The 56,859-nt window shown below is 55.3% G+C and carries 52 protein-coding genes and 2 tRNA genes (1 of these 54 only partly in view); 22 read left to right on the top strand and 32 right to left on the bottom strand.

Annotated features, from left to right (window positions below):
• Nucleotides 1-379: 379 nt before the first annotated feature.
• The 7 genes from BN2591_RS20465 to chbG all read left to right on the top strand — a co-directional run bounded on the left by BN2591_RS20465 (nt 380) and on the right by chbG (nt 6,565).
• Entirely contained in the window at nt 380-1,057 is a 678-nt protein-coding gene (locus tag BN2591_RS20465; RefSeq protein WP_086873641.1) for a type 1 glutamine amidotransferase domain-containing protein, read from the top strand.
• Nucleotides 1,058-1,376: 319 nt separating this feature from the next.
• Nucleotides 1,377-1,697 (top strand): PTS sugar transporter subunit IIB, encoded by a 321-nt coding sequence (locus BN2591_RS20460; RefSeq protein ID WP_017459242.1) that lies wholly within the window; start codon nt 1,377-1,379, stop codon nt 1,695-1,697.
• Between the two features lie 80 nt (nt 1,698-1,777).
• Nucleotides 1,778-3,136, top strand: coding sequence for a PTS N,N'-diacetylchitobiose transporter subunit IIC (chbC, locus tag BN2591_RS20455; RefSeq protein WP_086873640.1), 1,359 nt, complete (start codon nt 1,778-1,780; stop codon nt 3,134-3,136).
• 47 nt (nt 3,137-3,183) lie between these two features.
• On the top strand, nt 3,184-3,531 hold the full coding sequence (chbA, locus tag BN2591_RS20450; RefSeq protein ID WP_086873639.1) for a PTS N,N'-diacetylchitobiose transporter subunit IIA: 348 nt from the start codon (nt 3,184-3,186) through the stop codon (nt 3,529-3,531).
• 13 nt (nt 3,532-3,544) lie between these two features.
• Entirely contained in the window at nt 3,545-4,384 is an 840-nt protein-coding gene (chbR, locus tag BN2591_RS20445) for a transcriptional regulator ChbR (RefSeq protein WP_086873638.1), read from the top strand.
• 54 nt (nt 4,385-4,438) lie between these two features.
• On the top strand, nt 4,439-5,794 hold the full coding sequence (locus BN2591_RS20440) for a 6-phospho-beta-glucosidase (protein WP_086873637.1): 1,356 nt from the start codon (nt 4,439-4,441) through the stop codon (nt 5,792-5,794).
• Nucleotides 5,795-5,806: 12 nt separating this feature from the next.
• On the top strand, nt 5,807-6,565 hold the full coding sequence (gene chbG, locus BN2591_RS20435) for a chitin disaccharide deacetylase (protein ID WP_086873636.1): 759 nt from the start codon (nt 5,807-5,809) through the stop codon (nt 6,563-6,565).
• 42 nt (nt 6,566-6,607) lie between these two features.
• On the opposite strand, the gene BN2591_RS20430 is transcribed toward chbG, so the two are convergent.
• Together BN2591_RS20430 and BN2591_RS20425 are read right to left on the bottom strand one after the other, a co-directional pair.
• A complete protein-coding gene (locus tag BN2591_RS20430; protein WP_086873635.1) occupies nt 6,608-8,146 on the bottom strand; it encodes a carbohydrate porin in 1,539 nt (512 codons plus the stop codon).
• 524 nt (nt 8,147-8,670) lie between these two features.
• Nucleotides 8,671-8,994: a hypothetical protein gene (locus tag BN2591_RS20425; RefSeq protein WP_086873634.1), complete on the bottom strand. Its 324-nt coding sequence runs from the start codon at nt 8,992-8,994 to the stop codon at nt 8,671-8,673.
• Nucleotides 8,995-9,205: 211 nt separating this feature from the next.
• On the opposite strand from BN2591_RS20425, the gene BN2591_RS20420 reads away from it, so the two are divergent.
• The 5 genes from BN2591_RS20420 (at nt 9,206) to BN2591_RS20400 (ending at nt 13,404) form a co-directional block, all read left to right on the top strand.
• On the top strand, nt 9,206-10,021 hold the full coding sequence (locus BN2591_RS20420; RefSeq protein WP_086873633.1) for an SDR family NAD(P)-dependent oxidoreductase: 816 nt from the start codon (nt 9,206-9,208) through the stop codon (nt 10,019-10,021).
• 29 nt (nt 10,022-10,050) lie between these two features.
• The gene (locus tag BN2591_RS20415; RefSeq protein ID WP_086873632.1) at nt 10,051-10,812 is read left to right on the top strand and encodes an SDR family oxidoreductase; all 762 of its coding nucleotides are present in this window, start codon (nt 10,051-10,053) and stop codon (nt 10,810-10,812) included.
• 39 nt (nt 10,813-10,851) lie between these two features.
• Nucleotides 10,852-12,051, top strand: coding sequence for an MFS transporter (locus BN2591_RS20410; protein ID WP_086873631.1), 1,200 nt, complete (start codon nt 10,852-10,854; stop codon nt 12,049-12,051).
• An 11-nt stretch (nt 12,052-12,062) separates the two neighbouring features.
• Nucleotides 12,063-12,998: a GlxA family transcriptional regulator gene (locus BN2591_RS20405; RefSeq protein ID WP_086873865.1), complete on the top strand. Its 936-nt coding sequence runs from the start codon at nt 12,063-12,065 to the stop codon at nt 12,996-12,998.
• Between the two features lie 115 nt (nt 12,999-13,113).
• On the top strand, nt 13,114-13,404 hold the full coding sequence (locus BN2591_RS20400) for a putative quinol monooxygenase (protein WP_086873630.1): 291 nt from the start codon (nt 13,114-13,116) through the stop codon (nt 13,402-13,404).
• Between the two features lie 69 nt (nt 13,405-13,473).
• On the opposite strand, the gene BN2591_RS20395 is transcribed toward BN2591_RS20400, so the two are convergent.
• Nucleotides 13,474-14,406: an AraC family transcriptional regulator gene (locus tag BN2591_RS20395; RefSeq protein WP_086873629.1), complete on the bottom strand. Its 933-nt coding sequence runs from the start codon at nt 14,404-14,406 to the stop codon at nt 13,474-13,476.
• A 122-nt stretch (nt 14,407-14,528) separates the two neighbouring features.
• On the opposite strand from BN2591_RS20395, the gene BN2591_RS20390 reads away from it, so the two are divergent.
• Together BN2591_RS20390 and mutS are read left to right on the top strand one after the other, a co-directional pair.
• Nucleotides 14,529-15,068 carry a carboxymuconolactone decarboxylase family protein gene (locus BN2591_RS20390; protein WP_086873628.1) on the top strand — a complete coding sequence of 180 codons (540 nt, stop codon included), beginning with the start codon at nt 14,529-14,531 and terminating at the stop codon, nt 15,066-15,068.
• A 158-nt stretch (nt 15,069-15,226) separates the two neighbouring features.
• A complete protein-coding gene (gene mutS, locus BN2591_RS20385) occupies nt 15,227-17,788 on the top strand; it encodes a DNA mismatch repair protein MutS (protein WP_086873627.1) in 2,562 nt (853 codons plus the stop codon).
• A gap of 273 nt (nt 17,789-18,061) precedes the next feature.
• Here the strand turns inward: mutS and BN2591_RS20380 are convergent, their stop codons facing one another.
• Nucleotides 18,062-18,949 (bottom strand): LysR family transcriptional regulator, encoded by an 888-nt coding sequence (locus tag BN2591_RS20380; RefSeq protein ID WP_086873626.1) that lies wholly within the window; start codon nt 18,947-18,949, stop codon nt 18,062-18,064.
• A gap of 107 nt (nt 18,950-19,056) precedes the next feature.
• Here BN2591_RS20380 and BN2591_RS20375 point away from each other — a divergent pair, with 107 nt between their 5' ends.
• The gene (locus tag BN2591_RS20375; RefSeq protein WP_086873625.1) at nt 19,057-20,265 is read left to right on the top strand and encodes an MFS transporter; all 1,209 of its coding nucleotides are present in this window, start codon (nt 19,057-19,059) and stop codon (nt 20,263-20,265) included.
• A complete protein-coding gene (locus BN2591_RS20370) occupies nt 20,262-20,633 on the top strand; it encodes a DUF4440 domain-containing protein (RefSeq protein ID WP_086873624.1) in 372 nt (123 codons plus the stop codon). Before BN2591_RS20375 ends, BN2591_RS20370 begins: the two co-directional genes overlap by 4 nt.
• A 62-nt stretch (nt 20,634-20,695) precedes the next feature.
• On the opposite strand, the gene rpoS is transcribed toward BN2591_RS20370, so the two are convergent.
• The 13 genes from rpoS to cysG all read right to left on the bottom strand — a co-directional run bounded on the left by rpoS (nt 20,696) and on the right by cysG (nt 31,986).
• The gene (gene rpoS / locus BN2591_RS20365) at nt 20,696-21,688 is read right to left on the bottom strand and encodes an RNA polymerase sigma factor RpoS (protein ID WP_086873623.1); all 993 of its coding nucleotides are present in this window, start codon (nt 21,686-21,688) and stop codon (nt 20,696-20,698) included.
• A 125-nt stretch (nt 21,689-21,813) separates the two neighbouring features.
• Nucleotides 21,814-22,887, bottom strand: coding sequence for a murein hydrolase activator NlpD (gene nlpD / locus BN2591_RS20360; protein WP_228007867.1), 1,074 nt, complete (start codon nt 22,885-22,887; stop codon nt 21,814-21,816).
• 166 nt (nt 22,888-23,053) lie between these two features.
• Nucleotides 23,054-23,680 carry a protein-L-isoaspartate(D-aspartate) O-methyltransferase gene (locus tag BN2591_RS20355; protein WP_086873621.1) on the bottom strand — a complete coding sequence of 209 codons (627 nt, stop codon included), beginning with the start codon at nt 23,678-23,680 and terminating at the stop codon, nt 23,054-23,056.
• Nucleotides 23,674-24,435, bottom strand: a complete 762-nt coding sequence (surE, locus tag BN2591_RS20350; protein WP_086873620.1) for a 5'/3'-nucleotidase SurE — start codon at nt 24,433-24,435, stop codon at nt 23,674-23,676. Before surE ends, BN2591_RS20355 begins: the two co-directional genes overlap by 7 nt.
• Entirely contained in the window at nt 24,416-25,465 is a 1,050-nt protein-coding gene (gene truD, locus BN2591_RS20345) for a tRNA pseudouridine(13) synthase TruD (protein ID WP_086873619.1), read from the bottom strand. The genes surE and truD overlap by 20 nt, the downstream gene beginning before the upstream one ends.
• Nucleotides 25,462-25,941 carry a 2-C-methyl-D-erythritol 2,4-cyclodiphosphate synthase gene (gene ispF, locus BN2591_RS20340; protein ID WP_017457714.1) on the bottom strand — a complete coding sequence of 160 codons (480 nt, stop codon included), beginning with the start codon at nt 25,939-25,941 and terminating at the stop codon, nt 25,462-25,464. The genes truD and ispF overlap by 4 nt, the downstream gene beginning before the upstream one ends.
• The gene (gene ispD / locus BN2591_RS20335) at nt 25,941-26,651 is read right to left on the bottom strand and encodes a 2-C-methyl-D-erythritol 4-phosphate cytidylyltransferase (RefSeq protein WP_086873618.1); all 711 of its coding nucleotides are present in this window, start codon (nt 26,649-26,651) and stop codon (nt 25,941-25,943) included. Before ispD ends, ispF begins: the two co-directional genes overlap by 1 nt.
• 19 nt (nt 26,652-26,670) lie before the next feature.
• Nucleotides 26,671-27,009, bottom strand: a complete 339-nt coding sequence (ftsB, locus tag BN2591_RS20330) for a cell division protein FtsB (RefSeq protein ID WP_086873617.1) — start codon at nt 27,007-27,009, stop codon at nt 26,671-26,673.
• A 161-nt stretch (nt 27,010-27,170) separates the two neighbouring features.
• A complete protein-coding gene (locus BN2591_RS20325; RefSeq protein WP_086873616.1) occupies nt 27,171-27,500 on the bottom strand; it encodes a DUF3561 family protein in 330 nt (109 codons plus the stop codon).
• Between the two features lie 110 nt (nt 27,501-27,610).
• A complete protein-coding gene (gene cysC, locus BN2591_RS20320) occupies nt 27,611-28,216 on the bottom strand; it encodes an adenylyl-sulfate kinase (RefSeq protein WP_086873615.1) in 606 nt (201 codons plus the stop codon).
• Nucleotides 28,216-29,643 carry a sulfate adenylyltransferase subunit CysN gene (gene cysN / locus BN2591_RS20315; protein WP_086873614.1) on the bottom strand — a complete coding sequence of 476 codons (1,428 nt, stop codon included), beginning with the start codon at nt 29,641-29,643 and terminating at the stop codon, nt 28,216-28,218. Before cysN ends, cysC begins: the two co-directional genes overlap by 1 nt.
• A gap of 9 nt (nt 29,644-29,652) precedes the next feature.
• Entirely contained in the window at nt 29,653-30,561 is a 909-nt protein-coding gene (gene cysD, locus BN2591_RS20310) for a sulfate adenylyltransferase subunit CysD (protein ID WP_007370382.1), read from the bottom strand.
• Between the two features lie 9 nt (nt 30,562-30,570).
• Entirely contained in the window at nt 30,571-31,986 is a 1,416-nt protein-coding gene (gene cysG, locus BN2591_RS20305; protein WP_086873864.1) for a siroheme synthase CysG, read from the bottom strand.
• Between the two features lie 236 nt (nt 31,987-32,222).
• Here cysG and BN2591_RS20300 point away from each other — a divergent pair, with 236 nt between their 5' ends.
• Nucleotides 32,223-33,257 (top strand): aminopeptidase, encoded by a 1,035-nt coding sequence (locus BN2591_RS20300; RefSeq protein ID WP_086873863.1) that lies wholly within the window; start codon nt 32,223-32,225, stop codon nt 33,255-33,257.
• A 115-nt stretch (nt 33,258-33,372) separates the two neighbouring features.
• Here the strand turns inward: BN2591_RS20300 and rlmM are convergent, their stop codons facing one another.
• From rlmM to BN2591_RS20280, 4 genes are all read right to left on the bottom strand, one after another.
• Nucleotides 33,373-34,473, bottom strand: coding sequence for a 23S rRNA (cytidine(2498)-2'-O)-methyltransferase RlmM (gene rlmM / locus BN2591_RS20295; RefSeq protein ID WP_086873613.1), 1,101 nt, complete (start codon nt 34,471-34,473; stop codon nt 33,373-33,375).
• Nucleotides 34,466-34,861, bottom strand: a complete 396-nt coding sequence (locus BN2591_RS20290) for a DUF423 domain-containing protein (protein WP_020455036.1) — start codon at nt 34,859-34,861, stop codon at nt 34,466-34,468. The genes rlmM and BN2591_RS20290 overlap by 8 nt, the downstream gene beginning before the upstream one ends.
• 40 nt (nt 34,862-34,901) lie before the next feature.
• Nucleotides 34,902-35,816 (bottom strand): glycine cleavage system transcriptional regulator GcvA, encoded by a 915-nt coding sequence (gene gcvA, locus BN2591_RS20285; RefSeq protein ID WP_017457703.1) that lies wholly within the window; start codon nt 35,814-35,816, stop codon nt 34,902-34,904.
• A 351-nt stretch (nt 35,817-36,167) separates the two neighbouring features.
• Nucleotides 36,168-36,395, bottom strand: coding sequence for a YgdI/YgdR family lipoprotein (locus tag BN2591_RS20280; RefSeq protein WP_020455037.1), 228 nt, complete (start codon nt 36,393-36,395; stop codon nt 36,168-36,170).
• 192 nt (nt 36,396-36,587) lie between these two features.
• Here BN2591_RS20280 and csdA point away from each other — a divergent pair, with 192 nt between their 5' ends.
• Both csdA and csdE read left to right on the top strand, forming a co-directional pair.
• Nucleotides 36,588-37,796: a cysteine desulfurase CsdA gene (gene csdA, locus BN2591_RS20275; protein WP_086873612.1), complete on the top strand. Its 1,209-nt coding sequence runs from the start codon at nt 36,588-36,590 to the stop codon at nt 37,794-37,796.
• On the top strand, nt 37,793-38,242 hold the full coding sequence (gene csdE, locus BN2591_RS20270; RefSeq protein ID WP_086873611.1) for a cysteine desulfurase sulfur acceptor subunit CsdE: 450 nt from the start codon (nt 37,793-37,795) through the stop codon (nt 38,240-38,242). Before csdA ends, csdE begins: the two co-directional genes overlap by 4 nt.
• Here csdE and tcdA read toward each other — a convergent pair.
• Nucleotides 38,227-39,039 carry a tRNA cyclic N6-threonylcarbamoyladenosine(37) synthase TcdA gene (gene tcdA / locus BN2591_RS20265; RefSeq protein WP_086873610.1) on the bottom strand — a complete coding sequence of 271 codons (813 nt, stop codon included), beginning with the start codon at nt 39,037-39,039 and terminating at the stop codon, nt 38,227-38,229. The genes csdE and tcdA overlap by 16 nt on opposite strands.
• Nucleotides 39,040-39,107: 68 nt before the next feature.
• A complete protein-coding gene (gene mltA / locus BN2591_RS20260; RefSeq protein ID WP_086873609.1) occupies nt 39,108-40,214 on the bottom strand; it encodes a murein transglycosylase A in 1,107 nt (368 codons plus the stop codon).
• A 206-nt stretch (nt 40,215-40,420) separates the two neighbouring features.
• Between mltA and BN2591_RS20255 the strand changes: the two genes are divergently transcribed.
• Nucleotides 40,421-40,497, top strand: a tRNA-Met gene (locus tag BN2591_RS20255).
• A 51-nt stretch (nt 40,498-40,548) separates the two neighbouring features.
• Nucleotides 40,549-40,625, top strand: a tRNA-Met gene (locus BN2591_RS20250).
• A 78-nt stretch (nt 40,626-40,703) separates the two neighbouring features.
• Here BN2591_RS20250 and amiC read toward each other — a convergent pair.
• Complete coding sequence (gene amiC, locus BN2591_RS20245; protein ID WP_017457697.1) at nt 40,704-41,957, bottom strand: N-acetylmuramoyl-L-alanine amidase AmiC; 1,254 nt, start codon at nt 41,955-41,957, stop codon at nt 40,704-40,706.
• A 226-nt stretch (nt 41,958-42,183) separates the two neighbouring features.
• Here amiC and argA point away from each other — a divergent pair, with 226 nt between their 5' ends.
• Nucleotides 42,184-43,515 carry an amino-acid N-acetyltransferase gene (gene argA, locus BN2591_RS20240; RefSeq protein ID WP_086873608.1) on the top strand — a complete coding sequence of 444 codons (1,332 nt, stop codon included), beginning with the start codon at nt 42,184-42,186 and terminating at the stop codon, nt 43,513-43,515.
• Between the two features lie 30 nt (nt 43,516-43,545).
• Here argA and recD read toward each other — a convergent pair whose 3' ends face one another.
• The 8 genes from recD to BN2591_RS20200 form a co-directional block, all read right to left on the bottom strand.
• On the bottom strand, nt 43,546-45,381 hold the full coding sequence (recD, locus tag BN2591_RS20235) for an exodeoxyribonuclease V subunit alpha (protein ID WP_086873607.1): 1,836 nt from the start codon (nt 45,379-45,381) through the stop codon (nt 43,546-43,548).
• The gene (gene recB, locus BN2591_RS20230) at nt 45,378-48,926 is read right to left on the bottom strand and encodes an exodeoxyribonuclease V subunit beta (protein ID WP_086873606.1); all 3,549 of its coding nucleotides are present in this window, start codon (nt 48,924-48,926) and stop codon (nt 45,378-45,380) included. Before recB ends, recD begins: the two co-directional genes overlap by 4 nt.
• Nucleotides 48,907-51,807, bottom strand: coding sequence for a pitrilysin (gene ptrA, locus BN2591_RS20225; RefSeq protein WP_086873605.1), 2,901 nt, complete (start codon nt 51,805-51,807; stop codon nt 48,907-48,909). The genes recB and ptrA overlap by 20 nt, the downstream gene beginning before the upstream one ends.
• 153 nt (nt 51,808-51,960) lie before the next feature.
• Nucleotides 51,961-55,332, bottom strand: coding sequence for an exodeoxyribonuclease V subunit gamma (gene recC, locus BN2591_RS20220; RefSeq protein WP_086873604.1), 3,372 nt, complete (start codon nt 55,330-55,332; stop codon nt 51,961-51,963).
• A gap of 12 nt (nt 55,333-55,344) precedes the next feature.
• A complete protein-coding gene (locus BN2591_RS20215) occupies nt 55,345-55,668 on the bottom strand; it encodes a prepilin-type N-terminal cleavage/methylation domain-containing protein (RefSeq protein WP_086873603.1) in 324 nt (107 codons plus the stop codon).
• The gene (locus BN2591_RS20210) at nt 55,653-56,060 is read right to left on the bottom strand and encodes a DUF2509 family protein (RefSeq protein ID WP_086873602.1); all 408 of its coding nucleotides are present in this window, start codon (nt 56,058-56,060) and stop codon (nt 55,653-55,655) included. Before BN2591_RS20210 ends, BN2591_RS20215 begins: the two co-directional genes overlap by 16 nt.
• Nucleotides 56,057-56,620 (bottom strand): prepilin peptidase-dependent protein, encoded by a 564-nt coding sequence (locus BN2591_RS20205; RefSeq protein WP_086873601.1) that lies wholly within the window; start codon nt 56,618-56,620, stop codon nt 56,057-56,059. The genes BN2591_RS20210 and BN2591_RS20205 overlap by 4 nt, the downstream gene beginning before the upstream one ends.
• Nucleotides 56,614-56,859: the 3' portion of a prepilin peptidase-dependent protein gene (locus BN2591_RS20200; RefSeq protein ID WP_086873600.1), read on the bottom strand. Its footprint extends 216 nt past the window's final position; 246 of the gene's 462 nt are visible here — the last part of the coding sequence; the start codon falls outside the window, past its right edge; its stop codon occupies nt 56,614-56,616. Before BN2591_RS20200 ends, BN2591_RS20205 begins: the two co-directional genes overlap by 7 nt.

The following is a 56,859-nucleotide window of genomic DNA, read 5'->3' as shown; positions in this document are numbered from 1 at the left end:
AATAAAGCTCCGCATAAAAGAGGTTTTACTCATCATGTTTCAACGTAAGCAATATTACGCAGCGCATGCTGACCAGCGGCTGACAGTTTAATAACAACTTTGTCAGACTGGCTTTATTTACAGGATTAGACATTTCTTTGAATAAAAGAAAAAATGGGCAATAATACTGGGTAAAAATATTTTTCAGCGATGGCGTGCATTAAAGAAAATAATTATCGATGTAGCAACGTGTAATAAAGTGTGAATGCGATAAGGCTTATCGCCGGAGTTTTCCGACAATCCCGGTAAAGCCAATATTCATCGCTATGCTTACTGAACGACGTTTTCATTCAGTATGGCAACGGTAATGCCGCTGATAACACATCACCACGGAGGTAACATGAAAATAGTAATGGTGCTGACATCCCACAGTGAACTGGGTAATACCGGTAAAAAAACCGGCTTCTGGCTTGAAGAGTTCGCCGCCCCTTATTACGTGTTCAAAGACGCAGGTGCAGAGGTTGTACTCGCTTCGCCCGCCGGTGGCCAGCCACCGCTGGATCCGAAAAGCGATCTGCCGGATTTTCAAACCGAACTGACCCACCGTTTTAAAGCCGATCCGGCAGCCCAGCAAGCGCTGGCTAACACCGTTAAACTCGATAGCATACGCGCCGCGGATTTTGATGCTCTCTTTTACCCCGGTGGCCACGGCCCGCTGTGGGATCTGGCGGAATCCGGCACGTCGATTGCGCTGATTGAAGCATTTGAACGTGCCGGTAAACCGGTGAGTTTTGTCTGCCACGCGCCGGGCGTGTTGCGTCATGTGAAAACCCCTTCCGGCGATCCGCTGGTAAAAGGCCGTAAAGTAACCGGCTTTACCAACGGCGAAGAAGCGGATGTTGAGCTGACCAACGTAGTGCCGTTTCTGGTTGAGGACGAATTGATAGCACTCGGCGCGAAGTATGCAAAAGGGCCAAACTGGGCACCGTTTGTCATCGAAGACGGGAAGCTCATCACCGGGCAAAACCCGGCCAGTTCCGAAGCCGTGGCGAAAGCCTTAGTCACCCTGCTGAGTTAATTCATGTTGCCGCCATTGCCAGCCGCGTGATGGCGGCGCCTCACCGCCTCTTTAAACGCGGCTGTGCAGCGCAAGTTGAGCCGTACTTATTCCCGCCTGACCCACCTCTTTAGCGATAAATTGCCCAAAATGTGAAGGTCCGCAAAGCACCAGGTCAACCAGAGACAATTTTGGAGCCTTATGAAATACCCGCACCGATAACCCTCCCGTATACTTGTTTCAACCGAAGAAAAAAGTCATTTAGGTTAAGCGCACCGCCAGCCGCAAGAGAGATAAACGAGTCAGGCTGGCGGATCATCGGACAATGAGGGTCGTTTTTATGGAAAAGAAACATATTTACCTGTTTTGTTCTGCGGGCATGTCGACGTCATTGCTGGTGTCGAAGATGCGTACCCAGGCGGAAAAATATGAAGTCCCGGTCATTATTGAAGCATTTCCTGAGACGCTCGCCAGTGAAAAAGGCCCGCAGGCCGATGTTGTTTTATTAGGTCCACAAATCGCCTGGATGTTACCGGATATCCAGCGTCTGCTTCCCAATAAGCCTGTCGAAGTGATCGACGCCTCGCTGTACGGCAAAGTCGATGGTTTAGGTGTTCTGAAGGCCGCCGTGGCGGCAATAAAAAAAGCCGCCGCCAATTAAACGTTTTGCGTTCGCTTATCACACAGTGATCCCACACATTCACCGCAATGTTGCATTGCGGTATTTAAGGGTATTTTTCTATGAGTAATGCCATTGCTTCACTTGAAAAGATACTGGTGCCTTTTGCGGTAAAAATCGGCAAACAGCCACATGTTAACGCCATTAAAAACGGCTTTATCCGCTTAATGCCATTGACCCTCGCCGGGGCGATGTTTGTCTTAATTAATAACGTGTTCCTGAGTTTTGGCGAAGGATCGTTTTTTTATTCGTTGGGTATTCGGCTGGATGCCTCGACCATTGAAACGCTGAACAGTTTTAAAGGCATCGGCGGCAATGTGTATAACGGTACGCTGGGCATTATGTCGCTGATGGCACCTTTTTTTATCGGCATGTCCCTTGCTGAAGAGCGCAAAGTAGATGCGCTGACCGCCGGGTTGTTATCAATAGCCGCTTTTATGACCGTCACCCCGTATAGCGTCGGTGAATCTTACGCCGTTGGCGCAAACTGGTTAGGCGGGGCGAATATTATTTCCGGGATTATTATTGGCCTGGCGGTGGCGGAAATGTTCACCTTTATTGTGCGCCGCAACTGGGTGATTACCCTGCCAGACAGCGTGCCGGCGTCAGTGGCGCGTTCGTTCTCCGCGCTGATCCCCGGTTTTATTATTCTGTCGATTATGGGGATTATCGCCTGGGCGCTGAATCACTACGGCACCAATTTCCATCAAATCATCATGGACACCATCTCCACGCCGCTGGCGTCGCTGGGCAGTGTGGTCGGCTGGGCATATGTACTGTTTGTGCCGCTGCTGTGGTTTTTCGGCATCCATGGTTCGCTGGCGCTGACCGCGCTGGATAGCGGCATCATGACGCCGTGGGCGCTGGAAAATATTTCTGTCTATCAACAATATGGCTCGGTTGAGGCGGCGCTGGCTGCGGGTAAAACGTTCCATGTCTGGGCGAAACCGATGCTCGACTCCTATATCTTCCTGGGGGGCAGCGGCGCAACGCTGGGGCTGATTATTGCCATCTTCCTCGCTTCACGCCGCGCGGATTACCGCCAGGTGGCGAAACTGGGGCTGCCTTCCGGCTTGTTCCAGATTAACGAACCGATTTTGTTCGGCCTGCCGATCATCATGAACCCGGTGATGTTTATCCCCTTCATTCTGGTGCAACCAATTCTTGCCGCCATTACGCTGCTGGCCTACTACACCGGCGTTATTCCACCGATTACCAACATTGCACCGTGGACAATGCCAACCGGCCTGGGCGCCTTCTTTAACACTAACGGCAGCATCGCCGCGCTGTTGCTCGCGCTGTTCAACTTAGGTATTGCAACGCTGGTTTACCTGCCGTTCGTGATGGTCGCCAACAAAGCGCAGAACGCCATTGAGCAGGAAGAGAGCGAAGAAGATATCGCTAATGCACTGAAATTCTGACCGAACCCGGCGGGTGGCCCCCGCCGGAAACCACGCGAGGAGCAACGATGTTCGATTTCGATACCGTGCAGGAGAGCACCACCTCAGCCGATGAGCTTGAAGAAGTGGTGATGGGCTTAATCATCAACGCGGGTCACGCGCGCAGCCTGGCGTACACCGCGCTGAAGCAGGCGAAACAGGGTGATTTTGACGGCGCAAAAGCGCTGATGGAACAATCAAAGCTGGCGCTCAACGAGGCACACCTGGTGCAGACTAAACTGATTGAAAGCGATCAGGGCGAAGGCCGGATGAAAGTGAGCCTGGTGCTGGTGCATGCGCAGGATCATCTGATGACGTCAATGCTGGCGCGCGAGCTGATAACGGAACTGATTGAGCTTCACGAAAAACGGAAATAACAAGGAGTCAATAATGCAGCCTTCGATCAACACGCTGGGAATCAAAACCGTTCACGAACAGCAGTTGTTTAACGGTAAAAATTTCCATGTGTTTATCTACAACAAGACGGAGAGCGCCAGCGGGCTGCATCAGCACGACTACTACGAGTTCACGCTGGTATTAACCGGCCGCTATTACCAGGAGATTAACGGTAAGCGCGTGCTGCTTGAACGCGGCGATTTCGTTTTTATCCCGCTCGGTTCGCACCACCAGAGTTTTTATGAATTTGGCGCGACGCGCATTCTCAATGTGGGGATCAGCAAACGCTTTTTTGAACAGCATTATCTCGCCCTGCTGCCCTTTTGTTTTGTCGCCTCGCAGGCCTACCGCGCCAGCAGCGCGTTTCTGAGCTATGTGGAAACCGTTATCGCCTCACTCAATTTCCGCGAAACCGGGCTGGACGAGTTTATCGAAGCGGTGACTTTTTATGTCATTAACCGCCTGCGCCATTACCGCGAAGAGCAGGTAGTGGATGACACACCGCAGTGGTTAAAAACCACCATTGAGGCAATGCACGATAAAACGCAGTTTGGCGAAAACGCGATGGAAAATATGGTGCAGCTGGCGGCGAAATCGCAGGAGTATCTGACCCGCGCCACCCGCCGCTATTACCGCAAAACGCCGATGCAGATCATTAATGAAATTCGCATCGATTTCGCGAAAAAGCAGCTGGAAATGACCAACTATTCGGTCACCGATATTGCTTATGAGTCGGGTTACAGCAGCCCAAGCCTGTTTATTAAAACATTTAAGAAAATGACCTCATTCACCCCCAATAGCTACCGAAAAAGGTTAACGGAAATCAACCAGTAACGGCGAGCGGGCTGAACGTTTTACACCACCGTGTCTGACACGAAGGGAGAAATCATGAAGCAGAAATTAAAAGTCGTCACCATCGGCGGCGGTAGTAGCTACACCCCGGAGTTACTGGAAGGGTTTATTAAGCGCTACCACGAACTGCCGGTCACCGAATTATGGCTGGTCGATGTTGAGGACGGAAAAGAGAAGCTGGATATTATTTTCGATCTTTGCCAGCGCATGATTGATAAAGCCGGTATTCCGCTAAAACTTTTTAAAACGCTGGACCGCCGCGAAGCGCTGCACGAGGCGAACTTTGTCACCACGCAACTGCGCGTTGGCCAGTTGAAAGCCCGCGAACTGGATGAACGTATTCCGCTTAGCCACGGTTATCTGGGTCAGGAAACCAACGGCGCAGGCGGGCTGTTTAAAGGCTTGCGCACCATTCCGGTTATTTTCGACATCATCAAAGATGTGGAAGAGATCTGTCCGGATGCGTGGGTGATTAATTTCACCAATCCGGCGGGAATGGTGACAGAAGCGGTGTATCGCCACACCGGTTTTAAAAAGTTTATCGGCGTGTGCAATATTCCTGTCGGCATGAAGATGTTTATTCATGACGTGTTGGGCTTAAGCAGCAGCGATGATGTTGCCATGGATCTGTTTGGCCTTAACCACATGGTGTTTATTAAAGATGTGCTGGTTAATGGTGAGTCGCGCTTTGCGGAACTGCTCGACGGAGTGGCCTCCGGCAGGCTGAAAGCCTCCTCGGTGAAGAACATTTTCGACCTGCCGTTTAGCGAAGGATTGATCCGCTCGCTTAATCTGCTGCCCTGCTCTTATCTGCTCTATTACGTTAAGCAAAAAGAGATGCTGGCAATTGAAATGGGCGAGTACTACAAAGGCGGCGCGCGGGCGCAGGTGGTACAGAAAGTCGAAAAACAGCTGTTTGAGCTGTACAAAGATCCTGAGCTGAAGGTGAAACCGAAAGAGCTTGAGCAGCGCGGCGGCGCGTACTATTCCGATGCGGCCTGCGAAGTGATTAACGCTATCTATAACGATAAGCAAACCGAGCACTATGTGAATATTCCGCATCACGGGCATATCGATAATATCCCGGCGGACTGGGCGGTAGAGATGACCTGTACGCTGGGGCGCAACGGCGCGACACCGCACCCGCGCGTCACCCACTTTGATGAGAAAGTGTTGGGGCTTATCTACACCATTAAAGGCTTTGAAGTGGCAGCCAGCAAAGCGGCGCTCAGCGGCGAACTGAACGATGTCCTGCTGGCGCTAAGCCTGAGTCCGCTGATCCACTCCGATCGCGACGCGGAAATTCTGGCGCGTGAAATGCTCCTCGCTCACGAAAAGTGGCTGCCAAACTTTGCCACTACCCTTGCGCAACTGAAAGCGGAACATCACTAACCGGGGCAGGCTATGGAATGCTTACTGATTGTTAACGCTGATGATTTTGGCCTCAGCAAAGGGCAGAACTACGGCATTATCGACAGCTTTCGTCATGGTGTTGTCACCTCAACGACTGCGCTGGTCAACGGTGATGCCGTGGAACACGCCGCCGGGCTCTGCGAGCGCGAACCCTCGCTCGGTGTCGGCATGCACTTTGTGCTGACGTTAGGCAAACCGCTGACGCCCATGCCAGGCCTTGCGCGTGACGGGCAACTGGGGAAATGGATCTGGCTGATGGCGCAGGAAGATACACTGCCGCTGGAAGAGATAGCCGGTGAACTGGAAGCGCAGTATCAGCGGTTTATCGCCCTGTTTGGCCGGGAACCGACGCATCTGGATAGCCATCACCATGTGCATATGATCCCGCAGATCCTGCCTGTCGTCGCAGCGTTCGCCACAGAGCGCGGCGTGGCGCTACGCATCGATCGTCCCGCTTTGCCGCCCGACTTCGCGCTACCCGATACCCTGCGCACACCCCAGGGTTTTAGCAGTGAGTTTTACGGCGACGCGATTTCCGAAGCGCTCTTTTTACAGGCGCTGGATGCTTCGACTGCACGCGGAGAAACCTCGCTGGAGATCATGTGCCACCCGGCGTTTATCGATAACACCGTGCGCCAGAGCAGCTACTGTTACCCGCGCTTAACGGAACTGGATGTGCTGACTTCACTGTCGTTGAAATATGCGATTGCCGAACGCGGCTACCGGCTGGGAAGCTTTCTGGATATTTAACACCGGCGTTGCGGCGCGCCTTTGCGCCGCACCCCTTAGCTATTACCACCACACTTCAGCCTGAACACCCACCGCTAACTGATCTTTTTTCTGGTCGCCAAACTGGAAGTGGCTGATGCCGTTATCCTGCGCACGCAGATACGTCGTATAAAAACGGATCTCCGGTCGCGAGGCCAGCAGGCTGGTATCGACTTTCAGCGCGTGGTAGAGCGTGGTTTTATAACCCTGTTCATGGTAATTCACGCCCTGCTGTTTGTTGGTCTGCGTAAACCATCCCAGCTCAACCCCGGTCTGATTGTAGCTGTCCCATATCCACGCCGGGCGCACCACCGCACGGAAGCTCTGATAATCCGTATGCGCGCCGGTGTCGTAACTGTAAATATCGTGACCTGCCGAGTAGATCAGCGCATGCGCCATTACCACTTGTGAGAACGGGTACGCTTCGCCCTGCGAGATCAGACGAAACGCTTTGCCGTAGCTGTGCTCGCCGTAGTAGTTGTCGCCATAACCATACGTTGGGCTGGGACCAAATGGCTGAGCAAAGCCGCTGGCCAGCGAGTTATCCGCCGCCTGTACGGTAAACTCCTCAAATCCGCCCGCGCTAAGCGTCTGACGAACAACGACACCAGCCAGCCACGCGTCTTTAATGCTGTAGTAACTGCCGTTATCCTCGCGGCTTTTATAGGTGTCGGATTTATTCGCCACCGAATAACGGCCAAGCAGAGCAAGCGTCGCGTTATCCCACAGCGGGATATTGTTGTAGCGCACATCGAGCGTATTGGTATTCACCTGCATCGCCTCGCTGGCGGCAGGATAGCTCACCGCATGGGCATTCAAATCCTGGCGCACCAGCGCGGCATTGATCTGCCCTACGCCGAGTTGCCAGTTTTCAATGCCCACGCCTGCGCCGCTCTCGGTGAGGTGGCTTTTCCAGTCCAGCATCTGGATTTCATATTTCGGTAAGTTGTGTTTGCCAACCCAAAAATCGGCTTCCGGCGCAAAGGGAAGAAACCCTTTGGTGGTCAGGTAAATATCAGAAAATTGCAATCGGCTTTCAGCATCTTTATCAAACCAGGCGTCGCCATACTGCTCGCCCACATTGCCGTCGAACAGCACCACCGCATGGGCCGTTTTTCCGTTGTGATCATAGACGCGTTGGGTGAATTGCAGATCAAACCACGAGGAATATTCATTACCAAAACGCCCGACGGATCCCACGGCATATGGCTGTGGCGATCCATGGCTGGCAGCGCCCCAACCGGAACGAAGATAGCCGGAATAGCTAAAACCGATATCGTCTTTGACGAAATCGCTAATCTCTTTCAGCGTTGGCGCTGTTTTCTCCGCCGCTGCATTGTTTGTGATTTGTTTATTAACGACAGTCGTTACAGGCTTATTGCTTTTATTTTCAGATTCGGTTTGTTGATACTTTTTTAATGCCGCTTTGGTCTGTGCAAGTTCGTTAGCATTTTCCTGTAACTGTTTTTCCAGCTGAGCCAGGCGCTGTTCAACCGTCAGGCTTTGCGACCAGGCATTACCGCAAACGGCCGAGATAAACAGTACAAGCAATGTTTTCTTCATTGAAAATTCCCTTTGTAAATAGAAAGCAAATAAGTTAGTGGCGTGCGTTACGTGAAGAAATCCGCTTCTTCATAAATAAAAACCATGAAGAAGCGGGAGAATGCTTAATAAGCAAAGTTCTAATTATTATCTCAATTATTCCCTGGAGATGACGCAGAGGCTCTACATCGACAACAATAGTCGTGCAGAGCGAATATTTGTGTCCATCAGGAATTACCCTCTATTTGATCTATCTCGCAGAATTAATACGAAAACAGATCGATATTACATTGTTCTGTAATCTGTATTCCTAATAAAAAATAATATAATCCTAAATTTCAATTTCATTATTAACTCACCACTTTAAAGGCTCATCTAATAATATTGATAAATGCACTACGTAACGCGAAGGATTTAAAGTATGTTTTATGAATTACCTGGAAAATATAACCAGAGTATTGGAATAAATAATAGTGATATCCGGGAAGTCGTCAGCACACCCATGCTAAAAAATCCACGGGCCGCCGTGGATTTTTCGCCAACGCTTAAATCCAGTCCTCTACCGCGCCATCGAGCGGACGCAGCGGCGGCGTAATCCGCTCAATCTCCTCTTCAATATCAAATTCCGTGAGATCCTCCGCCGTGGCTAACAAAAAAGTCTGGCCTTGCGGGGAGATCCACTCAGAGATGAAATATTGCTCCTTGCGTGACAGCTCAATTTTCTGCTGCCCTTCCCGCTCGAAAAATTGCCCGTAACGCTCATCATGCTTTGATAAGTTCAACCCCATGGCCGGGTAAACCCCGCGCCACACCTCGCCATGATGCTTGCCGCCCAGCACCAGGTACTCCTGCATAATCTTCTTGCTCATCCGCGCTCCTCACCATGCTGTTTCTTTTAAGCGTAGACAACTCTCCGCCCGTCCTTTGAAAAGCGCAGTCGCCAGGCCTCCTTGCTAAGAAAACACCACGACGACATGTGTTACCACATGTCTCAAATCACGACTATAAACGTCATTTAAGACATCGAAGGTTTGCTTATGATTCTTCCATCGCATCCATTGCTGACCTAAGGAGTCTCGCATGACCATCGCTACACAACCTCACAAAGGCACGGCTGTTATCACCGGCGCATCAACCGGTATTGGCGCGATTTACGCCAACCGCCTGGCCAGAATGGGCTATGACCTGATTATCGTCGCCCGTAACCAAAACCGTCTGAACCAAATGGCCAGCCACATCACGGCAGATACCGCCCGCAATGTGGAAGCCGTCGCCGCCGATTTAAACGACGCCCAACAACTGCGGGCGCTGGAAGCGAAGCTGCGTGAGGATGCCAGTATCACGCTGCTGGTAAACAACGCTGGCGTCGGGACGCACACACCGCTGTTATCCAGCGATGTTGATCAAATGGAAGCGATGATTAACCTCAACGTCACTGCGCTGACTCGCCTCACATACGCCGTCGTTCCCGGTTTTGTGGCGCGCGGCGCGGGCGCCATTATCAATATCTCTTCGATTGTCGGCATCGCGCCGGAACTGCTGAACGGGGTCTATGGCGGAACAAAAGCCTTTGTGCTGGCGTTTAGCCAGTCGTTGCATCATGAACTGGCTGATAAAGGCATTCAGATCCAGGCGGTGTTACCGGGGGCAACGGCAACACCATTCTGGGACAACGGCGGCTTGCCGCTGGAACAGCTGGATAAATCCATTGTGATGAGTGCTTACGACCTGGTCGACGCCGCACTGGTTGGTTTCGCGCAAGGCGAACTCGTCACTATCCCTTCACTGCACAACGACGCGGACTGGCTGGCAATGGAACAGCGCCGACAGGCCATGCTGCCCAATCTCTCCAGTAACGTACCGGCTGAGCGCTACCGCCCGGCAACCACACACTGAACATTCATTTCAAACAGAGGGCTTTCTTTATGAAACTGACAGGCAATACGATTTTTATTACCGGCGGCACGTCAGGTATTGGCCGCGCGATGGCGGAAAAATTTCATCAGTTGGGCAATAAAGTGATCATCTCCGGGCGGCGAAAAGCGCTGCTGGATAGCGTCACAGAAGCCAACCCAGGCATGGATTCCGTGGTGCTGGACGTCACACAGGCCGCGAGCATCAAAGCGGCAGCGCAGGAGGTGCTTTCGCGCTACCCGGCGCTCAACGTGGTTATCAACAATGCGGGCATTATGCCGTTCGACAACCCCGCCGGTGAGCTTGATGACGCGATGGCCACCACGCTGTTAGATACCAACTTATTAGGCCCGGTGCGGGTAAGCGCGGCGTTTGTTGAGCACCTGAAGCAGCAGCCGGACGCGGTGCTTATCAATAACAGTTCGATTCTGGCGTTTTTACCTCTCGTCAGTAACGCGCTCTATTCGGCGACCAAAGCCGCTATCCACTCTTACACCCTGTCCCAGCGCTTTTTGCTGAAGGATTTTGGCGTCAAGGTTATCGAAATTTCGCCGCCGTGGGTGGATACCGACCTGATCTATAAAAGTGGCGACAGCCGTGCGATGCCGTTGCAGGACTTTATCCAGCAGACCTTCGACAAGCTGGGCACCGACACCATTGAAGCCATTGTCGACAGCGTGCTGCCCGCGCGCGCCAACGCGGGCGCGAACGAACATGAGATGATCAACGCCTTTAACCAGGCGATGGTCGACAACCCGATCCCTGTGGCGTGATCGAACTGCGGGGCGTCGGCCCCGCTGCGGGAGTGAATGATGAAAAATCGGTTATCTCTGGCGCAACGACGCGCGCTGTGGGCGCTGAGCCTGGCCTATTTTATTCAGGCAACGGGGGCGCTATCGGTAGCGGGCAGCCTGACCGCCATCTCCCATGAATGGGGGTTGAGCGATGGTCAAAGCGCGCGTTTGCTCGCGATTTTCGGCCTGACCTTTGCCATCAGCGCACCGCTGGCGCAAGTGTTTTTGGGGCAGATGATGCGCAAATACCAGGTGCTGGCCGGGATGCTGGTGTTCGGCCTTGGGGCGTTTATTTTCGCCATCGCGCCCGGTTACACCGCGCTGGTTATCTCCCGCGTGGTGATGGGGCTGGGCGCATCGCTGATTGGCCCGGTGCTGGTGGCGCTCGGCGCGGAGCTTGTCACACAACATGAACGCGGCAGCGCCATTGCCACGATCCTGCTCGGCGTCTCCATGGCGAGCATGGTTGGCATTCCGCTGGCGGCGTGGATCGCGAATAGTTGGGGTGCAAGACCGTTGTTTGCGCTTGTCGCGCTGGTGAGTGTACTGACTGCGCTGGCCGTCTGGTTCTCTGTGCCGAACATGGTTAAAGGGGTGGATATTAGTTTACGCCAGGTGGGACAGGTATTAATGGATGGCAAATCGCTGGCGGCGTTTTTGGTGGTCTTTTTCATTACCTCCGGCGTGTATGACATGTATGCCTTTATATCGCCGATGATCCGCGATCGCTGGCAAGGTGATACCACCAGCGTTTCGGTGGCGCTGACGGTGATTGGTGTTGCCGGGATTTTGGGTAACTTGTTTGTTGGTCGCGCCGCACGCCGTTATAGCGCCGAACGGCTGCTGGTCGCTGGCATCACCGTGCTGGTGCTGGATATGCTGCTACTGATGATCCTGCCCGGTACGCTGGCGCTGCTCTATTTGTTACTGGTGCTGTGGGCGTTTTCCACCGATCTTCTGTGGCCAACCCAGCAACGGCGGATCGTGGAGATCGCGTCTGAGACGACACGCGGTATCTCGCTCGCCCTGACCAGCGCGTTTATGTTTTGCGGCATTGGTTTTGGTTCGGCGGTCGCGTCATGGCTCTATCCGCTGTTCGGCTTTTATGGTGTGATGCTAAGCGCAGTCCTGTTTTTACTATTGGCGCTTAGCAGTTTGTGGATCTCTGAACGATTACGCGTCCGGAGCCGGGATTTGCAGGCCGCCAGCGCATGTTAAAGGGTGTCGCGATGCACAAAATTGGATTACTGATTTCCGACCATTTTCAGATGCTGGCGTTGTCCACATTGACGGTGTTTGAGTTCGCCAACCTTGTGGCTGGTGAGACGCTTTATCAGCCAACGGTCTACTCAGAATTTGGCGGCACCGTTTATTCCTCATCCGGCATTGGCGTCGAGTCCCGGCCGCTGGAAAGCGTCACGCAAATCGACACCTGGCTGGTGGCAGGTGTGCTGTCGCCCGTGGATGAACCGGCCAGTGCCGGCATCGTTCACTTTCTGCAAACCACGGCGTTACAGGCGCGCCGCATCGCGGGGATCTGCACCGGCGCCTTTGTGCTGGCACAAGCGGGTTTGCTGGAGAAAAAGCGCGCCACGACGCACTGGGCGCACGCCCGCAGCCTGCTGCTGCAGCATCCGGACGTTCAGCTTGAAGACGATCGTATTTTTATCATTGATGATCGCATCTGGACGTCAGCCGGGATGACAGCCGGGCTGGATATGGCGCTCGGCATGGTGGAAAAAGATCTGGGTGCCGAGGCAGCCCGTGTTGTCGCCCACCGGCTGGTGATGAATCAACGCCGCTCCGGCGGGCAGACGCAACACTCGGAAATGCTGGCGCTGGCACCGCGCTCAGATCGGCTGCAAAGTGCGCTGGAATACGCCCGCAATAATCTGAAAAAAGCGCTGACGGTAGAGCTGCTGGCCGATGCGGTGCATGTGAGCGCCCGCCAGCTCAGCCGCCTGTTTCGCCAGGAGACGGGTAAGTCGCCAGCGAAAGCGATTGAAGGATTACGGCTGGAAGCGGCGCGGCTCATGATTGAGCAAAGCCGGCTTTCGCTGGACACGATTGCCCGTGAAGCCGGTTTTCGCGATCGTCGCCATATGCGGGAAGTGTTCGTGCGTGGTTACGGTATTCCGCCACAGTCGCTACGCACCGGCCGTTAAGGTTGCATACCGATTTTCATTCCTGCGGTGAAAGAGCTAATGGCAAAAACGGGTTTTTTGTGCTGGCAGGCGGCGTAGACTAACCTGAACTTTCTCATGAAATCAGGAGCATAAAATGAACGATACCGTAACAGTTGTTGCGACCATTACCGCCCATGCCGGTAGCCGTGAAAAAGTGGCCGGGGCGCTTAAAACCGTTGAACGCGATGTGCAGGGCGAGCCAGGTTGTCTCTCTTATCAGCTACATGTCAACCGTGAAAACGACCACCAGTTCGTGATGATTGAGCGCTGGGCATCGGCAAAAATGCTGGAGCAACACAGCCAGGCCGCGCCATTCAAAGCGTTAGTCAGCGCCATTGACGGGCTCGCCGACCTTAACGTCATGACACTGAGCAGTGGTGCTTAATCGTAGAATGTTTTCCGCTAGCGAAACGGGCTGGTGCCAGTTACCAGCCCGTTTTTGCATTCACCGCCGCTATGGCTGAGGCGTTTGCAGATGGGTTCGGCGTTTGCGGTATTGCGCGGGGCTCACACCATACAGCCGTTTAAACCCTTTCGAAAACGAGGACAGCGAAAGGAACCCGCATCGTTCGGCAACAGCGTCGATAGTTAAACCCGCTTGCGTAATGAGTAACTGCGAGGCCATCGCCATGCGCAGTTGGGAAAGCCACGCCTGCGGCGTAAGCGGATAGCTGCGGGCAAAATAGCGGGCAAAGGTCGCGCGGGACAAAAAGCAGCGTTCGGCCAGCGTTTCCAGCGTCCACGGGCGCGCAGGATCGGCGATAACGGCCAGTAACGCAGGGGCAAGCCGTTTGTTGCTCATCAGCCTGAGCAGACCGGCTGGCGGCTCATGTAATGAGAGCAGCAGGCGCAAGATCAGCGCCAGCAGCGTATCGGCCAGCCCTTTGGCAATCGTCGCATTCCCCGGCAGCGAACCGAGGCTTTCTCGCACCAGCATCATCAGCAACATTTCCAGTTCAGGACAGGCTTGCCAGTGGTTGGTTTGCAGATGAATAAGATGGTTTTCATGGGCGAACAACCAGCCGCTGTGCGGGCCAAAATCAAATTCACCGCACAGCACTTCCACCGCCGCGCCTTTTGCCGGGCTGCGGACTTCTGTCAGGATACCGTTATCATGCTTTAACGCCGGAACCATCTGCCCCCACTCGACCAGGCTCTGGAGCAGATGCGGCGTTCCGTGAGGCAACAGGAGCACATCGCCTGCGCACACATCCACATGTCGACCTTCTACCACCAGCCTCGCTTCGCCGTGCAAAACCACATGCCAGGGCACCACGCCAGGCGCAAGTTGTTGATGGTCGGCTTCCCACCGCCCGGCAAAGCGGCAATGGAGGTTCACAGCGCATGTTGGCGCCAGCATCGCAAGCAGTTGGCTGAGGCTATCCACATTTCCCTCTGAGACGATAAGACAAAAAATAGAGACGATGTATAACCGTTACCCGAACGCTTTCTCCCTACTATGAGTACATCGCCGATACGGCGGACCCCATACACTGACAGGAGATAATCATGAGCCGTTTAACATCCATTCAACCCGAAAACGCCACCGATAAAACCGCCGATCTTTTCGGTGCCATTAAGAAAGCAATGGGTAAAGTACCTAATGCCTACCAGACCATTGGCATTGCCCCGGAGATGCTTGCTCAGGCGTTACAACATAATGCCGCACTGGCAAAAAGTTCGCTGAATAAAAAAGAGCTGGAAGCGATCAACTTACTGGTCAGTGAAATTTCCGGCTGTGACTACTGCCTGGCCGCGCATACGTTAACGGGCAAAATGGCGGGTTATAGCGTGGAGCAAACGCAACAACTGCGCCGGGGTGAATTCCCTGAAGATGCGCACATTGACGCGCTGCTGAAATTCGTAAAAACCGTGGTCACCACGCACGGTACGCTGCCGGCAGAAAAAGTTGAATCGCTGCGCGACGCCGGTTTCGCGGATCGCCAGATTGTCGAGATAATCAGCGCCATCAGCGCCATTCTGTTTACCAATATGATTAACCGCGTCAATGACACGGTTGTGGATTTCCCGAAAGCCGCCGCACTGTAACGCTTCGCCTGGCTTCCCGCAGGGTGGGAAGCCAGGTTTTTCCTTCCTGTTTCCCCGCTCCTCAGACTTCGTTATCATGCTGCCCTGGCAGAGTGATCGCTAACCAGAACAACAAAAGATCCACTCATACATTTCACGATAATGGACATCACTGACCGATGAGTACTATCGACAATTTCGACGCACATACGCCAATGATGCAGCAGTATCTGAAGCTGAAAGCGCAGCATCCGGATATTCTGCTGTTCTACCGTATGGGCGACTTCTACGAGCTGTTTTACGACGACGCCAAACGCGCTTCGCAGCTGATGGACATTTCGCTGACCAAACGCGGCGCGTCTGCCGGTGAACCGATTCCGATGGCGGGTGTACCGCATCATGCGGTGGAAAACTATCTGGCGAAGCTGGTGAGCCTTGGTGAATCGGTGGCGATTTGCGAGCAGATTGGCGATCCGGCCACCAGTAAAGGGCCGGTCGAACGTAAAGTAGTGCGCATTGTCACGCCAGGCACTATCAGCGATGAAGCGCTGTTGCAGGAGCGCCAGGACAACCTGCTCGCCGCCGTCTGGCAGGACAGCAAAGGGTTTGGCTACGCAACGCTGGATATCAGTTCCGGGCGTTTTCGGGTTAGCGAACCGGCGGATCGCGACACCATGGCGGCTGAGCTGCAACGCACCAATCCGGCGGAATTGCTCTATGCGGAAGATTTCGCGGAAACCGCGCTGATTGAAGGCCGTCGCGGTTTGCGCCGCCGCCCGCTGTGGGAGTTCGAAATTGACACCGCGCGCCAACAATTAAATATGCAGTTCGGCACGCGCGACCTGGTCGGTTTTGGTGTAGAGAACGCGCCGCGCGGCCTGTGCGCCGCCGGTTGCCTGCTGCAATATGTAAAAGACACGCAGCGCACCGCCCTGCCGCATATTCGCTCCATCACCATGGAGCGCCAGCAGGACACCATCATTATGGATGCCGCGACGCGCCGGAATCTGGAGATCACCCAGAACCTGGCGGGCGGCGTCGAAAACACGCTGGCATCGGTGCTCGACTGCACCGTCACACCAATGGGCAGCCGTATGCTCAAACGCTGGCTGCATATGCCGGTGCGCGATACAAAAGTGCTGACCGAGCGTCAGCAAACCATCAGCGCGTTGCAGGAACATACCAGCGAGCTGCAACCGGTGCTGCGCCAGGTGGGCGATCTGGAGCGTATTCTGGCGCGTCTGGCGCTGCGCACCGCCCGTCCGCGCGATCTGGCGCGCATGCGTTACGCTTTCCAGCAATTACCGGAACTGCGCAGCCAGTTGGCGGATATTGACAGCGCACCGGTGCAGGCGCTGCGCGAAAAAATGGGTGAGTTTGTCGAATTACGCGAACTACTGGAGCGCGCCATCATTGAAGCACCACCGGTGCTGGTGCGCGATGGAGGCGTGATTGCGCCGGGGTATAACGCCGAGCTGGATGAGTGGCGCGGGCTGGCGGATGGCGCGACCGATTATCTCGACCGCCTCGAGATCCGCGAACGTGAGCGGCTGGGGCTGGATACGCTGAAAGTGGGCTATAACGCGGTACACGGCTATTTCATCCAGATTAGCCGTGGGCAAAGCCATCTGGCGCCGATTCACTATGTGCGCCGCCAGACGCTGAAAAACGCTGAGCGTTACATTATTCCGGAACTGAAAGAGTACGAAGACAAAGTTCTGACCTCCAAAGGTAAAGCGCTGGCGCTGGAAAAACAGCTTTATGAGGAACTGTTTGATCTGCTGATGCCGCATCTGGCGGATTTGCAGCAGAGCGCCGCCGCACTGGCAGAGCTGGATGTGCTGGTCAACCTGGCGGAGCGTGCTTATACCCTGAATTACTGCTGCCCGACCTTTAGCGAAAAACCGGGCATCCGCATTAGCGAAGGCCGCCATCCGGTGGTGGAGCAAGTGCTGAAAGAGCCGTTTATCGCCAACCCGCTGAACCTGTCACCGCAGCGCCGGATGTTAATCATCACCGGCCCGAATATGGGCGGTAAAAGTACCTATATGCGCCAGACCGCGCTGATTGCTCTGCTGGCCTATATCGGCAGCTATGTTCCGGCGCAAAAAGTGGAGATCGGGCCTATCGATCGCATCTTTACCCGCGTCGGCGCGGCGGACGATCTGGCCAGCGGGCGCTCCACGTTTATGGTGGAGATGACCGAAACCGCCAATATTCTGCATAACGCCACGGAAAACAGCCTGGTGCTGATGGACGAAATCGGTCGCGGCACATCAACGTATGATGGCCTGTCGCTGGCGTGGGCGTGCGCGGAAAATCTGGCGAATAAGATCAAAGCGCTGACGCTGTTTGCCACCCACTATTTCGAGCTGACGCAACTGCCGGAAAAAATGGAAGGCGTGGCGAATGTGCATCTCGATGCGCTGGAGCATGGCGATACCATCGCCTTTATGCACAGCGTGCAGGATGGCGCGGCCAGTAAGAGCTACGGCCTGGCGGTCGCGGCGCTGGCGGGTGTCCCCAAAGAGGTGATCAAGCGCGCGCGCGGTAAATTGCGCGAACTGGAAAGCCTGTCGCCGAGTGCTGCAGCCACACAGATCGACGGCACGCAGATGTCGCTGCTGGCGGCACCAGAAGAGACAAACCCGGCGGTTGAAGCGCTGGAAAACCTCGATCCGGATAGCCTCACGCCGCGCCAGGCGCTGGAGTGGATCTACCGTCTGAAAAACCTGCTGTAACCCCTCTTCCCTCTCCCTGAACGGGAGAGGGATCTTCACGAATGCGCCAGCTACGGCGGAATCCGCGGCACTTGCGGCGCAGAACCAAAACCTTGCGACACCATATAAAACGCGCGTCCGGAACAGCACAGCGGTTCGTGATGACCACCTCCTGACAACTTTTATCAGGACGGGCTGATACTCAAGCCATACATGTACTGCGGATGTTTCCCCTTTAATGACGATGCCGGGCAGTTTTCAAACCGTTTTAAGTGTGCAGCGATGGCTTAAGCGCTACGCCAGACGAGCACGCAAAAAATCCACAAACGCGCGGACTTTGGCTGGCTGATGCTGCGCATCCGCATAGACGGCATAAACCCCCTGCTGCGCGAAGCGGTATTGGGGTAACAGATGAACAAGCCGGTGGCTGTCCAGCGCCGTTTGCACCAGCCACAGCGGTAACAACGCCACACCACAACCGGCCAGCGCGAATGCCATTAACGCCTGCGCACTATCAGCGGATAATCGCGCAGTCGCGGTGATTTCCAGCGTTTCACTGCGCCCACTGGCATCGGTAACCTGCCAGCGCAACGGTGCGCTTAAGCGCTCGTGAATAATCCACTCCGCCTGCGCCAGCGCTTGCAGCGAGGTCACTGGATGGGTGCTCAACCATTCGGGCGTTGCCACTGGCACAACCAGGAAGCGTGAAATCAATGCTGCGTGATAGCGCGAATCCGCCAGCGATCCTAAGCGGATCGCCACATCAAAACGCTCTGAAATCAAATCATTATGCTGCGACGATGCCACATGGCGGATGCGTAAACCGGGGTGATCTTTACCAAACGCCGCCAGCGCCGGCACCACAACCAGTGCGCCATACTCCGGTGTGCTGGTGATCCGCAGCTCACCGCATAAACCTACATGGCTCGCCCGGACCTCATCTTGCAACGTCTCTGCGGCTTGGAGCAGCTCAACACCACGCTGATAAAACACACGTCCCGCATCGGTTAGCGTTAACCGCCGCGTTGAGCGCAGCAATAACGTGACGCCGAGTTCGTTTTCCAGTTGGCGGATATTAAAGCTGACCACCGCTTTGGTTTGCCCAAGTGCAACGGCAGCCGCGGTGAAACTGCCGGTATCGACCACGGCAACAAAGATAGCCATCCGCGATAAATTGAGCATCGGTTTTCCATCATTGTAAAAATAATTTTGACAGTATATCGCCCGGCGCGCCGTTTATCCCGTCCCATCGCCCCGCTACATTACGCCTCCACACAGGAGGGCAGAAAATGGTGTATCGCAACAAGGTCGCGGTGGTTTATCTGCTGGGCTTTTTTCTCGATCTAATCAATATGTTTATTGCCAGCGTGGCGTTTCCGGCGATGGCGGTGAGCTTGCAGGCTTCCGTTGCCACGCTGGCATGGGTCAGCAACGGCTATATCGCCGGTTTAACGCTGGCGATCCCGTTTAGTGCAAGGCTCACCAGACGTTTTGGTGCACGACGGATCTTTATCTTTTCGCTGATAGTATTCAGCGCCGCGGCAATGGCGGCAGGCTGTGCCAGCTCTGCTGGCGGTCTGATTTTCTGCCGCGTAGTGCAAGGCATGGGCGGCGGGCTACTGATCCCGGTGGGCCAGGCGTTAACCTGGCAGCAATATAAACCCCATGAACGTGCCAGAGTCTCATCCGCCGTGATGCTGGTCGCGCTGCTGGCCCCCGCCTGCTCACCCGCGATCGGCGGCGTGCTGGTAGCGTCTTTTAGCTGGCGCTGGATTTTCTTCGCCACGCTGCCTGTTGCGCTGATAACGCTGCTACTCGCGATCCTCTGGCTAAAAGACGAGCCTGTGGCTAGCGGATCGTCGCGCCTGCTGCATTTGCCCTTGCTACGTAACTCGCTGTTGCGCTTCGCCATGCTGATTTATCTCTGCGTGCCGGGGATGTTCATCGGTGTGAGTGTGGTGGGCATGTTTTATTTGCAGCGCATCGCCGGGATGTCGCCGGCAATGACCGGCGCGTTGATGATCCCGTGGTCGCTGGCTTCTTTTGCCGCGATCTGTTTTAGCGGCCGCTATTTCAACCATCTTGGCCCCCGACCATTCATCATCACTGGCTGTTTATTACAGGCTGTCGGGATATTGCTGTTAACGGGCGTTTCGCCAGAGACGCCTGCCAGCATCGTTATCGTGGCATTTACGTTGATGGGCGCGGGTGGAAGTTTGTGCAGCAGTACCGCGCAAAGCAGTGCCTTTTTGACGATTACCCATCATGAGATGCCCGATGCCAGCGCGTTGTGGAATCTTAACCGGCAACTGAGTTTCTTCCTCGGGACAACGTTGCTGGCGTTCGTATTGAGCGCGTTACAGCAGCTGTTTCCTCCCATACTGGCCTGGCGCGGAACGTTTATTACCGCTGCCGCCTTTTCCTTGTTACCGCTGGTGGCCGCCCTGCGGCTGAATAACCAACAAACACTGCCCTATCTGCATCAGGAGAAACCATGAAGCCCTATGTCACAGAAATTATTGACGCACATGTCGCCATCGAAAACTGGCTCAGCCGGGGTGAAGGCGAACTGGAAGCATTGATGGCGCGCTTTGCGAAAAACTTTTCCATGGTAACGCTTTCCGGCGCATCTCTGGACTACTCAGCACTTGCCGGTTTTTTCCAGGCGCAACGCGGCAGTCGCGCGGGGTTGAAGATTGTTGTCGATAACATTGAATCGCTGGCGGAGTGGGACGGTGGCGCGGTAATAATCTACCGGGAAACGCAGGGTGAGCATGTACGCTGGTCAACGGTGGTGTTTCAATTTCAGCAAGGGCGCGTGTTGTGGCGTCATTTGCATGAAACGGCACAGGCAGCGTCACGGTAAATTGCAGGCAAAGAAAAAAGGCCGCGTCATCTGGGAGCGGCCTTTTTGTCGTGAAATGATGCTTATTCGCGGAACAGCGCTTCGATATTCAGCCCTTGCGTTTGCAGGATTTCACGCAGACGACGCAGACCTTCAACCTGAATCTGGCGAACACGTTCACGAGTGAGACCAATTTCGCGGCCCACATCTTCCAGTGTCGCAGCTTCATAACCCAGCAGACCGAAACGACGCGCCAGCACTTCACGCTGTTTGGCGTTCAGTTCGAACAGCCATTTAACGATGCTTTGTTTCATATCATCGTCTTGCGTGGTGTCTTCCGGGCCGTTGTCTTTCTCATCGGCCAGGATATCCAGCAGCGCTTTTTCAGAATCACCGCCCAGCGGTGTATCAACTGAGGTAATGCGCTCGTTGAGACGCAGCATGCGGCTGACATCATCAACAGGTCTATCCAGCTGTTCGGCAATCTCTTCCGCGCTCGGCTCGTGGTCCAGTTTATGGGACAACTCGCGTGCAGTACGCAGATAGACGTTCAGCTCTTTAACAATGTGGATTGGCAGACGAATAGTACGGGTTTGGTTCATGATTGCCCGTTCAATAGTCTGACGGATCCACCAGGTGGCATACGTTGAGAAACGGAACCCGCGTTCCGGGTCAAATTTCTCAACGGCGCGGATCAGCCCCAGATTACCCTCTTCAATCAGATCCAACAGCGCCAGACCACGATTGCTATAACGACGGGCAATTTTCACCACCAGACGCAGGTTACTTTCGATCATGCGACGGCGAGAGGCTACGTCACCACGTAACGCACGGCGTGCGAAATAGACTTCTTCTTCGGCCGTTAAGAGCGGGGAGTACCCAATTTCCCCAAGGTACAGCTGAGTAGCGTCTAAAACACGCTGGGTAGCGCCCTGCGACAACAGCTCCTCTTCAGCCAGGTCGTTATCACTGGGTTCCTCTTCTACTAAGGCTTTCTCATCAAAAGCCTCTACTCCGTTCTCATCAAATTCCGCGTCTTCATTTAAATCATGAACTTTCAGCGTATTCTGACTCATAAGGTGGCTCCTACCCGTGATCCCTGGGCAAAGCACCTGAAGACTACTCATTTCGCCGGCTGCAGCGGCATCTGCGCACGCTGCAACGACTCAAATGGGGAGTACTTCATCCACTTTGCACCGATTTATCGCTGCGGCAAATAACGCAGCGGGTTTACGGATTTCCCCTTGTAACGAATTTCAAAATGCAAGCGTGTAGAACTGGTTCCGGTGCTACCCATGGTAGCGATTTTCTGCCCCGCCTTAACTTCTTGTTGTTCCCGGACCAGCATTGTGTCGTTATGGGCGTAGGCACTCAGGTAATCATCGTTGTGTTTTATGATGATCAAATTACCGTAACCGCGCAGTGCGTTACCGGCATATACAACGCGCCCATCTGCGGTCGCGACGATAGCCTGTCCTTTACTGCCCGCAATATCGACACCTTTATTGCCACCTTCGGTCGCAGAGAAGTTATCGATAACGTTGCCCTCAGTCGGCCAGCGCCATGAAGCAATCGGCGCGCTGGTTGATGTACTGCTGGCAGTCGGTTCGGTTGAGCTTACAGAAGGAGCCGTAACAGGCGCTGTGACGATAGTCGCAGGCTTATTATTCGGCAACATTTTGTTAGCACTTTGTTCACCTGAATCTTCAGAATACGTAATTGTCGGTTTCGAAGCAACCACTACGGTTGAATTTTGTGCAGGTTTTGAGACGATTCCTTGCGCAGAAGCATCAGCCTGAGTTATGGCGTTACCACCGGTAATTGGCGTACCGGATGCGTTGCCAACCTGTAAGGTTTGTCCGACTTCAAGACTATACGGCGCGGCAACGTGATTACGCTGCGCGAGGTCACGGAAATCGTTCCCGGTGATCCACGCGATATAAAACAGCGTATCGCCACGCTTAACGGTGTAGGTGCTGCCGCCGGTGTAGCTGCCTTTAGGAATATTGCCATACTGGCGGTTATAGACGATATGGCCATTCACCGTCTGAACGGGCTGCTGTGCGACAGGCTGGATCTGCGTCGGCTGAACGGCAGGACGCTGTACCGGCTGAATTTGCGGTTGCTGCGCGGACGTGCCAAGTTTTGGCGGCGGCGTGATTAACATACCGGAACTGGAATTATTACTGCTGGCGCTCTTCATACCGCCAACGGAACTGACCGGGGCAGGAGCATTAGTGGAATTTGAACACCCTGCCAGCCAAAGTGAAACCAGCGATAATGCCGCAACACGGCTTACGGTTAATTTTGGGCTTCCCGCGCTCATTTATCCCCCAACAATATGTAAATTACCAATGACTTAAAGATAACCGCGAACGTTTACGGCAAATGTGCTCACCATACGCTGTTATTGCCTGAAAAACCCAGGAAAACTCTGTTTCTCAGGCCAGTTCGCCTTTCACCAGCGGAACAAAGCGTACGGCTTCAACGGTATCGATAATGAATTCGCTTCCCCGCCGACGAACCCGCTTTAAATGCTGGAGTTCATCGCCCACGGGCAAAACGAGAATGCCGCCGTCATCAAGCTGCGACATCAGCGCAGCCGGGATTTCCGGCGGTGCAGCGGTCACGATAATGGCGTCAAACGGCGCACGAGCCTGCCACCCCTGCCAGCCATCGCCATGACGAGTAGAAACATTATGTAAATCAAGCTGCTTCAGGCGGCGACGCGCCTGCCATTGCAACCCTTTGATGCGTTCAACCGAGCAAACATGTTGCACCAGGCGCGCCAGAATGGCGGTCTGATACCCCGAACCGGTGCCAATTTCCAGCACCCGCGAGGCCGGCGTCAACTCCAGCAGTTCGGTCATTCGCGCCACCATATAGGGTTGAGAAATGGTTTGCCCTTGACCAATAGGTAACGCGACGTTATCCCACGCTTTGTGTTCAAACGCCTCGTCGATGAATTTCTCGCGCGGCACTTGTGACAACGCCTCAAGCACCTGCTCGTTTTTAATGCCCTGCGCGCGTAATTGATTGAGAAGATCCTGTACGCGTTTGCTTACCATTGCCTGTTCACCCCGGCACGATCCAACCAACCCGACACCACATCATGCGCGCTGTAAGCGGTTAAATCCACATGCAGCGGCGTCACGGAAACATAGCCTTCATCAATGGCGGCGAAATCGGTATCCGGCCCGGCATCGCATTTCTCGCCGGGCGGGCCAATCCAGTAAAGCGTGTTACCGCGCGGATCTTGTTGTGGAATCACCTGATCCGCCGGATGACGGCTGCCACAACGCGTCACGCGAATGCCTTTGATCTCATCCAGCGGCAGATCCGGGACGTTTATATTCAAAATACGCCCGGTTCGCAGCGGTTCGCGGCTTAACGCGCGTAAGAGAGAACAGGTGACCACTGCGGCGGTGTCATAATGCGTATGCCCATTAAGCGACACCGCCAGCGCCGGGAATCCCAGGTGTCTCCCCTCCATCGCAGCGGCAACCGTACCGGAGTAGATAACATCATCGCCAAGGTTCGGCCCGGCATTAATACCAGACACCACCACATCCGGGCGCGGGCGCATCAGCGCATTCACGCCCAGGTAAACGCAATCGGTCGGCGTGCCCATCTGGACGGCGATATCGCCGTTTTCAAAGGTAAAAGTACGAAGCGAGGATTCAAGCGTCAGCGAATTAGACGCGCCGCTGCGGTTACGATCGGGAGCGACGACCTGAACGTCGGCAAACTCTCGAAGAGCCTTTGCCAGCGTCTGGATACCCGGCGCGTGGATCCCGTCATCGTTACTCAGCAATATTCGCATAATCACCCGATGTGTTAATAAGTTCCCTGACGACACTGGTAGCAAAACTGCCCGCCGGAAGCCAGAACCGTAATTCGACGGTGACGTCATCCCACCAGTTCCAGCTTAATTTTTGCGGGTAGAGCAGCATCGCGCGGCGCGCGGCTTCGACTTTCTCCCGCACCAACAGCGCCTGTAGCTCAGGCGCATCAGCAACCGCCTGTTGTTCAAACGCCAGCGCGTCACGCTGTGTGCCCCACTCACCGCTGCCTGGCAGCGATGCGGTAATCATCAGCGTTTTCGCCTCAACGCGCGTTTGCAGTTCCGCCTGCTCTTCACAGGTTGCAACAAACCAGCTGCCGCGCCCCGCTAATTGTAGCGCATCGCCGTCAACAACTTGATTAAAGTCTGTTTTTTTCAATCGCGTACTGACGATTTGATTAAACAACGCGCTGCGCGCTGCCGACAACCAAAAACTGCGCTTGTTACGATCGCGCACCGGTGCATCGCTCTGCGCCCAGCGAAGCGCGCCTTGCAGGTTGTTGCCACCGATACCAAAGCGCTGAGCGCCGAAATAATTCGGTACACCTTTCTGTGCGATGGCCTGCAAACGCGCCTCAACATCCGCACGGTCGCTGATTTCGCGCAGCACCAGCGTAAACGCATTACCCTTCAGCGCACTGAGGCGCAGCTTGCGCTTGTGGCGGGCATATTCCAGCACTTTGCAGCCTTCCAGCTGAAATGCGCTGAGATCGGGCATCGCATTACCCGGCACGCGGGCACACAGCCACTGCTCAGTGACAGCGTGTTTATCTTTTTGCCCGGCGAAGCTTACTTCACGCGCATGGATTTTAAGGAATTTTGCCAGCGCATCAGCCACAAAACGCGTATTGCAGCCATTTTTCACGATGCGTACCAGAATATGTTCGCCTTCGCCATCAGGTTCAAAGCCAAGATCTTCAACCACCACGAAATCTTCCGGATTGGCTTTCAGAACGCCGCTTGCCACCGGTTTGCCGTGCAAAAATGTCAGGTTGTCAAAATCTGTCATTTCGCCGCCTTCACCAGCAGCGCCACCGCTTCACAAGCGATACCTTCGCCACGGCCGGTAAAGCCGAGTTTCTCGGTGGTGGTGGCTTTGACGTTGACATCATCCATATGACAGCCGAGATCTTCAGCGATAAACACGCGCATCTGCGGAATATGCGGCAGCATTTTCGGTGCCTGGGCGATGATAGTGACATCGACGTTGCCAAGCGTGTAGCCTTTCGCCTGAATGCGCCGCCAGGCTTCACGCAGCAGCTCGCGGCTGTCTGCGCCTTTGAACGCCGGATCGGTGTCCGGGAACAATTTGCCAATATCGCCCAGCGCCGCCGCGCCCAGCAGCGCGTCGGTCAACGCATGCAGCGCGACATCACCATCGGAGTGAGCCAGCAGGCCTTTTTCGAAGGGAATGCGCACACCACCAATGATAATCGGGCCAACGCCTCCAAAGGCGTGTACGTCAAAACCGTGTCCAATGCGCATTATGCTTTCTCCTGGAGGTCTGCATGGGTCAAGTAGAATTCTGCGAGTCGTAAATCTTCGGGTCGGGTGACTTTAATGTTATCCGCGCGTCCGGCGACCAGCTCCGGGTGAAAACCACAATACTCCAGCGCTGAGGCTTCATCAGTAATTACAGCGCCTTCGTTCAGCGCGCGGGTCAGGCAGTCGTGCAGCAGCGGCAGCGGGAAAAACTGCGGCGTTAGCGCATGCCATAAGTCATTGCGCTCAACGGTGTGAGCAATCGCGGTCTTACCGGGTTCGGCGCGCTTCATGGTGTCACGCACCGGGGCAGCAAGAATCCCGCCCACGCGGCTGGTGTCACTCAGCGCCAGCAGGCGGTTCAAATCATCCTGATGCAGACAAGGCCGCGCGGCATCATGCACCAGCACCCACTGTGCGCCCGAGGCGGCCTTCAAGCCCGCCAGCACGGAATCCGCGCGCTCTGCGCCACCGTTCACCACGGTGATTTGCGGATGGCTGGCAAGGGGTAACTGCGCGAAACGTTCATCGCCTGGGCTGACCGCAATAATCACGCGGCTAACGCGCGGATGGGCGAGCAACGCGGCGACCGCGTGCTCAAGAATGGTTTTATCACCGATGGAGAGATACTGCTTAGGACATTCCGTTTGCATGCGGCGGCCAAATCCGGCGGCCGGCACCACGGCACAGACGTCCGGGATCATTGCTGACATGTCGTGAGTCCGGGATTATTTAAGGTCTGTTCTGCGTATTTTGTGTATTTTGCGTGTTTTGCGCTGAGCCCGACGCGCGCTTTGAGGCGTCCGGCACCAGACGATAAAATGTTTCGCCCGGCCTGGTCATCGTTAATTCGTTGCGAGCGCGTTCCTCAATCGCTTCCTGACCGCCATTGAGATCGTCAATTTCGGCGAAAAGCTGATCGTTACGCGATTTTAATTTGGCGTTTGTCGCCTGCTGTGCCGCCACATCTTCGCTGACGCGGCCGTAATCATGCAGACCATTCTTGCCGAACCACAGCGAATACTGTAGCCAGACCAGCAAAGCCAGCAATAGCAGCGTTAGTTTACCCATCCTGCCCCCTGAAAAACGGCATCATCATCCCATAACTTTTCGTCAGACTCCACTCCAGCCGGGTGATGCCGCGCAAGCGCCAGACTTTACCATAAATGTCTGTCGATCCGTAGCCGGACACATTGCCTTAATGAGCGTTACGGTTTGACGTAGGGATTGCGTTAACCCATCAGCCACATAAACAGCACGCCGAACATGGCGATCACCGTCAACAGTGTCGCCACACTGCTATAAAGCAGCTTGCCATCGAGGAGCGAATGCAGCGCAATGCCGACCACGACGGATACGGGCATCAGGGCGAGAAAAAAAGGCCAGGTGTAGAGAAAGAAAAACAGCGTATTGGAACCGTAAATCATGAACGGGATGCCGAGCGCCAGCAGCCATGCGACAAAGCCCACAACCGCTCCAGGGAACGACCATGTAGTGGCTTCATCGGTGGTGGTCGTCATCGACTGCGACCGTGGAATGGTGATGTTCTGACTGTTGCGCATATCTGATCCTGTTGCCTGTACGACCGGTAACGGAAATACACACCCTCGTTCAGGCGGCGCAGACATCAACGCCGGAAAACCTGAAGATGGCGTGTATCACCAGTACCGTCTCAGGATCTGATAATATCGCCCTGCCGGAGGAGGTCTAATAATTGGCTGACCAAATTTGTTACCAATTGTTCGCCGTCCAGATGCACTTCCGGCGATTGCGGCGCTTCGTAAACCGAATCGATGCCGGTGAAGTTGCGAAGTTCACCCGCACGCGCTTTCTTATACAACCCCTTAGGATCGCGCGTTTCGCAGATAGCCAGCGGCGTATCAACAAACACCTCGATAAACCGCCCTTCTCCGAGGCGATCGCGCACCATTTGTCGCTCGGCGCGGTGCGGTGAGATAAACGCGGTGAGCACGACCAGCCCCGCTTCAACCATTAATTTGGCCACTTCGCCCACGCGACGGATATTCTCTTTGCGATCGACGTCGCTAAAGCCTAAATCGCTGCACAAACCATGGCGCACATTGTCGCCATCCAGCAAATAGGTGCTAACGCCCGCACGGTGCAGCGCCTCTTCCAGCGCCCCCGCGACGGTCGATTTTCCCGAGCCGGAAAGGCCGGTAAACCACAACACAACTCCACGGTGACCGTGGAGTTGCTCGCGCGCTTCAGGCGTCACCGGGTGCGCGTGCCAGACGACATTTTCGTCATGCTGCGCCATTACTTGCCTCCCAGCAGATCGCGCGCGCCCCAGTGCGGGAAGTGCTTACGAATCAGCTGATTCAGTTCCAGTTCGAATGCGCTGAACTCGGATGTGCTGGCCTGCTGCTGGATATGAACCTCACGTACCATCCCTGCGCCAACGGTCACGTTACTCAGGCGATCGATAAAGATAATGCCGCCGGTGACCGGGTTCTGTTGATAAGCATCCAGCGTCAGCGGTTCGTCAAACGTCAGATCCACCAGGCCTATGCCATTCAGCGGCAAGGTTTCGACCTGGCGTTGCGTCAGGTTATTGATGTCCACCTGATAGTGGATACCATCAACGCGGGCGCGCGTTTTTTTGCCGGCCACTTTGATGTCATAGCTCTGACCCGGTTGCAGTGGCTGTTCCGCCATCCACACGACATCGAGCGATGCGCTCTGTACGGCAGGCAGCGTCTCTTGCGCATCCAGAATCAAGTCGCCACGGCTGATATCGATCTCATCTTTCAGTACCAGCGTAATCGCTTCACCAGCCCCCGCCTCCTGTAAATCGCCATCAAATGTGACGATACGGGCAATGGACGACTCCACGCCGGACGGCAGCACTTTGATACGCTGGCCGACTTTCACCACGCCGGAGGCGAGCGTACCGGAGAAACCACGGAAATCGAGGTTTGGACGGTTAACGTACTGCACCGGGAAGCGCATTGGTTGCGTATCCACCACGCGCTGGATTTCTACGGTTTCCAGCACTTCCAGCAGTGTCGGGCCGCTGTACCACGGCATTTTCTCGCTCTGGCTGGCAACGTTATCCCCTTCCAGCGCCGAAAGCGGTACAAAGCGGATATCGAGATTGCCCGGTAGTTGTCCGGCAAAGGTGAGGTAATCCTGACGAATGTTGTCGAACGTCTCTTCGCTGAAATCCACCAGGTCCATTTTGTTCACCGCCACCACCAGATGTTTGATACCCAGCAAGGTAGAGATAAAGCTGTGGCGGCGAGTCTGATCCAGCACGCCTTTACGCGCATCGATCAACAAAATCGCCAGATCGCAGGTCGACGCACCGGTCGCCATATTTCGGGTGTACTGCTCATGCCCCGGCGTATCGGCGATGATAAATTTGCGCTTCTCCGTGGAGAAATAGCGGTACGCCACATCAATGGTAATGCCCTGCTCGCGCTCCGCTTGCAGGCCATCCACCAGCAGCGCCAGATCGAGCTTTTCACCCTGGGTGCCGTGACGTTTACTGTCGTTGTGCAGCGTAGAGAGCTGATCTTCGTAGATCTGGCGGGTATCGTGCAGCAGACGACCAATCAGTGTACTTTTGCCGTCATCGACGCTGCCGCAGGTTAAAAAGCGCAGCAGGCTTTTATGCTGCTGAGCATGCAGATACGCTTCGACGCCGCCTTCATTGGCAATCTGTTGTGCAATCGTGGTGTTCATGGCGGCTCCTTAGAAGTATCCCTGACGTTTTTTCAGCTCCATGGAGCCGGCCTGGTCGCGGTCGATCACGCGCCCCTGACGTTCACTGGTGGTGGAAACCAGCATCTCTTCAATAATTTCCGGCAGCGTCTGTGCGCTCGATTCCACCGCGCCTGTCAACGGCCAGCAGCCAAGTGTGCGGAAACGCACCATCCGCTGCTCAATCACTTCGCCCGGCTGCAGATCGATACGGTCATCGTCGATCATCATCAGCATGCCGTCGCGCTCCAGCACCGGGCGTTCCGCCGCCAGGTAGAGCGGCACGATTTCAATATTTTCCAGGAAGATATACTGCCAGATATCCAGCTCGGTCCAGTTAGAGAGAGGGAAGACGCGAATACTTTCGCCTTTGTTGATCTGGCCGTTGTAGTTATGCCACAGCTCCGGGCGCTGGTTTTTCGGATCCCAGCGGTGAAAACGGTCGCGGAAGGAGTAAATGCGCTCTTTGGCGCGCGATTTCTCTTCGTCACGGCGCGCGCCGCCAAAGGCCGCGTCAAAACCGTATTTATTCAGCGCCTGCTTCAGCCCTTCGGTTTTCATGATATCGGTGTGTTTGGCGCTGCCGTGTACGAACGGGTTAATGCCCATCGCCACCCCTTCCGGGTTTTTATGCACCAGCAGCTCACAACCATAGGCCTTTGCTGTGCGATCACGGAATTCGTACATCTCACGGAATTTCCAGCCGGTATCCACATGCAGCAGCGGGAACGGTAGCGTACCTGGGTAGAAGGCTTTGCGTGCCAGATGCAGCATCACGCTGGAATCTTTGCCGATGGAGTACATCATCACCGGGTTGGAAAATTCGGCGGCCACTTCGCGGATAATATGGATGCTTTCCGCCTCCAGTTGTCGCAGATGAGTGAGTCGTTTTTGATCCATAACCATTCCTTAAGCCAGATTAATCACGGAGGCGTCGAACGCGTCCGTCGCTGTCGTATGCCGGAACCAGGCGAGTTCGCGATGTAGCCCAACCACCTCGCCCACCACCAGCAGGGCAGGCATCGGGGCGGCTTTCGCCAGTTCCTCAAGTTGTTCTAATGTGCCGGTAGCGACGTGCTGATCCGCACGCGTACCGCGGGAAATCACCGCCACTGGCGTGGTTTTGTCCCGCCCATGGGTCATCAGTTGTTCGCTGATTTCGGCTGCCTTCATCGTGCCCATATAGATAGCCAGCGTCTGGCGGCTCTGCGCCAGCTGCGACCAGTCAAACGGCGCGCTGTCGGCTTTATAGTGGCCAGTCACAAAGGTGACGCTCTGGGCAAAATCCCGGTGCGTCAGCGGGATGCCCGCATAGGCTGTCGCACCCGATGCTGCCGTAACGCCCGGCACCACCTGGAAAGGAATGCCCGCCTCAGCCGCCGCCTGTAGCTCTTCGCCACCGCGTCCGAAGATAAACGGATCGCCGCCTTTCAGGCGCACCACCGTTTTCCCCTCGCGCGCCGCGTCCACTAACATGCGGTTGGTATCATGCTGCGCGACAGCGTGCGAACCGGCACGTTTGCCAACGCAGATTTTCTCTGCGTCCCGCCGCACCAATTCCAGCACCGCATCGCTCACGAGGTGGTCATAAAACACCACGTCTGCCTGCTGGATAACCTGCAAGCCCCGCAGCGTCAGCAGTCCGGCATCGCCAGGCCCGGCACCAACCAGAATGATTTCACCGTCGCTTGAGCCAGGCTGCGCCAGCTCCGCTTCCAGCGCTTTTTCCGCTGCCGGTTCGTCACCCGCCGCCATCAGGCTGGCGAAACGCCCGCGAAAAGCGTTTTCCCAAAAACGACGCCGCTCGTCGGTAGTGCGGCGAAACGCTTTGATGCGCGTCCGCCAGCGCCCGGCGACCTCTGCCATGCGCCCGAGATTGCCCGGTAGCAGCGCTTCAATCTTTTCACGCAGTAACCGCGCCAGCACCGGCGCGTTACCGCCGGAAGAGATGGCCACCAGTAACGGTGAACGATCCACAATCGACGGGAAAATAAAGGAGCACAGCGGTTGGTCATCCACCACATTCACCAGCCGATGACGCGCATTGGCGGCGTCGAACACCCGGCGGTTCAGCGCCGAATCGTTGGTCGCGGCAATCACCAGAAAAACCGCGTCCAGTTGCGATTCGTCAAACTCGGTAGCCAGCCAGTGAAGCGATTGCGCATCGGCAAGTTGCTGCAACTGTGGTTCCAGCCGTTTCGCCACCACTTGCACATGTGCGCCAGCGCGACGCAAAAAGGCAATCTTGCGCGCGGCGATTTCGCCGCCGCCAATCACTAAAACGGGGCGGTCTTTTACAGCAGCAAATAACGGCAGGTAATCCACAACGCAGTAACTCACTCACAGCCAGCAATAGAGGGACTATAGGGGGCGGTTCAGAACGAATGAAATTACGAATTGGAATGAGTAGTTCCGCAAAGGAATAACGCTTGTGCAAAGCAAATATCAAAAAGTGCTTAACATCAACATTTTCGGAAGGTTAAGAAGAAATGAAATTGTGTAAAGCGGGTCACAGTTTCATACTAAGCGCGGTAAAAATTCTGCTGCTTAAAGGACTCACTATGTTTTCCGCATTGCGCCTCCGTACCGCTGCCCTGGCGCTCGGCGTATGCTTTATCCTCCCGGTTTCTGCCCGGACATCTCAACCCGGCGACTTTGCAACTGAGCAGGCCCGTCACATTGCCACCCTGTTCCCGGGACGTATGACCGGCACCCCCGCTGAAATGCTCTCTGCGGATTATGTTCAGCAACAATTTGAACAAATGGGCTACCAGAGCGATATCCGTAAATTCAAAACCCGCTACCGCTATACGGCGAAAGATAACCAGCAGAACTGGCAAAACGTTACCGGCAGCACGGTGATTGCCGCGCATGAGGGCAAACTGCCGCAACAGATCATCATTATGGCGCACCTCGACACCTATGCGCCGCGCAGCGACGCGGATGTCGACAACAACCTTGGCGGTTTAACGCTGCAGGGGATCGATGATAACGCGGCGGCTGTGGGCGTAATGCTGGAGCTGGCGCAAGCGCTGAAGCAGACGCCAACCCAATACGGTATTCGTTTCGTCGCCACCAGCGGCGAAGAGGAAGGCCAGCTTGGCGCAGAGAGCTACCTTGCGCGAATGAGCGACAAAGAGCGCAAAAACACGTTACTGGTGATCAACATGAATAACCTGATCGTCGGCGACAAGCTCTACTTTAGCAGCGGGAAAAACACGCCAGCTTCTGTGCGCAAACTGACGCGGGATCGGGCACTGGCTATTGCCCGCTCGCACGGCATTCAGGCGTTAAGCGCCCCGGTCACAGCCACCAAAAGCAACCACAGCGCTAATGATGCGCAGGTGTTTGATCAGGCGTCTATTCCAGTGCTGTCGGTGGAAGCGACAAACTGGTCGCTGGGCCTGAAAGACGGCAACCAGCAGCGCGCTAAATCCAAAACTTTCCCGGAAGGCGTAAGCCACCATAATGCCCGGCTGGATAACCAGCAGTATATCGACCAGGCACTACCGGGGCGCATTGAGCGCCGTAGCCGCGACGTGGTGCGCATCATGTTGCCGCTGGTGAGCGAACTGGCGAAAACCACCAAAAATTAACGCCAGCATTGCTGGCGTTATCTTGCTGATCCCCTGAACCCGCCCTGCGTGCAAAAACCGAAACGAAAAGATTTTTGCGCACGTCCGGGTTCAGAAGAAAGTGATGAACCGGCGGCTAGCGCTCGTCGCGACGCCCGCCTACCGCAGCCCACATTCTGCGCACATGCACCGTCACTTCTTCACGGTCATGATAGAGCTGACGCGCCTGAATCTGCGCGGCGACGTTATGCTCATCCAGTTGCGCCTGGATATACGCCAGGTTGTTCGACACCTCTTCGTAACGCTTTTTCATCGGCAGCTTGAGGTTGAAAATGGTTTCCCGACACCAGCCATTGGTCAGCCACTGCGCCATCAGAGCGGCGACTTTCGCCGGTTTCTCCACCATGTCACACACCATCCATGAGATGTTATTGCGGTTCGGTCGGTAGCGGAAACCATCTTCACGCAGCCAGGTCACCTGGCCGGTATCCATCAGGCTTTGCGCCATCGGGCCGTTATCGACTGACGCTACCCACATATTGCGTTTCACCAGCTGATAGGTCCAACCGCCCGGACACGCACCGAGATCCACCGCGTACATTCCGTTTGCCAGGCGTTCGTCCCACTCATCTGCCGGAATAAAGACGTGGAACGCCTCTTCCAGTTTCAATGTTGAACGGCTTGGCGCATCGGACGGGAACTTCAGACGCGGAATGCCCATATAAAACGGTGAGTTGTTAAAGGAGTACGAATAACCGGTATAGCAACAACCCGGCGCAATAAAGAACACATGAACCACCGGGCGCTTCGCTGAATCACTCCGCGCCAGGATGCCCGCTTCACGCAGCGCACTGCGCAACGGAACGGTAAACTTGCGACAGAACTTCATCAGCTCTTTGCTTTCGTTGGTATCGGCCACTTCGACACGCAAATCGCCGCCTTTATCCACGACGCCCTGCAACATGCCAACGATCGGCGTAATGCGATCTTCCGGCGGTAAGTCGCGCAGCAGCTCGCCGACGACAAACATCTGGCGGGCAAAAATCAGCGAACTGAACGGCAACTCACGCGCCAGTTTGTCAGCGTCGTCTTGCTGATAGCATTCAAACACCACATAGCCCGCGTTCTCTTTCACACGCGCGAAACCGAACACCTCAAGGCGGCCAGCTTTATCGGTAATTTCTGCTGCGCACTCTTTCTCAAAACCCGGGCGGCACAGCAATACCACTTTATTCATGAACAACGCCCCTACGTTTCAGACGAATTGCGCCAACTAACATTAATGCCCAGCCGATGAGAAAACAGACGCCACCGACCGGCGTAACAAACGCCCACAGGCGTAAATGTGAGAGCGCCAGGCAATAAAGGCTACCGCTAAACAACACGGTGCCGAACGCCAAAAAAACGCTGCTCCAGTAAAACCAGATGCTGATGCGGCGCTGCATCGCCACCGCCAGCCCAAGCACCGCGAGCGTATGGAATGCCTGATATTCGAGCCCGGTCTGGATCCAGCTCATCTCCACCACGCCCAAAGATTTGCGTAACACGTGCGCGCCGAAAGCCCCCAGCGCGACAAAAACGAAACCGCTTACCGCGGCAAAAATCAGCATAAAACGGCTGGTCATGTGAGTACCCTAAAAGTCATACGCGCCGTACGCGCGCGAATTATTGTTCGTAACGGAAACGGAACTTTTCCTGTTCGCTGGCCGCTTTTGCCAGGATCCACTGACGAAAGGCGGCTATTTTACCCAGTTCTGCCTGGCTGTCATGACAAACCAGATAAAACGCATTCTTACTGACCAGAACATCATTAAACGGGCAGACCAGACGGCCTGCCTCAATTTCGGACTGTGCCATTACATTGTTGGCCAGCGCGATCCCCTGTCCGTGGATAGCTGCCTGCAACACCATCGAGCTGTGGCTGAAAATCGGTCCCTGCTGAACATTAAGATTAAGACCTAACTGGCGCGTATAAGTTTGCCAGTCGCGACGAGAAGCATCATGCAGCAAGGTGTGATGCGCCAGATCTTCAGGCTTTTTCAACGCCTTATCACCGGTGAGTAATAACGGCGAGCAGACTGGCAGCAAGTATTCCGCGTACAATTTTTCAACACGTAGCCCTGGCCAGTTGCCGCGACCGTAAAAAATCGCCACGTCGACATCGTCCGCCAGTTTGTCCTCTTCGCGGTCAACCGCCTGGATACGCACGTCAATTCCCGGATAAGCTGAGTTAAAGCTAGAAAGCCTCGGCACTAACCATTGAATGGCAAAACTGGGCAATAAACTGACCGTGAGCGCGCCTTTTGCACTGCGTGCTTGCAGTTTGCGCGTGGCCTCATTGAGCTGGGAAAATATCTCTTTGATATCCTGAAAATAACTCTGACCTTCCTCGGTAAGCAGCAGCGAACGGTTGCGTCGACGGAACAATTTCAGGCCGAGAAAATCCTCGAGAGACTTGATTTGATGGCTTACTGCGGCCTGTGTCACAAAAAGCTCATCGGCGGCGCGAGTAAAACTCAGATGGCGGGCAGCGGCATCAAAAACACGTAATGCATTCAGTGGCGGTAATCGCTTGGACATGGTTATCAGGCTTAGATGTAAAGGCAATTTAACAAACAGGAAACAGTGTTTAACCTATTAGTTTTTTTTATCTGAGCCATTATAAATTGTCCGTTGAGCTTCTACCAGCAAATACCTATAGTGGCGGCACTTCCTGAGCCGGAACGAGAAGCTTTTTTTGGAATGCGTGTTCTGAAGGGCTTTTGGCTTACGGTTGTGATGTTGTGTTGTTGTGTTTGCAATTTGGTCTGCGATTCAGACCCCGGTAGCGACGCTACCCCTTTTTCACTTCCTGTACATTTACCCTGTCTGTCCATAGTGATTAATGTAGCACCGCAAGATTGCGGTGCTTTTTTTTACCTGAAATCAGGGTTATTTATCCAGCGCGACCATCTCTTTGACGTCGGTACGGTTGATCTGTTGCTCATTACCGTTGGCGTCTTTATAAGAGATCATGCCGGTCTGATCGTCGGTTTTCGGCTTACCTTCCGAAATAATCGTACGACCATCGTTGGTGTGTAACGCATAGTTCGGGCTGGAACAGGCGCTCAGGGCAAAAGCAAAAGCACATGCAGAAATAATTGCGGCAGCCTTTTTCATCTTCTTCTCCTTCTGGCAATTAATGCTGTGAAACACTCTTCACGGAAGAGTCTCGAACGATTAACTAACACTATTCAGCATAACCTGCTTACCGGACTCTGCCAGGACAAACAGACAATTCTGATGGTTATCAACTGCCTTGCTACGACCGAAAAATTGCGCGACGATCTGCGTAATTAGATGAGGAATCGCATGAACGCATTTAACCCAGCGCACTTTCGCGCGCAGTTTCCGGCGCTTGCCGATGCGGGCGTCTATCTCGACAGCGCCGCTACCGCCCTGAAGCCGCAGGCCGTGATTGATGCCACGCAACAGTTCTATAGCCTGAGCGCAGGCAACGTGCATCGCAGCCAGTTCGCGCAGGCGCAACAGCTCACCGCCCGCTATGAAGCGGCTCGCGAACAGGTCGCCGCCCTCCTTAACGCGCCGTCCGGGAAAAATATCGTCTGGACGCGCGGCACCACAGAAGCCATCAATATGGTCGCGCAATGCTACGCCCGCCCGCGTTTGCAAGCCGGGGATGAAATCCTCGTCAGTGAAGCGGAACACCACGCGAACCTGGTACCGTGGCTGATGGTCGCGCAGCAAACCGGCGCAAAAGTGGTGAAATTACCATTGGGAGCCGACCACTTACCGGATATCGCGCAATTACCGCAGCTCATTACCCCACGAAGCCGAATTCTGGCGCTTGGGCAGATGTCTAACGTCACCGGTGGCTGCCCGGATCTGGAACGCGCCATTACCCTGGCACATGCGGCAGGCATGGTCGTGGTAGTTGACGGCGCACAAGGCGTGGTGCATTTCCCGGCGAACGTGCAGCGTCTGGATATCGACTTCTATGCTTTTTCCGGCCACAAGCTCTATGGGCCAAACGGCATCGGCGTGCTGTACGGCAAAGCGGAACTGCTCAATGAAATGACACCGTGGCTCGGCGGCGGAAAGATGATTACCGAAGTGACATTTGATGGTTTCACCACGCAACCGGTGCCGTACAAGCTGGAAGCCGGGACACCTAACGTTGCGGGGGTGATTGGTTTAAGCGCCGCGCTCGAGTGGCTGGATACGCTGGATATTGTCCAGGCGGAGAGTTACAGCCGTGGGTTAGCCACGCTTGCGGAGGAGCAACTGGCACAGCGCCCGGGTTTCCGCTCTTTCCGCTGCCAGGATTCGAGCCTGTTGGCTTTCGATTTCGACGGTATTCACCACAGCGATATGGTGACGCTCCTTGCCGGTTACGGTATTGCGCTACGTGCCGGTCAGCACTGCGCACAGCCGTTGCTGGCGGCGCTGGGAGTCAGTGGTACGCTGCGCGCTTCATTTGCTCCTTATAATACGCAACACGATGTTGATGCGCTGATCGGCGCCGTTGATCGCGCGCTCGACATTCTGGGGGATGCATGACCAGCCCAGCTTTTGCCGGACATCCGTTCGGCACGGTGGTAACCGAAGAGACACTGCGCCAGACATTTGGCGTACTGAACCAGTGGGAAGATAAGTATCGCCAGTTAATCCTGCTTGGTAAGCAGTTACCCGCCGCAACAGATGAACTAAAAGCGCAGGCGCGGGAAATTCCCGGCTGCGAAAACCGTGTCTGGCTGGGTTCCACGCTCGGCGCGGACGGGAAAATGCACTTTTTTGGCGACAGTGAAGGCCGCATCGTGCGCGGGTTGCTGGCCATCCTGCTCACCGCGGTAGAAGGCAAGCACCCGCAAGCGCTGGTGAAAAACGATCCGCTGGCGCTGTTTGATGAGCTGGGGTTACGTGGCCAGCTTAGCGCCTCGCGTAGCCAGGGGCTGGCGGCGCTGGCTGCCGCCGTGCAGGAAGCAGCCCGTCAGGCGCTGGCCTGACGTTCGGCTTTCGCCATCAGTTTTTTCAGCGCATGGGAAACCGCGATAAAGCCAAACGTCGCGGTGACCATGGTCGCCGCGCCAAAACCAGCAGCGCAATCCATGCGTTTTGGCCCTTCCGCCGTGCTTTTCATGGCACACACAGAGCCATCCGCCTGCGGGTAAACCAGCGCTTCGGTGGAAAATACACAATCCACACCCAGCTTGCCTTTACTGTTCTTGACCACGCCAAAATCGCTTTTTAACCGCTCGCGCAGTTTCGCCGCCAGCGGATCCTGAATGGTTTTCGCCAGATCGCTCACCTGGATCTGTGTCGGATCGATCTGCCCACCCGCGCCGCCGGTCGTTACCAGCGGGATCTTATTGCGCCGGCAGTAAGCAATGAGCGCCGCTTTGGGGCGCACACTGTCAATCGCGTCAATCACATAGCTGTAGTCACGGCGCATTAACTGTGCGACGTTATCGGCAGTAACAAAATCATCAACCACGGTGACCAGGCACTCCGGGTTGATCTGGCGAATACGTTCCGCCATGACTTCGGCTTTCGCCAGCCCCACATTGTCACGCAGGGCGTGAATTTGCCGGTTGGTGTTGGTCACGCAGACATCATCCATATCAATCAGCGTGATAGCACCAATGCCGGTTCGCGCCAGCGCTTCCGCCGCCCACGAGCCGACACCGCCAATGCCCACCACACAAATGTGCGCGTCGGCAAACCACTGCAGCGCTTTTTCACCATACAACCGCGCGGTGCCGCCAAAGCGCTGGCGCCAGGCGTCACTGATTACTGCTGACATAAACAAACCTCAAGATGAAACGAAAGCCCCCTCTTCCGGAGCCGGAAGAGGGGGCGAGTGTAGCACACTCAGCCGCTGAACACGCCGCCGCCCGCGCCGGTACCTGGGGCGTTTTTCAACACCCATACGCGGCCATAATGGTTGTACCATCCGGCGCGGTGCCCCGCATCCGGGCCAATGCCCTGATAAATATCGAAGTGCTGGCCTTTGATTGCGCCGCCGACATCCAGCGCCACCATCAGGCGCAGCTCATATTTGCCGTTGAATTTGCCGTTGTTATCAAGCTGCGGCACTTCCGCCAGCAGCGTAGTGCCCGGCGGAATAATCGACCGGTCGGAAGCGACAGAAGCACGGCCGATCAGCGGCACCGCGCTGGCACCTTTTACCGGCGCCCAGGATTGTGGTTTAAAGAAGACGAATGAGGCGTTCTCTTCCAGCAACGCGCGCACTTCTGCTTCACTGTGTTTTTCGCCCCATTCACGAATCGCCTGCATCGACATATCTTCGCGCTTCACTTCACCACGGTCGATCAGCACCTTACCGATGCTGCGATAAGCGTGACCGTTTTTCCCGGCATAGCTGAAGAAGTTAAGCGGGCTGCCGTCGCCAAAATCGATGTAGCCGCTGCCCTGCACATCCATAATAAAGTTGTCCATCAGCGAGTTGCTGTAGGCCAGCACATAGCTGTCGCTGAGCGCGCCAGCGTAAATTTCCGCGCGTGACGGCAGACGGCCGCGTTTAGGCGGCATACGGTAGATCGGGTACTGGAACTCGCCCTGGCGTGTATGGCGCGCCTGCACAACCGGCGTGTAGTAACCGGTGAACTGCACGTTGCCATAGTTATCCGTGCCTTCCATTTGCCAGGCGTCGAGGCCGAACTGGCGCAAATTACGCGTATCGCCACCGGACATCAGCCACGACTGAATCGCGTTATAGACGCCGCTCTGGCTGCCATAGAGGCGCGGTGAGGCGCTGCGAATTTGATTAACCTGCTCGGAGAAGTCTCCGGCGTTGATTGGCGCACCTACGGCGTCAGGTTGATTGACCAGGGAAAAAGGCTGGGAAAATTTTCCGTCTTTATATTGTTGACCGCGATCGGTCGGTTTTGAAGAGCAGGCCGCGAGAATTGCCACCATTGCGCCTGTGAGTGCGAACTTAACCCAACGTCCTTTCATTATCTCTCATCTTCTGATTAACCCGGAGCGGGGTGAAGATAACAAACCCCACCCGCTAATGAAATGCGCCAGCACGACTCGGCGCTAATTTAGTGCAAAAAATAAACGGATTGTATTGTTTTTACACATAATCCCGCCAATTATGCGATCCAGGCAAAAAAAAGGTTGCATCAATACGTTTGCAGAGTATAGTGCGCATCCACGGACGCGGGGTGGAGCAGCCTGGTAGCTCGTCGGGCTCATAACCCGAAGGTCGTCGGTTCAAATCCGGCCCCCGCAACCAATTAAAATGTGAAGAAAAAAGTTTACATGACGGAAGTGTAAACAAGACGGACGCGGGGTGGAGCAGCCTGGTAGCTCGTCGGGCTCATAACCCGAAGGTCGTCGGTTCAAATCCGGCCCCCGCAACCAACACAATAAACACCTTAACGGGTGTTTTTTTGTTTCTGCGGTTCGCAAAAGAAAATGGCGCTTTTCAGCGCCATTCTGTTATCCCCTTCTCGCCAGCGTCGCGCCATCTGCGAAGTAGGCTTTAATCCCTGCCAGAATCGACTCTGCCACTTCCTGCTGGAATTTCGCCGTCTTCAGCTTACGCTCCTCTTCCACGTTACTGATAAATGCAGTTTCTACCAGAATCGAAGGAATATCCGGCGCTTTCAGCACCGCGAAGCCGGCCTGCTCAACCTGATTTTTATGCAGGTTGTTGATATTGCCAAGCTTATTGAGCACCGCTTTGCCAAACTTCAGGCTGTCGTTAATGGTTAGCGACTGCACCATATCGAACATGGTGTGATCCAGATAGCGATCGCCGCTTTTGCTCACCCCGCCGATTAAGTCCGACGCGTTCTGCGTTTCCGCCAGATATTTCGCGGCGGTACTGGTCGCCCCTTTGGTCGATAGCGCAAAGACGGAAGAACCGCTCGGCTGGCGGCTGCTGAAAGCATCAGCGTGAATCGACACAAACAGGTCAGCGCGCTGTTTTTGCGCCTTGGCAACGCGCACTTTCAACGGAATAAACACATCCTCGTTGCGCGTCATATAGGCTTTCATATTGCTCTCTTTCTCGATCAGCGCATGCAGCCGACGCGCGATTTGCAGCACCACATCTTTTTCCCGGGTGCGATATTTCCCCATCGCTCCCGGATCTTCACCGCCGTGACCGGGATCGAGCATGATCACAATCGGCCTGTCACGCCCGGCTTTCCCCGGCTTCGGGCCGCTCTCTGCGGGCGGCACCTGCTGCTCAAGATCGCCTTTGTTGTACTCTTCAAGCAGCGCCAGCAGTGGGTCCTGCACATCTTTCGCATTGGCCGGGTAGAGATCCATCACCAGTCGTTCTTTAAAACCGGCCACTGGCGCCAGCGCAAACAGCTGCGGCTTTACGTCCTGTTTCAGCTCAAACACCATGCGCACGGTCTGCGGATCGAACTGCCCTACCCGCGCGGATTTGATATAAGGATCGTCGCCACGGATCTGCGCGCCCATGCCCTTTAACACGGAGTTAAGATGCACACCTTCAAGATCCACCACCAGCCGGTCGGGGTTACTCAACGCGAACTGCTTATATTTGACGACATGGTTCGATTCCACCGTCACGCGCGTATAGCTTGACGCTGGCCAGACGCGAACCGCCACCACCTGGCTGACTGCAGCCAGACCAATTTGGCTCACGCTTAATAACCACATGGCCCCCGCGCCTTTTAAAAATCTGCGGCGACTCAGCGCTGATTGACTTCCCGACATGCTTCTCCCGAGCAATTTTTATATACGTAATAATATTCGTCAAAATTGACCGAAAACTTTAACCAATGATGCATAAACTGTCATCAATTAAAGGGTAAACATATGTCTGACCGCGGGCTGCGGCGAGGAACATTTGTTACACGACCACAAAATTTGCACTTGCACGCGACGGCAGAAAAGAATAAAAATACACAATTTACGAATAATCATGCATTGAGGACAGGCCGTGGTAAAAGAGCGTAGAACCGAACTGGTGCAGGGATTTCGCCACTCCGTTCCCTATATTAATGCCCACCGTGGCAAGACATTTGTCATTATGCTCGGCGGTGAAGCCATTGAGCATGAAAACTTTTCCAGTATTGTCAATGACATCGGCCTGTTGCACAGCCTGGGTATCCGGCTGGTGGTGGTCTACGGCGCACGTCCGCAGATCGACGCGAATCTCGCCGAACACAACCATGAGCCGATTTACCACAAACATACCCGCGTTACCGACGCGAAAACGCTTGAACTGGTTAAGCAAGCCGCCGGGTTGTTGCAACTGGACATCACCGCGCGTTTGTCGATGAGCCTCAACAATACCCCGCTGCAAGGCGCGCATATTAATGTCGTTAGCGGCAATTTTATTATCTCTCAGCCGTTGGGCGTGGATGATGGTGTCGACTACTGCCACAGCGGCCGTATCCGTCGTATTGATGAAGAGGCGATTCACCGCCAGCTTGCCAGCGGCGCGATTGTGCTGATGGGGCCGGTGGCAGTTTCGGTCACAGGCGAAAGTTTTAACCTGACCTCAGAAGAGATCGCCACGCAGCTTGCTATCAAACTGAAAGCGGAAAAGATGATCGGCTTTTGTTCATCGCAAGGCGTGATGAACGATGAGGGCGAGATTGTTTCTGAGCTATTCCCGAATGAAGCGCAGGCGCGCGTCGAGACGCTGGAAGCGCGTGGCGATTACCACTCCGGCACCGTGCGTTTCCTGCGTGGCGCCGTCAAAGCCTGCCGCAGCGGTGTGCGCCGCAGCCATTTAATCAGCTATCAGGAAGATGGCGCGCTGTTGCAGGAACTCTTCTCGCGCGACGGTATTGGTACGCAAATTGTGATGGAGAGCGCCGAGCAGATCCGCCGCGCCACTATCAACGATATCGGCGGGATCCTGGAGCTTATCCGCCCGCTGGAACAGCAAGGGATCCTGGTGCGCCGCTCGCGCGAACAACTGGAGATGGAGATCGACAAGTTCACGATTATTGAGCGCGATAATCTGACCATCGCCTGTGCGGCGCTTTATCCCTTCCCCGAAGAGAAAATCGGTGAGATGGCCTGTGTCGCGGTTCATCCCGATTACCGCAGCTCATCGCGCGGGGAAGTACTGCTGGAGCGCATTGCGGCCCAGGCAAGACAAATGGGCCTGAGCAAACTGTTTGTGCTGACCACCCGCAGTATTCACTGGTTTCAGGAGCGCGGTTTCACGCCAGTGGATATTGATTCCCTGCCGGAAACCAAAAAAGAGATGTACAACTACCAGCGCCGGTCAAAAGTGCTGATGGCCGATCTCACCTGAACTTTCGCCCCCGCCTTGTGCGGGGGCTTTTTACATCCGCGAACGAAAGAGTGAATCCAGCCCGCTGCGCCGTTCAGTGCGCGTAGCAATCGCCTGCCCCAGTACGCGTTCATCGGCATACACCGACAAGCGATTACGGGCGCGGGTGATCGCGGTGTAAACCAGTTCACGCGTCACCACCGGTGCAATCTGCCCCGGCAGGATCAGCGCGGCATGATCAAACTCCGAACCCTGCGATTTATGTACCGTCATCGCCCACGCGGTGTCATGCTCCGGCAAGCGGCTTGGCAACACCGGTTTGATCTCGCCGTCCGGCATCGGGAACCAGACGCGGATCCCCTGCCCTTGATCCAGCGCGATACCGATATCGCCGTTAAACAACCCCAGCGCCGAATCGTTGCGCGAAATCATCACTGGTCGCCCGTGATACCAGCGCGAATGCGCCAGCCGGGAAATCTGGCGCTGACGAACCAGCGCCAGCTCAAGCCGCTCATTCAGCCCGCTGACGCCAAACGGCCCTTCACGCAAGGCGCAGAGCAGCTGGTATTCGCCAAAGGCGGCAATCACCTCTTTCGGCCCGGCATGGTTTTGCACCAATGAGAGAAAGCGCGCATAACCCGCAAGCGCATCGTCAATCATGCCCTGGTACTCCTCAGCGCTATTCAGGGGCTTACGCTCAATATCCGTAAAGCCCAGGCTGAATACCGCCTGCATCGCGCGTTTATCGCCCCGGTTGACGGCGGCTGCGAGTTGGCCAATCCCGGAATCGCTGCCAAAGCGGTAGCTTTTTTGCAGCAGGCAGAGGCTGTCGCGCAAGCTGCCTGCATCGGCGATACCTTCGGGAACCTGAGCGCCCGTCAGACGCGACAATTGCGCTGCGCGTTCAGCGCTATATCCGGCATTGACCCACGCGCAGATATCACCCAGCACCGCGCCGGCTTCCACCGAGGCCAGTTGATCGCGATCGCCAAGGAAAATCACCCGGGCCCGCGACGGCAGCGCATCGATTAACCGCGACATCATGGGTAAATCAATCATGGACGCTTCATCGACGACCAGCACATCCAGATGCAACGGGTTACCAGCGTGGTGACGCATGCGCTGGCTGCCGGGCTGCGCGCCAAGCAACCGGTGCAGCGTGCTGGCTTCATCCGGCAGCATCGCTTTTTGTCGGGCATCCAGTTGCAACTGGCGTAGCGCACTGCCCAGCGATTCAGTCAGGCGCGCGGCGGCTTTCCCGGTTGGCGCGGCAAGGCAAATACGGCACTTGTCGCCGTCCACCATCTGCACCAGCGCCGCGAGCAGTTTCGCCACGGTCGTGGTTTTGCCGGTTCCTGGCCCACCGGAAATCACCGAAATCCTTCGGGTAAGCGCCACGGCGGCGGCCACTTTTTGCCAGTTGATTTCACTTCCCGGCGAGGCTGGAAATAGCGTCTCCAGCGTCTGTGCCATTCGCGCTTCATCAATATCCTGCAGTGGCGCTTGTGCGGCAAAAAACGCGGCAACCCGCCGCTCATGACACCACATGCGGTTCAGGTAGAGGCGAGAATCAGTGAGGATCATTGGCGTCGCGGCTTCGCTTTCGCTCACTGCGGGCGAGCTCAGCAAGACGTTATGCCAGTCATCCGGGTTACCCGCGAGCGCGAATAACTCACTAAACAGCGGCGAGTCATTACCGTATGTCTCCGGCGTAAGACGCGCGAGCGGCAGACATACGTGCCCTTCACCGGTGTCATGGCTGAGTAACGCTGCAGCCAACATCACGGCAGGTTCCTGCTCCGTGGCGACCGTCAGCGCAAACTGTACATCCAGCGCGCGCAGCAACTTCTGCTCCACCGCAACTTGTAGCAAACTTTGCATACTCATGGCGCAACCTCCGGCGCAACGCCTGCGAACAGGTCGTCCATTTGTGTAATCAATTCAACATCAGGCCGGATAGTGAAAATCCCCTGCTGCGGGTTCTGTGCATCCACACCACGCAGGAATAGATAAATCACGCCGCCAAAATGGTGTTCGTAATCGTAGCCGGCAATGCGATGGCGCAAAAAGCGGTGCAGCGCCAGGCTGTAAAGCTGGTACTGCAAGTCGTAGCGGTGCGACTGCATTGCCGCCGCCATGGCGGCTTGCGTGTAAGCTTCGGCGCTTTCGCCCAGCCAGTTGGATTTATAATCCAGCAGGTAATAACGCCCGTTGTGGCGAAATACCAGGTCGATAAACCCTTTCAACATACCGCGCACATCGCGAAAATCGAGCGGCGGGCAGCCAGCCGACAGCGGATCATAACGCCGGATGAGTTCGTCCAGCGCCTCCGCGCTCAGCGTGGCGCTAATCGGCAGGTAAAACTCCATCTCCACCTGTTTCTCTTTGTTCGTCAGTTGGCTCAGGGAGATGCCCGTTTGCGCCAGCGGCACATGTAGCACGGTTTCCAGCCAGCGGCTTAACACTGGCTGCCAGTGTGCTTCGTAACCGCCCGTCAGTAATTTTTCTTCAACCCAGGCGTCAGCCACCGGCTGCGTAAAATCCAGGTCCTCAAACAAGCTATGCAAAAATGTTCCCGGCGCCGCGCCGCGTGGAAACTGGTGCGGCGTTAATACCGGCTCTTGCAACGCCTCTCGCTCTCCGGCTGCGTCAATATCCAGACGCGGCAGCAGATCCTGAGCGATACCATGAGCACGCTGCTGCAACCCGGAATAACTGGTGACACGCCAGTCATCGCTGATGCGCCGCGTGATTTCACGCACGCTCAGCATCGGTGATTCTGTTTGCGGCAGCTGCCAGCGCTCGGCGTCCGGCATGGAAGGAATACAAAGGTCGATATCATCATTGCACAGTTGCTGCAAAACGTTACGCAACGCGGCGGCATCCAGCGCTTCGCCTTTCTGCAAAAGCCGCCCCAGCGCGCTCTGGTGAAAATCACTGGCTCCGGTTTTTTCGCCACGGCGACGAAACAGCGGCGCAACCCCTAAACTGCAATGCCAGACCGAACGCGTCAACGCTACGTACAGTAAACGCAGGTCTTCAGCCAGACGCTCCGCTTCCGCCAGTGCGACGCTCTCTTCGGCATGGCTGAGATCGAGTACGGCGGCAAAAGAGTCACGATCGTGGTAAAAGCCCTGATCCTGAATGCGGAAATTAGCGATAAACGGCAGCCAGACCAGCGGATACTCCAGCCCTTTCGATTTGTGGATGGTGACAATCTGCACCAGGTGTTTATCACTCTCCAGCCGCAGTTGCTCGCTCGATGCATTGGCATTCGGTTCGGCGATACGCTGCGCCAGCCAGCGGGTAAGCGCGTGTTCACTTTCCAGTTGCGTACCCGCCTCCTGCAACAACTCGCTGATGTGCAGAATATCGGTCAGCCGCCGTTCCCCCCCCGGCGTCGCCAGTAAGTTTTCCGCCACATGTCGCGCGCTCATTAGCATGCGCAGCATCGCCATCACACCACGTTTTTGCCACAGCTCGCGATAGCCGGAAAACTCTTCGACGATCTCATCCCACGCCAGCTCATTCTGGTTGAGCGCATCAATATCCAGCGCGGTAAGACCCAGCAAGGATGTCGCCAGCGCACTGCGCAGCGTACTTTCGCGCTCTGGTGCAAGCACCGCCTGCAATAGCCACAGCAACTCCTGTGCTTCCGGTGTTTCAAAAACGCTGTCGCGGTTGGAAAGGTACACAGATGGAATATTCAGTAACGTCAGTGCATCGCGGATAAGCGAGGCTTCATGGCGGCTGCGCACCAGCACGGTAATATCCGACGCTTTTACCGGTCGCGCGTTTTCCCCTTCATACAGCAGTGCTTCGCCCCGCAGCCCGGCGCTTAGCCAGTCGCGGATTTGTGCTGCGCATAGCTGCGCCATAAATCCCTGATAATCCCCGACGCTTACACCATCACCTTCCATCAACCACAGCTTCATCGCAGGCTGCGTTTCCCCTTGATACGCAAAGCGTAAGCCTGCGTTTTTGGCGGCGGGTTTTACCGGCAGAAACGGGATCTGACGAAACATAAAGGCATCGTCCATCCGGCTGAAGAGCTGGTTGACGCTGGCAATCATGCCTGGCGACGAGCGCCAGTTGGTATCCAGCGTATAGCGGGCACTCACTTCATCGCGCGCTTTCATATAGGTGAAAATATCCGCGCCGCGAAACGCGTAAATGGCCTGTTTTGGATCGCCAATCAGCAATAAACCGCAATCCGGCTGTTTCAACCAGATGCGGCTAAAAATACGGTACTGTTGCGGGTCGGTATCCTGAAACTCATCGATCATCGCGACCGGAAAACGGCTGCGGATTGCAGCGGCTAACGCTTCGCCGTTCGGGCTTCTCAGGGCATCATCAAGACGGCTGAGCATATCGTCAAAGCCCAGTTCGCCGCGCCGGCGTTTCTCTTTTGCCACCGTTTCACGAATCTCACGCATTGCGCTGGTCAACACCAGATCGTTAAGCGTCAATGACTGCGCCAGCAAGTTTTCGATGGCGACAAAAAGCGGGTGTTCCGGCACCACGCCGTCGGGTTTAGTACGTTCAATAAGAAAGGACTGAGTGAATTTTTCCAGCGCATCCGGCAACAGGTAGCTGCGGGTCTCTTCCTGCGCCCAGGTGGAGATTTTTTCGATCCACTTCGCCTGGTTGCCGCGGTTGAATTTACGCCGATCAATACCGGAATTTTCGAGCAGTGGCTCGATTTCATTGACGCCAGCGTTCCACTGACGCTTCACCTCGTCAATCTGCGTAATAATTTGCTGATGGCGCGAGGCCAGCGTTTCGTCCGCCGCTGGCGGCGCTTTTATTTGCGGCGCTTCCCCTTGCAGATAACGATCGATCGCTTTCAGCAGATCCTGCGGCCCCTTCCACGAAGCATGGATAACTTCAGCAATTTCACGCGTCAGCGGGTAGCAGTGGCGACGCCAGAAATCCGCACAGGCCTGGTAACGCAACAGCGACTCATCTTCCAGCAGTTGCAGTTCAAACAGCATGCCGGATTCAAAGGCATTCAGGCTCAGCATGCGCTGGCAAAAACCGTGGATCGTAAAGATTGCCGCTTCGTCCATTTGCCGCTCGGCCAGCAACAACCATTGCGCCGCCTGTTGCTTATCGGCAATCTCATCCAGCAGACGTGCGTACAGCGGGTTATCGGTTGTTTCGCGCAGGCAAGCAATGCGCAACTCATGGATGTTACTGCGAATGCGGCCGCGCAGCTCTTCTGTCGCGGCCTCGGTGAAAGTCACCACCAGCAGTTCTTCAACGCTGAGCGGACGCGGGTAGGCGGCGCTACCGCCTAACCCTAATAACAGCCGCAAATAGAGCGCGGCAATGGTAAAAGTTTTACCGGTACCCGCCGAGGCTTCAATCAAGCGCTCGCCGATGAGCGGCAAGCGCAGGGGATCAAGGGTCTCAGCGGTCGTTTCTCTCATCTTTCTCGGTCATCTTCGGTAAGGTTTGCTGCAAAGCGCTGGTGCTATCCCAGACCTTCCAACCCTGCGGGCGAGCATAATCTGCTTTCCCGCTCTGGCTACCGGAGATCTGCGACAGGATCGCCATACCTTGCGGCTCTACCACCGCCTGATGGAAGAAATCGGCAAGTTTTTGCGGCGTCAGCAGTTTTATCTGAGCGACTACTTTATCACGCGAATCGAAGCGCATATTGCCGCGATCGAAATCTTTGCTGAGTTTGGATGCTTCTTCACTTAATGTCTGCGGCGCTTGCGTAAGTTGCGCGATGACGCCCTGCTGAAGCTGGGCAAACTCTTCCGGCTTCATTGCCCGCAGTTTCGCCTCGGCGGTAGGGAAGAAAGCCTTGTAGCGCTCCCAGAGATAGGCGGGCTGCTTGTCGTTGCTTTGTAACAAGAATCCCATACCCCACTGGCGACCGATGCTCATTGGGAAGGCGAACACGGCATAACCCAGCTGTTCTTCTGTGCGCAGTTGGTTATAGAACCACGGCTGCACGATTTGGCCCAACATAGCGCTATACGCCGAACTGCTGAACTCATCAAAACCGGTGGGTACAAACACTGCCGCGAGTGCGGAGTCCGTGCTGTTGCCCGCTTTTTCAAAGCTCACATTCTGCTGCTTATCCACCACGACGTTCTGGTTTCGACACCATACCGTACCGTTCGCGCCAAGCTGTTTTTGTACGTCATGAGCGAGGTCTTTCGTCTGCTGTTCGCTCAGGTTACCCACCACCAGGAATTCCGGACGCGCATTACTTTTCAATGCATCGCGGTAGTGCAAGATATCCTGCAAAGTAATAGACGGCAGCAATGCCCGGCGCTCTTCACGCTGGAAATAAGGCACCTGCGACAACATCTGGATCGGCATGATTGCCTGATCGAACGCTTTACCTTTTTCGGCGGAGTCCATCATCTGTGCATACCAGGATTTAGCCTGGGCAAGCTGCTCTTCCGTCGGCGTATAGCTGAAATATCCCGCCAGCAGCGCCTGGAAAAGCTGCGGCAAACGCTGGGTATAACCGTTGGCGTTAAGCATCAAACCATTATTGGCATTCGTGGAAAAACTGATGCCACCAACCGCCGCCTGATTGCTGAGCTGATCAAGGGCCAGCCCCGCCAGATAATCATTAAGAGCAAATATCACCTGGCTTTTCGCGCTATCCATCGCCTGCGGGTTACGCAGCACCACGCTGACATCCGCTTTGGGTTCGCTGGCGAAATAGTGGCTTGGCATATACACCACGCGCAGCGTTGGCTCATCGACAATCAGTTCAGGGTGTTCGTACTGCTTTGTCGGTTTGATCAGCGTGAAGTCGTCCGGAATGTAGGGGTTCAACTCCGGAAATTTCAGCGCGATACGGCTCTCGCGCGTCTGCCAGTCGGCATAAGTTTCCGGCGTGATCTTATTCACCTGATAAGGAGCGTCAACGAAATAGGCCGTTTTATTGTGCGGCTCATTCGGGCTGATGTACCAGATACGCGCATTTTGCGGCGTCATCTCATCAAGACGCGCCTGCACCGCTTTGGCATCGAACCGATCGGCAATGTTCACCGAGTCCAGCGTATGGGCGACAGGCACGCGGATCATGGTATCTGCCAGCCACTCGACGTAGTCCATATCGCGGGTAATAGAGGGATAGCGGAAATCAAGATCGAGAATATGTGCTAGCTCGTCGAAATAACGCTTATCAACGCCTTTTTCGCGCAGCAGTTTCAGGTAGCTGAAAATGGCGGCCACAACTTCATCACGATTGGCCTGGCCTTTATCGGTCAACGTTGCGGATATGGCCAGCACACCACTGTTGCCGTTCACCACCGGATCGGAATCACCACGAATTCCCTCTACCAGCCCCTGGCTTTGCAACCAGTCCGAGAGCGTGCCCGGGCTGCGGTTGCCAATCAAATAGGTGATAAGTTCGTCCGTTTTGCTGCGAAAAGCGGCGGTATTGTTATCAATACGAAACTCCACACGTAGTACTTTACGCGGCACCGCCGGGACATAGTGAATAATGATGCCTTTCTGCGCGTCGGTCACCACAGGAACCGTGATGTCCGGCTTGTCGATATTTTTATTCGGCACTCGACCATACGTTTCGACGGCAATTTTCGCCAGATCCGCTAAAGGGCGGTTACTGTAGATCACCGCCTTCATCAGGTTGGCCGAATAATATTTATCGCGAAACGCCAGCAGCGCGGCATGAACAGGGCTGCCCGGCTTATCGCTGAGGGTCTCAAGGTTACCGCCGGAGAAGCGCGCGCCGGGGTGTGCCGGGTTGATGGTTTCCGCGCTCACCTGCGCCATGCGCATACCGTCGCGGGTGCGGGCCATTGTCAGCTCGGCGTTGACCGCGTTGCGCTCACGTTCACCATATTTTTTATCCAGCATGGGTGCGGCAATGGCATCGGCTAAACGGTCAACCGCCCCTTCCAGCGCATTGTTCTCTACTTCGAGATAATAAGCGGTGCGATATGGCGCGGTGCTGGCATTGTGGCTGCCGCCATGCAGTTTAAGGAATTCGGCCAGGCTATCGGGTTGCGGGTATTTTTTCGAACCCATCAGTGTCATGTGCTCAAGATAGTGAGCAAGGCCGGGGTGGGCATCTGGATCTTCAAGCGAGCCGACCGGCACCACCAGCGCGGAGAGCGATTTTACCGCCTGCGCGTCGGATACCAGCAACACGACCATGCCGTTATCAAGGCGTATCGCCTGATATTGCCGGGTATCTTTGTCGCTCTTACGGATAGTTTCCTGAACAGGTTGCCAACCGTTGTCTGCCTGACTGAATGAAGCCCAGAGGGCAAAAAACAGGACGAAAGCTTTTAACCAGGTGCTGCGGGGCATTCACGAACCTCATCATTAACTTTTCCGGCTCGCCCAGGGAGAATCGAGAAAGCCGGGTAAACCTGTGCTGGCTGAGCCTGCACTCTTGTTATATCAGTCCGTGACCGTCGCGCATGATAATGGATGCAACCACTTCGCGCAATTTTTATACAATCAATCGGACTGGTTGTGTCGATAAAGCGGTAACAGAAAACGCTGCGCTTGTTCGATAATTTCAGCGTAATACTCAGGTTCAAGGGTTCGCCACAGGCGCTGATACCAGACATCATCGCCTTCACCGCGCACCACCATATTGCCTTCATACGCCTGCAGAAATTTACTCTGCGCTTTTTGTAACGTCTCTTCGTCCTTTACCATGGCATCATTTGCCGCGTCATAACAGACTTTTATCCATGCACCGCCGCTTTCCGGCAATAGCAGGAGCGGTTTCATCATGCCTTCCCGGTAGCCTTCAATCAGCGTTGCCAGATATTCCCGCGCCTTATCAGCAGGCAGCGGGGGAAAACACCATTCGCCCTCTTTGCGAACGAACAAGCGGCTGGTGCCGGTGCCACCGCTGGCACAATAGACAAGATGTTCCAGCCAAAGTTGCAAGCCTTGCGAAACGCTCAACAAGGCCGGACGCCAGCGCAGCAGTCCGTCTGGCTGCACACGCGGCAGCCAGCCGGTGAGATGAACACCTGCACAATGCAAGTCAATTTCGAGGCTGTCAGAAGGCTGGCGATATTCAATAACGCGGTTAGCCAACTCCTGCATCTCCTGACATTGGGTTTCCCAGATGATTTCACCAAACGCTCCATAAGGCAGTACGCCAGCCGCGCGGTAGCGGCGAAACAGCTTCTCTGCGTCCTGCTCTTCAACCAGCGTATTTACTATCTCCTGATTGAGCTGATAACGGCTCAGGCCATCAAGGATAAACGGCTCAGCATCCGGAATTTCACTCTCTTCAGGGCGGAAATTCACACGCAGACGCATCTGGAAAAAGGCGCGCACCGGATGCGCCCAAAAACGCTGCAGCTGGTCAAACGTGAGCGTTTCGAGCGGCACCTCATCCAGCGATTGAATAAACTCGGCATGCGCCTGGCCCTGCGAACTCGCGGCAGGTAGCCAGTCGCGAACATAACTTTGCCATTCGTCAGCCGTATAGTTTGCCGGATCAAACGGCATACGCGTATGCAGATGCGTAATATGTGCCTTTACCCGCTGCTCGCTTTCATCGCAATTACGCAATGCATCGCCAGGCAAGTAGTGGCTCTGTCCAATGTAATCCACCAGCTCCTGCACCAACACCGAGGGAAAGCGCTCTTTGTTATCCTGGATAGACCGGCCGATATAGCTGATATAGAGCTGCTGTTGTGCAGAGTTAAGTGCTTCGAGGAACAAGTAGCGGTCATCATCCCGACGGCTGCGGTCACCACGCTGCGGCTTCTGACTCATCAGATCAAACCCCAGCGGAGGCAGTGCGCGTGGGTAGACGCCATCATTCATGCCCAGCAGGCAGACAACTTTAAAAGGAATAGAGCGCATCGGCATCAGGGTGCAGATATTCACAGGCCCCGCGAGGAAACGCTGACTGATACGTTCCTGATCGAGGCGCTGAGCCAGCTCGTCACGCAGTAGCGAAAGCGGGATCGCTTCGTGGTAATTCGCGCCAAGTCCCTGCGCGATAATGTCCTGCCACTGCTGTTCAATCAGCGCCAGAGCGGCTTCTGTGTCCTGGTCTGGCAGGAAAAAGTCATTGAGCATGTCGCGGCAAACCGGGAGCCACTCTTCCAGTGGCCGTGCCTCAGCCAGGCCGCGACGCCAGATATTAAGCTGCATCAACAGTTCCGCCAGGTGGCCGACTAACTCCGCGATAAGCCCGCTGGATTCGTCATACGGTAAAATCGACTGCCACTCCCCCTGGCGGCTTTCCATCGCATAACCGAGCAGCATTCGCGTCAGGCCAAATTGCCAGGTGTGCTGCCCGGTCGGCGGTAATTCAAGCTCGCGAACGTTGTCGTCGTCCATTCCCCAGCGAATGCCGGACTCATTGACCCATAAGCGCAGGTAACGCAGCCCCTCTTCGTTGATGTTAAAACGCGCCGCCAGCACCGGAACATCCAGCAGCGCCAGCACATCTTCACTGACGAAGCGGCTGTCAGGCAGCGAGAGCAAACTGATAAAGGCCTGCAGCGCCGGGTGAGCCTGCCGCGCGCGTCGGTCGGAAATAGCATAGGGAAGATAACGCTCACCGGTGGCGCTACCGAAAACCGCCTGAATATACGGGCTGTAACTGTCGATATCGGCGACCATGACCACGATATCGCGAGGCGTTAGTTCAGGATCCTCTTCCAGCATCGTTAGCAGCCGGTCATGCAGGATCTCGACTTCTCGCTGCGGGCTGTGGCAGATATGCACCGTTACGCTGCGATCGTTGGGATCAAGCAGCCGTTTTTTATCACTGCGGGAAAACTCTTCTGCCGTTACGCCCGCTACCGCACCATTTTGCAGTTCCAGGATATCGTACTTCAGATTTTGCAGCAGCGAGCCGGGCGTAATGTCGACGAAAGCATCCAGCTCTTCATAACGCTCCATGCCCGCCAGCAGGAAAATGTTGTCCCGCCCCAGCTTGCCCCACGAAGCCAGCAAGGGGTTGCCAACATCCTGCTCGCCATCAGCATTGAACAGCCCTTCGGCGTTTTGTGTATCACGGAACAGTGGAAACTGTCGGTTCTCCCGGTGATGTCGACGATTACGGGTGATCAGTTTCGCCAGAAACGCCGGATCTTTGATATCGCCCCAGTAGTAGCGACAGGGATTCGTAAACAAAAGATGGACATCAATATGCTTACCCAGCGCCTGAAGCGCCTGTAGATAAATGGGCGGCAGCGCGGAGATCCCACAAATAAAGACGCGCGAAGGCAAACCGGCTGGCCGCTGCGTAGCCGATTCAAGCTTATCGATAAAACGCTGGTAGAGGTTGGCGCGGTGCCAGTGTGGCTGCCCCAGCGCGGCGGTATGTTCCACCAACGCACGCCACAGCGGTGCTTGCCAGCGCTGGGCTTCATCCAGCCCGTCGATCTGTTCACCCGCTTCCCATCGCGTCAGCCACTCCGGGCGGTAAACCAGATATTGGTCGTAGAGATCTGCCACGCGTGAAGAGAGCTGGAAGAGTTTACGCTTGTCATCGTCGTCATTCAGATAATGGCGCAGCATGGTGAAGGCTTCTTGCTCCAGCATGCCGGGCAGTAGCGACATCAGCTTCCAGCTCATGCTCTGTTTGTTAAACGCGCTCTCTTTGGGGATTCCATCCAGTACGGTGACGAACATCTCCCAGATAAAGCTCGCGGGCAGCGGGAAGGTAATATTCGCAGCAATACTAAACTTCTGCGCGAGCGTCATTTGCAGCCATTGCGCCATGCCGGTGCTCTGCACCAGCACTACTTCGGGCTCAAAGGGATCGTCGAGCCTGTTATGCTCAACAATGAACTCCATCAATGCTTCCAGCACATCCAGACGATTGGAGTGGTAAACCCTTAACATAAGCGCTCCTGACTACTGACTGTTCGGGCAAAATAATCGTGTCATTTGCCCCTGCCTGCCCACTGGCGAACTAACGGTAACGTTGATGCTGACACATCCCCCGGTGGTTGTCTGCCCCCGCTGAACCTGCCAGCCTGGCGGTAACGGTGATACTTCTGGTTGCGCCTGTTCCCAGGCGTAGCGCCATAGCTGTCGCCACTGGCTGGTGGATACAAACCCCGAGGCCAGCGCACGATGATAACCGCCAAGCGCGGTAACAACCATCACCATTAACACCATAGCCAGCAGAACTTCGGTAAGGCTAAAGCCTCGTTGTTTGTTTACGGCAAGCGGCATAGCGCTTCCTCTTTTAGGGGACAAAAATCACTCCAGCCATGAGGCAAAAAATGCACCTGCGTCCCCTCCACACGTCCCAGATGCCACAGCGATGTTTCAGCGTTCGCAACAATCAGCAGCGCGGCCCCATCGGTAAAAACGCGTAAGCAACTTCGAACATTTTGCCCGGTACTTTGCTGGCACTGCAGCGGGGGTTGTGCAGGCCAGGTTTGATGACGCGCCCACTCCATGGCTGAAGTGATTTCCGCAGCGTTACGAATCCCCTGATTTTCATTGTTCACGCGCCAGATATGACTGCTCAATTGCAGGTTTAAGCCGTGCAACATCAGGCTACCCAATAGCAATAACAACAATACCAGCACCAGTGACGACATCCCTCGTTGCCGGTTCATAAGTTGTACCCGGTCACGCTTAAATCAGCGGTAAAAGGTTGCCCGACATTACCCGGAACACGCGCCGAGAGTGTGATCGAAAGCTGCGGTGCAAACCCCGACGCCTGACGCTGAGCGACATGAAACCGCTCAATGCTCATTTGGGCAGGATCGGTGATTTTTTCCCAGCCCCGGCCACTGCAAGATGTTGCCCCACGCATGATTTCGAGTGCGCCACTTTGTAGCCGAAAGCCGGTTTGTTCCGGTTCGCTGCTTCCCGCTGACTCCCAGCGCCCATTGCTGTTGGCGTCCCACTGAGCAATGACGCAATCTCCACTACTACTGATAACCAGCGGCTGGCCGCTACAGCTACCATTGCAATATCCCGCTCGCTGGAGATGTTTTGCGATACCACGCAGTTGCAGCCACACATCATCTTCCACCGTCTGGATACGTGTATGCTGTGTTACCGCCAGCTGTAGCGCCGGTAAAAAACGGGCAGACGCCAGTAACAGCACGCTGCCGATTGCCATCGCCAGCACGGTTTCCAACAGTGAAAACCCTTTTTGTCTGTCTAACATAGATTCTCCGCCGATGGCTGACACATTCTGATCCTGCCCCATGCCGAAACCACCACCCGCCACTCCCCTGCACTGCTACGTAGCCGAATATTGCCCGGCCAGGCGCTGTTGCGCAGACCAAAGAACCCTAGCGAAGGTGTCACATCAACGAGCATGACGTCAGGCCAGCGGGGCTGCAGTGAGAAAACATTCTGCACAGCGCAGTTTTGCGACGGCGAATTCACCAGACACCAGCGTTC

The organism is Kosakonia pseudosacchari (genome assembly GCF_900184035.1).
Taxonomy (GTDB): Bacteria; Pseudomonadota; Gammaproteobacteria; order Enterobacterales; family Enterobacteriaceae; genus Kosakonia; species Kosakonia pseudosacchari.
Note: the sequence above shows the minus strand (reverse complement) of the source record. Positions and strands in the feature narration are given on the sequence as shown.

Excerpts from the sequence above, each read along its gene's own strand:
- BN2591_RS20465 (WP_086873641.1), top strand. The coding sequence starts at position 380 with ATGAAAATAGTAATGGTGCTGACATCCCACAGTGAACTGGGTAATACC.
- BN2591_RS20460 (WP_017459242.1), top strand. The coding sequence starts at position 1,377 with ATGGAAAAGAAACATATTTACCTGTTTTGTTCTGCGGGCATGTCGACG.
- chbC (WP_086873640.1), top strand. The coding sequence starts at position 1,778 with ATGAGTAATGCCATTGCTTCACTTGAAAAGATACTGGTGCCTTTTGCG.
- chbA (WP_086873639.1), top strand. The coding sequence starts at position 3,184 with ATGTTCGATTTCGATACCGTGCAGGAGAGCACCACCTCAGCCGATGAG.
- chbR (WP_086873638.1), top strand. The coding sequence starts at position 3,545 with ATGCAGCCTTCGATCAACACGCTGGGAATCAAAACCGTTCACGAACAG.
- BN2591_RS20440 (WP_086873637.1), top strand. The coding sequence starts at position 4,439 with ATGAAGCAGAAATTAAAAGTCGTCACCATCGGCGGCGGTAGTAGCTAC.
- chbG (WP_086873636.1), top strand. The coding sequence starts at position 5,807 with ATGGAATGCTTACTGATTGTTAACGCTGATGATTTTGGCCTCAGCAAA.
- BN2591_RS20430 (WP_086873635.1), bottom strand. The coding sequence starts at position 8,146 with ATGAAGAAAACATTGCTTGTACTGTTTATCTCGGCCGTTTGCGGTAAT.
- BN2591_RS20425 (WP_086873634.1), bottom strand. The coding sequence starts at position 8,994 with ATGAGCAAGAAGATTATGCAGGAGTACCTGGTGCTGGGCGGCAAGCAT.
- BN2591_RS20420 (WP_086873633.1), top strand. The coding sequence starts at position 9,206 with ATGACCATCGCTACACAACCTCACAAAGGCACGGCTGTTATCACCGGC.
- BN2591_RS20415 (WP_086873632.1), top strand. The coding sequence starts at position 10,051 with ATGAAACTGACAGGCAATACGATTTTTATTACCGGCGGCACGTCAGGT.
- BN2591_RS20410 (WP_086873631.1), top strand. The coding sequence starts at position 10,852 with ATGAAAAATCGGTTATCTCTGGCGCAACGACGCGCGCTGTGGGCGCTG.
- BN2591_RS20405 (WP_086873865.1), top strand. The coding sequence starts at position 12,063 with ATGCACAAAATTGGATTACTGATTTCCGACCATTTTCAGATGCTGGCG.
- BN2591_RS20400 (WP_086873630.1), top strand. The coding sequence starts at position 13,114 with ATGAACGATACCGTAACAGTTGTTGCGACCATTACCGCCCATGCCGGT.
- BN2591_RS20390 (WP_086873628.1), top strand. The coding sequence starts at position 14,529 with ATGAGCCGTTTAACATCCATTCAACCCGAAAACGCCACCGATAAAACC.
- mutS (WP_086873627.1), top strand. The coding sequence starts at position 15,227 with ATGAGTACTATCGACAATTTCGACGCACATACGCCAATGATGCAGCAG.
- BN2591_RS20380 (WP_086873626.1), bottom strand. The coding sequence starts at position 18,949 with ATGCTCAATTTATCGCGGATGGCTATCTTTGTTGCCGTGGTCGATACC.
- BN2591_RS20375 (WP_086873625.1), top strand. The coding sequence starts at position 19,057 with ATGGTGTATCGCAACAAGGTCGCGGTGGTTTATCTGCTGGGCTTTTTT.
- BN2591_RS20370 (WP_086873624.1), top strand. The coding sequence starts at position 20,262 with ATGAAGCCCTATGTCACAGAAATTATTGACGCACATGTCGCCATCGAA.
- rpoS (WP_086873623.1), bottom strand. The coding sequence starts at position 21,688 with ATGAGTCAGAATACGCTGAAAGTTCATGATTTAAATGAAGACGCGGAA.
- BN2591_RS20355 (WP_086873621.1), bottom strand. The coding sequence starts at position 23,680 with ATGGTAAGCAAACGCGTACAGGATCTTCTCAATCAATTACGCGCGCAG.
- surE (WP_086873620.1), bottom strand. The coding sequence starts at position 24,435 with ATGCGAATATTGCTGAGTAACGATGACGGGATCCACGCGCCGGGTATC.
- truD (WP_086873619.1), bottom strand. The coding sequence starts at position 25,465 with ATGACAGATTTTGACAACCTGACATTTTTGCACGGCAAACCGGTGGCA.
- ispF (WP_017457714.1), bottom strand. The coding sequence starts at position 25,941 with ATGCGCATTGGACACGGTTTTGACGTACACGCCTTTGGAGGCGTTGGC.
- ispD (WP_086873618.1), bottom strand. The coding sequence starts at position 26,651 with ATGTCAGCAATGATCCCGGACGTCTGTGCCGTGGTGCCGGCCGCCGGA.
- ftsB (WP_086873617.1), bottom strand. The coding sequence starts at position 27,009 with ATGGGTAAACTAACGCTGCTATTGCTGGCTTTGCTGGTCTGGCTACAG.
- BN2591_RS20325 (WP_086873616.1), bottom strand. The coding sequence starts at position 27,500 with ATGCGCAACAGTCAGAACATCACCATTCCACGGTCGCAGTCGATGACG.
- cysC (WP_086873615.1), bottom strand. The coding sequence starts at position 28,216 with ATGGCGCAGCATGACGAAAATGTCGTCTGGCACGCGCACCCGGTGACG.
- cysN (WP_086873614.1), bottom strand. The coding sequence starts at position 29,643 with ATGAACACCACGATTGCACAACAGATTGCCAATGAAGGCGGCGTCGAA.
- cysD (WP_007370382.1), bottom strand. The coding sequence starts at position 30,561 with ATGGATCAAAAACGACTCACTCATCTGCGACAACTGGAGGCGGAAAGC.
- BN2591_RS20300 (WP_086873863.1), top strand. The coding sequence starts at position 32,223 with ATGTTTTCCGCATTGCGCCTCCGTACCGCTGCCCTGGCGCTCGGCGTA.
- rlmM (WP_086873613.1), bottom strand. The coding sequence starts at position 34,473 with ATGAATAAAGTGGTATTGCTGTGCCGCCCGGGTTTTGAGAAAGAGTGC.
- BN2591_RS20290 (WP_020455036.1), bottom strand. The coding sequence starts at position 34,861 with ATGACCAGCCGTTTTATGCTGATTTTTGCCGCGGTAAGCGGTTTCGTT.
- gcvA (WP_017457703.1), bottom strand. The coding sequence starts at position 35,816 with ATGTCCAAGCGATTACCGCCACTGAATGCATTACGTGTTTTTGATGCC.
- BN2591_RS20280 (WP_020455037.1), bottom strand. The coding sequence starts at position 36,395 with ATGAAAAAGGCTGCCGCAATTATTTCTGCATGTGCTTTTGCTTTTGCC.
- csdA (WP_086873612.1), top strand. The coding sequence starts at position 36,588 with ATGAACGCATTTAACCCAGCGCACTTTCGCGCGCAGTTTCCGGCGCTT.
- csdE (WP_086873611.1), top strand. The coding sequence starts at position 37,793 with ATGACCAGCCCAGCTTTTGCCGGACATCCGTTCGGCACGGTGGTAACC.
- tcdA (WP_086873610.1), bottom strand. The coding sequence starts at position 39,039 with ATGTCAGCAGTAATCAGTGACGCCTGGCGCCAGCGCTTTGGCGGCACC.
- mltA (WP_086873609.1), bottom strand. The coding sequence starts at position 40,214 with ATGAAAGGACGTTGGGTTAAGTTCGCACTCACAGGCGCAATGGTGGCA.
- amiC (WP_017457697.1), bottom strand. The coding sequence starts at position 41,957 with ATGTCGGGAAGTCAATCAGCGCTGAGTCGCCGCAGATTTTTAAAAGGC.
- recD (WP_086873607.1), bottom strand. The coding sequence starts at position 45,381 with ATGAGTATGCAAAGTTTGCTACAAGTTGCGGTGGAGCAGAAGTTGCTG.
- recB (WP_086873606.1), bottom strand. The coding sequence starts at position 48,926 with ATGAGAGAAACGACCGCTGAGACCCTTGATCCCCTGCGCTTGCCGCTC.
- ptrA (WP_086873605.1), bottom strand. The coding sequence starts at position 51,807 with ATGCCCCGCAGCACCTGGTTAAAAGCTTTCGTCCTGTTTTTTGCCCTC.
- recC (WP_086873604.1), bottom strand. The coding sequence starts at position 55,332 with ATGTTAAGGGTTTACCACTCCAATCGTCTGGATGTGCTGGAAGCATTG.
- BN2591_RS20215 (WP_086873603.1), bottom strand. The coding sequence starts at position 55,668 with ATGCCGCTTGCCGTAAACAAACAACGAGGCTTTAGCCTTACCGAAGTT.
- BN2591_RS20210 (WP_086873602.1), bottom strand. The coding sequence starts at position 56,060 with ATGAACCGGCAACGAGGGATGTCGTCACTGGTGCTGGTATTGTTGTTA.
- BN2591_RS20205 (WP_086873601.1), bottom strand. The coding sequence starts at position 56,620 with ATGTTAGACAGACAAAAAGGGTTTTCACTGTTGGAAACCGTGCTGGCG.